Origin of the sequence: Micromonospora sp. DT4 (assembly GCF_049841675.1) — a bacterium.
Lineage (GTDB): Bacteria > Actinomycetota > Actinomycetes > Mycobacteriales > Micromonosporaceae > Micromonospora.
In genome coordinates this window covers 1-40,632 of the sequence record NZ_JBNCKT010000048.1, presented here as the reverse complement: position 1 = coordinate 40,632, position 40,632 = coordinate 1, and the positions used below count along the sequence as shown (strand labels likewise).

Here is a 40,632-nt window from a genome sequence, read left to right as displayed (position 1 = left end):
GCGGTGCGCGCCGGCCGTGCGGTGCGCGCCGCGCCGGCCGTGCGGTGCGCGCCGGCCGTGCGGTGCGCGCCGCGCCGGCCGTGCGGTGCGCGCCGGCCGTGCGGTGCGCGCCGCGCCGACCGTGCGGTGCGCGCCGCGCCGACCGTGCGGTGCGCGCCGCGCCGACCGTGCGGTGCGGGCCGGCCGTGTGGTGCGGGCCGCGTCGGCCGTGCGGTGCGCGCCGCGTCGGCCGTGTGGCGCGGGCCGCGTCCTCAGAGCCCTCCGGTCACCCCGGGCGTGACGGCCTCGCGTTGCGGGACGTCGGTGGGGGTCGTGCCGGCGGTGCGGGTGCCGCGCAGCAGGGCGGCCATCGTGGCGGCGACCACCACGGAGCCGATCGCGTAGCCGAGTTCGACCCGGAGCACGGTGGCGACCGGTGCGAGGGTGGCGGCGACCAGCGCGGCCACCCCGACGGCCCAGGCGACGGCCTGCGCCCGGTGCCGGTCGAGGGCGAGCAGCGCCTGGCCGAGGACCATCGCCCAGAGGTAGGCGAGCGTGGCCGCGGCGAGCCAGGCGAAGTCGCCGTGGCCGAGGACGTCGGGCGCGTCGAACAGGGTCTGCACCAGCCACGGGCCGAGCAGGACGGCGAGCACGGCGCCGGTGAGGCCGAGCGCGGTGACGATGCCCAGGGCGCGGCGCAGGAGGCTGTTGAAGGCCGCGCGGTCGCCGGTGGCGGCGGAGGTGGCGAGGCCGGGCAGCAGGGACGCCTGGAGTGAGGCGAAGACGAACAGCGGAATCCGGACGAGCACCAGAGCGGAGAGCAGCGCGCCGGCGGTGGCTACGTCGGAGGGGTCCAGGATCTGGACGTTGATCACGCCGATGTTGACGACGACCTGGGAGAGCAGGCTGGACGTGATGAGCAGGCCGAGGCCGCGCAGGAACGCGGCCCAGGCGACGGGCACGCCGCCGCCGACGGCCCGTAGCACCGGCCCGGCGGTGACCGCCACGCCGATCAGCGGTGCGGCGATCAGCACCGCGCCGAACCAGACGGGGGAGGTGACGCCCGTCAGACCGAGCAGGGCGACGAGCGCGATACGCAGGCCGCCGTCCACGCCGAGTTGGGTGCCGTACCAGGGGAACAGTTGCAGGCCGGAGAGCACGCCACGGGTGGTGTGCGCGACGGCGAGCGCGGCGAGCGACCCGATCAGCACGGCGACCATGCGGTTGTCGCCGGCGAGGAACCGGTCGGCCAGCGGGCCTCGGGCGGCGATGATCAGCGTGACGACGGCGACGAGCAGGCCGAGGGCCAGGGCGGCCCCCCGGGCCAGCACCGGCCCGGGGGTGAGGCCCTGGCTGCGCCGGCCGGCGACGAGCCGGGCGACCTCCTGTTCGACGGGCATGAACAGGCCGATGCCGAGGGTGAAGACGATCGTCCAGAGCGCCGCGAGCGACGAGTAGTCGGCCTCGGTGAGGCTGTGCCCGGCGACGGCCAGGTGGACGTAGGAGGCGAGCCCCAGCAGGGCCAGGCCAGCGCCGACGGCGACGGTGCCCGGTGGGACCAGACTCAGCAGCCGCCGGATCACCGGCGAATGAGCGCCAACGTGAGGACGGCGAAGGCCCGACCGAGGTAGATCATGGCCTTGGCCGGGGAGTGGCTGGGGGTGCCCGCCATCCGCTTGCGCATGGCCACCGGCACCTGGCGGATGGTGTAGCCCCGGCGGGCCGTGTGCACCAGCGTCTCGACCGTGTCGCCCAGGTACTCCACCGGGTACCAGGTGGCGAACATGTCGATCACGCGGCGGTTGGCGGCCCGGAACCCGGAGGTGGTGTCGGTGAGCTTGGTGCGGGCGACGCGCGAGAGGACGCCGGAGAGCATGACCATGGCCCAGCGGCGGGGGCCGCGGACGCTGTAGTCGCCCTCGCCGGCGAACCGGGCGCCGATCACCAGGTCGGTCTCGTCGAGCAGGTCGACGAGCTTCGGCACGTACCGGGGGTCGTGCTGGCCGTCCGCGTCGATCTGGATGGCCACGTCGTAGTCGTGGTCGCGGGCGTACCGGTAGCCGAGGCGCATGGCGCCGCCGACGCCGAGGTTGTACGGCAGCTTGGCGACCCGGGCGCCGGCCGCCGCGGCGACGGCGGCGGTGCGGTCGGTGGAGCCGTCGTCGACGACCAGCACGTCGACGCCGGGCAGTTCGCCGCGGACCTCGCCGACGACGTCGGCGATCGAGCCGGACTCGTTGAGCGCGGGGATGATGATCAGGACCCGCTTGCCGTTAACCATCGTGCGACACCAGTTCGTCTCGGGCCGCCCGGTCCGCGTCGATCTCGGCGCGTAGCAGGGCGAAGTCTTCTGCCAGGGTGCGGGTCTCTTCCTCCAGGGCGCTGACCTCCCAGCTGAGGTGCACGCAGACCAGCAGCAGGAAGACGATGCCGAGGAAGAGCACGAGGCTCACGCCGGACTGGACGCCGAGCAGCTCGGCGACGTTGTCCAGCAGGCGGGGGAAGAGCGACAGCGGAATGACGATCACCAGGACGCAGAGCCAGAGCATGCCGTACTTCTCGCGGAGCTGCCGGCGGCGCAGCAGCTCGACGATGGTGGCCAGCAGTATCAGGCCGGTGAGGCCGGTGACGAGGGTGAGCTTCATGCGACCTTCCACGGGGCGGGTGGAGCGGCGGAGGCGTACGCGGCGGCCAGGGGGATGCGCCTGCCCGCGAGGGGTGGCACACCAGCGGCGGCCCAACGGCCGTTCCCTAGCAGACTGTACGCCGGTCGGGGGACTAAACGGGGGGACTGATCGGTCGGGTCATGCGGTCGGCGCCGCCTTGAGCGGCTCCCACCAGGCGCGGTTGTCGCGGTACCACTGCACGGTCTGCGCCAGACCGTCGGTGAGGTCGATGCTCGGGGCGTACCCCAGCTCTTGGTTGATCTTGGTGATGTCCAGCGAGTAGCGGCGGTCGTGGCCCTTGCGGTCGGTGACCGGGACGACCCGGTCCCAGCCGGCGCCGCAGGCCTCCAGCAGCAGGCCGGTCAGCTCCTTGTTGGTGAGCTCGGTGCCGCCGCCGATGTTGTAGACCTCGCCGGCGCGGCCCTTCTGCTGGACCAGCGCGATGCCCCGGCAGTGGTCGTGCACGTGCAGCCAGTCGCGGATGTTGCCGCCGTCGCCGTAGAGCGGGACGGTGCCGCCGTCGAGCAGGTTGGAGACGAAGAGCGGGATGACCTTCTCGGGGAACTGGTACGGCCCGTAGTTGTTGGAACAGCGGGTGACCACCACGTCCATGCCGTGGGTGCGGTGGTAGGCCAGCGCGAGCAGGTCGGAGCCGGCCTTCGAGGCCGAGTACGGCGAGTTGGGGGCGAGCGGCCAGGTCTCCGTCCAGGAGCCCTCGTCGATCGAGCCGTACACCTCGTCGGTGGAGACGTGCACGAAACGACCGGTGCCGTGGCGCAGCGCGGCGTCGAGCAGGGTCTGCGTGCCGAGCACGTTGGTGGTGACGAACGGCGCGGCGCCGGCGATCGAGCGGTCGACGTGTGATTCCGCCGCGAAGTGCACGATCACGTCGTGCCCGGCGACCACCTCGTCGACGACTGTCGGGTCGCAGATGTCGCCCTGCACGAACCGCAGCCGCGGGTCGTCGCGCACCGGGTCGAGGTTGGCCAGGTTGCCCGAGTAGGTGAGCTTGTCGAGCACGGTCACACCGGCCGGGTCGAGCGCTGGCACGCCCGCGGCCGTGCCACCGGGCACGCCCAGCAGCATGCGGACGTACTCCGAACCGATGAATCCGGCACCGCCGGTGACGAGGATCCTCACGGGTCCAGGAGTGTACGCGAAGCGGTCGGCAGGCATGTCGGCGGCGACCGCCGACATGCCGACGACTGGTTGCGGCTAAGCTCCCCCGGTGCGCGGAATCCTACTCGCCGGCGGTACCGGTTCCCGGCTCTGGCCGATCACCAGGGCAGTGTCCAAGCAGCTCATGCCGGTCTTCGACAAGCCGATGATCTACTACCCCCTCTCCACCCTGGTGATGTCCGGGGTGCGGGAGATCCTGGTGATCACCACCCCTGAGGACCAGGACCAGTTCCGTCGGCTGCTCGGCGACGGCAGCCAGTTCGGGCTGCGGCTGGAGTACGTCGAGCAGGCCCGTCCGGAGGGCATCGCCCAGGCGTTCGTGCTGGGCGCGGACTTCATCGGCGACGAGTCGGTGGCGCTGATCCTCGGCGACAACATCTTCCACGGCGTCGGCCTGGGTCGGCAGCTCGCCGCCCACGGTGACCTGGTCGGTGGCCGGGTGTTCGCGTACCCGGTGGCCAACCCGCAGGAGTACGGCGTGGTGGACTTCGACGCCGAGGGTCGGGTGCTCTCGATCGAGGAGAAGCCGGCCCGGCCGAAGTCCCGCTACGCGGTTCCCGGGCTGTACTTCTACGACAACCGGGTGGTCGACATCGCGGCCAAGCTCACCCCGAGCGCCCGCGGCGAGCTGGAGATCACGGCGGTCAACGAGACGTACCGGGAGACCGGCGAGCTGTCCGTCACGCTGCTGGACCGGGGCACCGCCTGGCTGGACACCGGCACGTTCGCCTCGATGATGCAGGCCGGCGAGTTCGTCCGGGTGATCGAGGAGCGGCAGGGCCTGAAGATCGGGTGCGTCGAGGAGGTGGCCTGGCGGGCCGGCCTCATCGACGACGACCAACTGCGGGCGCTCGCCGAACCGCTGGTCAAGAGCGGGTACGGCGGCTACCTTTTCGGTCTGTTGGCCGAGAAGAACGAGGCGCGGGTGGGCCGATGAAGATCCGCGAGCTGAGCATCGAGGGCGCCTGGGAGATCACGCCCCAGCAGCACGGCGACCCGCGCGGCATGTTCATGGAGTGGTACCGCTTCGACAAGCTCGCCGAGGCGGTGGGGCACCCGCTGCGCCTCGCCCAGGCCAACCTGTCGGTCTCCGCGCGCGGCGTGGTGCGCGGCATCCACTTCGCCGACGTGCCCCCGGGGCAGGCCAAGTATGTGACCTGCGCGCGCGGCGCGGTCCTCGACGTGATCGTGGACCTGCGGGTGGGCTCGCCGACCTTCGGCCGGTGGGAGGGCGTCCGGCTGGACGACACCGACCGGCGGGCGGTCTACCTCAGCGAGGGGCTGGGGCACGGGTTCTGCGCGCTGACCGACGACGCGACGCTGAGCTACCTGTGCTCGGCGACCTACAACCCGACCGGCGAGCACGCGGTGCACCCGCTCGACGAGGAGCTGGGCATCGAGTGGCCCGCCGAGGTCCCGCTGCTGTCGGCCCGCGACGATGCCGCGCCGACCCTCGCGCAGGCCCGCGAGAGCGGCCTGCTGCCGGAGTACGACGCCAGCCGGCGGTTCGTGGCGAGCCTCGGCCCGGACGGAATGTCGCACTCAACCGGTATGTGATCGCCCCTCGGGCACGATCTGTGGTGTGACAGTGACGAACTGGGCCTCCGGGCGGCTAATGTCTCATCATGGAGCGGCGAATCTTCGGCCTCGAGACCGAGTACGGCGTCACCTGCACCTATCGCGGGCAGCGGCGGCTGTCCCCGGACGAGGTCGCGCGATATCTGTTCCGGCGCGTCGTGTCCTGGGGTCGGTCGAGCAACGTGTTCCTGCGCAATGGGGCCCGTCTCTACCTGGACGTCGGGTCACACCCGGAGTACGCGACACCGGAGTGCGACTCGGTGACCGACCTGGTGGCCCACGACCGGGCCGGCGAGCGGATCCTGGAAGGGCTGCTCGTCGACGCGGAGAAGCGGCTGCACGACGAGGGCATCGCAGGTGAGATCTACCTTTTCAAGAACAACACCGACTCGGCCGGCAACTCGTACGGCTGCCACGAGAATTATCTGGTCTCTCGGCACGGGGAGTTCGGCCGGCTCGCCGACGTACTCATCCCGTTCCTGGTGACCCGGCAGTTGATCTGCGGGGCCGGCAAGGTGCTGCAGACGCCGCGGGGCGCGGTCTACTGCCTGTCCCAGCGGGCCGAGCACATCTGGGAGGGCGTCTCCTCGGCGACGACCCGCAGTCGCCCGATCATCAACACGCGCGACGAGCCGCACGCCGACGCCGAGCGCTACCGGCGCCTGCACGTGATCGTCGGCGACTCGAACATGAACGAGGTCACCACGCTGCTCAAGGTCGGCACCGCCGACATCGTGCTGCGGATGATCGAGGCCGGTGTCGTCATGCGCGACCTGTCGTTGGAGAACCCGATCCGGGCGATCCGCGAGGTGTCGCACGACATCACCGGCCGCCGCAAGGTGCGGCTGGCCTCCGGCAAGGAGGTCAGCGCGCTGGACATCCAGCAGGAGTACCTGGCCAAGGCCACCGAGTTTGTCGAGCGTCGCGGCGGCGACCAGGCCGCCAAGCGGGTCGTCGAGTTGTGGGGCCGGGTGCTCAACGCGGTCGAGAGCGGTGATCTGGAGCCGGTCTCGCGGGAGATCGACTGGGTCAGCAAGCTGCGGCTGATCGAGCGGTACCAGCGCAAGCACGACCTGCCGCTGTCGCATCCCCGGGTGGCGCAGATGGACCTGGCGTACCACGACGTGCGCCGTGGCCGTGGCCTCTACGGCCTGTTGGAGCGCCGCGGCGAGGTGGACCGCGTCGCCACCGACCCGGAGATCTTCGAGGCCAAGGAGACCCCGCCGCAGACCACCCGGGCGCGGCTGCGCGGCGAGTTCATCCGGCACGCCCAGGAGAAGCGGCGCGACTTCACCGTCGACTGGGTGCACCTGAAGCTCAACGACCAGGCGCAGCGCACCGTCCTCTGCAAGGACCCGTTCCGCGCGTACGACGAGCGGGTGGAGCGGTTGATCGCCAGCATGTGACGGGTCCGCCGGCCCCGGCGGTGGTATCCACCGCCGGGGCCGGCGCAACCGGTAGGCTGGGCGCGCCATGACGACTTCCGGACCACCCGACCGCCCCGAGCGCGGCACCGAGCGGCAGAACTGGGTCGAACGCCGGCGGGAGAAGATCCGTGCCGAGATCGACCGCAACCGGCGCGGTGAGTACACCGTGCCGACCTGGGTGCTGGCCGTGGCGCTGGTGGTCATCGTGGGCGGCTGGCTCGCCCTGATCTTCCTGTCCTGAACCGCGTTGTCCCGGTCCGGTCAGCGCTCCGTGCCGTGCTCACCCTCTGTGCTGGCCGTAGTGGTCGTCGTGTCCGTGTCGATTGCCCAGTCGCCGTTGGCGGTCGTCTCGATGTGCACGTGTTCTCTCATGAGTGCGACACTACTGACCACTTGTCAGGAAACTGTGAGGCTCCCATAGGGATCCGATGATGGTTCGCCACGCCCCGCGACCCGTCCCGACCTCGTGTGTCGGTCACGAGGCGAGGTAGTCCCGGAACGTGTTCGTGGAGCAGTGGATCTCGCCTTCGCCCACGTGCGCGGAGGTGAGATCGTCCACGTAGCTGACCTGGTAGCCCACCGTCGCCAGCGCCTGGGTGGCGGCGGTCTCGAACACGTCGTGGCCGCCGAGCAGAGGGCCGTACGGTTTGGGCGCGACGTACCGGTTGCCGTTGACGACCAGCCCGTTGATCAGGTTGGGGGTCTCGCCGACGGCGTACCGCATGGCGTTGAGAGCAACGATCGCCTCGTCCTTCTCCGGTCCGTCGTCCATGCCGTCGATCGCGCTCTGTGCCAGCGCCCAGTCGAAGCTGCGGGCGGTGAACAGGACCGGAATCCGGACGATCCGGGACGCCGGCAGTCCCAGCGTGGTGATGTTCTGGTCGATCCGGCGGGCGGCGACGCGGTTGGTGTCGACGAACTGGTCGTCGGCGCGGAACTCGGCGACCGTACGCTGGTCGATGCGCTCGTCGTAGGGCCACTCCAACGTCGGCAGGTTGCCGTGCAGCTTCTCCTTCTGCGGCACGCCGGCCAGCATGGTGAGGCCGGCGGCCGGGTCGGCGACGATCGCCTTCCACCCGCTGTCGACGGGCAGGAACTGGATGAACTCGTCGACGTGCCCGACGGTCAGCCAGCCGGTGTCCACCGTGACCACGTCCTGCGCGCCCTGCGCCCGAAAGAACGTCAGGATTCGCGCCGAGGGAGTGCCGCCCACCACGATCGTCCCGTTCGGGTGACCCGGCGTGGGGGGCATGGTCTCCAGGTTGCCCATCGAGTCGTAGGTGTTGTCGTCGTCGCTGTCGGCCTCCGGCACGTCCGCGACGTGCACCACCGCCACGTCGCGTCCCCGCAGCTGCGTGTAGGCGACGCGCGCGGCCTGGCGGTGCCGGTCGTTTACGGAGGGCACGAGCACCCGCATGCCGTGCCCGTCGACCTTCTGGTACGCCGGTTCGAACAGGTCCTGCGTCCAGTTGTCGTCGGCGGTTGGCAGGGTGGTCAGCGGTGCCGCCTTGGCGACCTCGGCATGCCAGCCGCGGGTGTTCTCGTCATCCGACTCGGCGGCGAAGACACGTTGCAGTCGTTGCGTGTTGAGCTGAGTGAGCACGGGTGCCGCCCGCAGGCGTACCGTACGGGTGGTGGCTGCGCCCGCGACGGTTACGGTCAGGGTGACCACCGCCGTGCCGTCCCAGTCGGCCCGGTCCCGCACGACGTCGTGCCCTCCAGGCCCAGGTCGACGCCTCGGCGCAGCTCAGCGGCCGTCAGGACGTCCGCCACCTCCCAGCGGGCGCGTTTCACGAACAGCCGCACCCGGCCGCTCGTCGTCAACCTCGCGGTGGCGGTGGCCGGCGCGTCCAGCCACGATGTCACCCGCAACCGGAACAGGTCCCGCTCGTCCGCGGCACCGTTCACCACCGTGTCGGCGGCGTCGTTGCACCCGGCCAACTGCCGGTCGGCGAGGTCCTGCTCCCACCGGTGCGCCCGACGCAGGGCCAGGAAGTCCTTCTCGGCCTGTTCCTGGTCCGGCAGTTGGGCGAGAGCATCCTTCTCGTCGCTGAAGCGCTGCTGGTTGGCCTCCTCGCGGGCCACCGCCTCGCTCGTGATCCGCTGCGCCGCCGACCGGCAGGCGTTCGCGTCGTCATCGATGTTGGCCAGGAACATCCCGCCCGGAGTGACCTCCTGGAGTCCGGCGCCGATGCTGTCCGCGGCCGAGGCCGGAACGGGCGCAACGGTCAGAGCGACGGCGGCCATGCCGGCCACCGCCCAATTGGTGGATCGATTCATGGACGTGGACGCTAACGACGACTTGTCAGGAACCGGTCAGCGTTCGGTTGGGAACTGTTCGTGGATCGCCTCGCCCACCGTGGTCCGCCCGCATCCGGTGCCGGCGCAGGCCCGTACGCCTGCCCTGTGCGCCCCAGCCGGGCTCGGCCTGCCCTGTGCGCCCGCCCCAGCGGGCTCGGCCTGCCCTGTGCGCCGGTGCGGGCGAGTCCGACCGGGGACGTGCCCCGCAGCCTCAGCCATCGGCTGCTCGCGCAGAAGCCGCAGCGGTTCCCGGGCGGCCAGGTCCGCGTCGCCGACGTCACCCAGTTCGCTGCGGCCACCACGATCTGCGCCGCGCTGGTCGAGGTGGACCCGGGTGGGATGCGGGAGCTGCACTGGCACCCCAACGGCGACGAGTGGCAGTACTACCTCTCCGGCCACGGCCGGATGGTGTGTTCGCCAGCTCCGGTGTGGCCGGCACCTTCGACATGCGCGTCGGCGATGTCGGGTACGTGCCGTTCGCCTACGGGCAGCACATCGAGAACCTCGGCACCGAGCCGCTGGTCTTCCTGGAGATGTTCCGCAGTCTCCGGTTCGAGTCCGTCTCGCTGACGCAGTGGATGGCGAACACGCCACCCGAGGTCAGCGGGGACACCCTCAACCTGTCCCGTGAACTCAGCGAGGCCCTACCCCGCGACCAACGCCCGGTGATCCGCTGACACCCACGCTTCTCCCGTTGATCAAGAGGTTGGCATCGACGTAGCGCCGACGCGGATGCTGCCGCGTGCCTACGTACGGTTCGATTTTCGAGTTAGGGGAGGTGGGTTGTGGCGTGGCGGCCGGCTGCTGCGGCTGCCAGGAAGTAGGCGTGGTCGGCGTCCAGGCCACGGCCCATGGTGGACAGGGGCACGACGCTGGACCGCAGCGCGGCGTCGAGGCCGGCGGTGGGCACCCGGACGATCCGGTGCCGGGCCGCCAGCGGGGCCAGGGCCGCGTCGACCTCGGCGGCCAGGGCCGGGTCCAGGCCGTCGGGTACCGCCAGCTCCGCCGGGGCGAGTGCCACCCGGCCGTACGCGGTGAGGCTGTGGTGCGACACGCCGTTGTGCCGGTGGCGGGGGTCGGCGTCGGAGATGCGCAGCGAGCCGACCGGCCGGCCGCCGAGCGTGGCGATCGCGTTGACCGCCTCGCCGACGGCGACGCCGGAGAAGCCCCACCGGGTGCCCGTGCCCAGGTTGCCGGGCCCCTGTGCGACGATGGACACGTCGGCGCGCAGCACGTGCCGGGCGGCGAGCAGACCGCCGTGCAGGGTGGTCGCCTCCAGGTCGCCGCCGAACGCCTGCCCGACGGTGATCGTCCCGGCCAGTTCGTCGCGCAGACCCGCGAGGGTGCGGGAGAACCACGCCGGCAACGCCCCACCGTCGGTGAGCAGGTACGCGACCCGCGCCCGCGGGGCGTCGGCCCGGATGCCGGCCAGGATCGCCGGCAGCGCCGAGTGCAGGTCGGCGGTCACCACCGGCATGCCGCCCAGGTCGTCGGCGTCGGCCAGCACGGCGCGGTGCGGGGACGCCTCCTCGTCGACACCGAGCAGGATCGGCTGCAACGGGGTGTAGCGAGCCTTGACCAGGTGCCCGGCGTCGCGGGTGTCGCTGGCGTTTGGCGGGTCCGGGGGCAGCCGGTCAGGCAGCGCCACCACGAGGGCGTACCCGCCGGTGCCCAACCCCATCAGCAGCGCGCCGGCGTTGAGCAGCACCCGGTCGCCGGGCTCGGGCGTGCCGACCAGCTCGGGATAGGCCAGCGCCCGCATGCGCGTGCCGTCGGGCAGGTCGACGTCGAGTTCCACCGCCCCGGTCCACTGCCGCCGCAGCGCCGCCACCGTCCCCGTACGCCATCGCACCATGACGGGCACGCTAGCCGCGCGGGCGCGGCGGACCGCGACCGGGTTCGACGCCGGCCTGGATCAGGTCTGCTCGTCGCCGGGGGCCGCGGGCGGCGCGGCCTGGGTGTGTCGGGCGTTGCCGGTGGCGCCCGGCTGTGAGCGGGTGGGGTCGAGGAAGACGAACCGGATCTCCGGGTAGCGCTCGGTGAGTCGCCGCTCGGCCTCGTCGGCGGTGGCCTCGATCTGCGCGCCGGTGGCGTCGTCGCGGAAGTCGACCTTCGCGGCGACGAGGATGTCGTCCGGGCCGAGCTGCATGGTCAGTAGGGTGTCGATGCGCTCGACCTCGGGCAGGCCGGCCAGCTCCTGCTCGATCTCACGGCGCAGCCGTTCCGGCACGGCCCGGCCGACCAGCAGCGACAGGTTGTTGCTGGCGAGGATCGCGGCGACGGTCAGCAGCAGGAGGCCGATCAGGATCGACGAGACGCCGTCCCACACCTCGTCGCCGGTGGCGTGCGACAGGCCGACGCCCAGCGCCGCCAGCACCAGGCCGATCAGGGCCGCGCTGTCCTCCAGGAAGACGGCCTTGACGGTGGTGTCGGCGGTGAGCCGCAGGAACCGTCGCGGGGTGGTCTGCCAGCGCCGGGACTCGCGACGGACCTGCCGGACGGCCCGGGCCAGCGAGATCGACTCGATGACGAACGACACCGCCAACACGACGTACGACACGAGGTAGTCGCCGCTGTGCTCGTGCACGAGGATCGTCGTGACGCCGTGGGTGACGGCGAAGCCGGCGCCGGCGACGAACGTGAACATGGCGGCGAAGAACGCCCAGACGTAGCTCTCCTTGCCGTACCCGAAGGGGTGCCGCTTGTCGGCCGGGCGGGCCCCGCGCCGCAGTGCCTGGAACAGCAGCACCTCGGTGGTGGTGTCGGCGACCGAGTGCGCCGCCTCGGAGAGCATCGCGGCCGACCCGGAGATCAGCCCGGCGACCAGCTTGGCGATCGCGATGGCGAGGTTGGCGGCACCCGCGACGACCACGGTGCCGACGCTCTCGCTCTCGGTCTTCATCTCGCCCTGCGACATGAGGGCAACCCTATGGCCGTGGGCGACGGCGCGCCGGGGGAGGAGCCCGATCCGAACAAGTGTGCGGCACGCCCGCGTGGGTGCACGTTGCGGGCGCGTCGGCTGCTAGCGTCTACCGCGTGTCGCGGACCCGCACCGAACGCCTGGTCAACCTGGTGATCTGCCTGCTGTCCACGCGACGGTTCCTGACCGCCGCGCAGATCGCCGCGACCGTGCCCGGCTACGAGCACGATCCCGATGACGCGCGCGACCACGAGGCGTTCCAGCGCAAGTTCGAGCGGGACAAGGCCGAGCTGCGCGAGCTGGGCGTCCCGCTGGAGACCGGCACGGCCAGCGTCTTCGACGCCGAGCCCGGCTACCGCATCGCCCACCGCGAGTACGCGTTGCCCGACATCCCCCTCGAACCGGACGAGGCCGCCGCCATCGGCATCGCCGCCCGCCTGTGGCAGCACGCCGGGCTGGCCGCCGCCGCGTCGTCCGGGCTGGCCAAGCTGCGCGCCGCCGGGGTGGACGTCGATCCGCAGGCCACCCTCGGTCTGGAGCCGATGGTCACCGTCGACCCGGCGTTCGCGCCGCTGACCGCCGCCGCCCGGGACCGCCGCGAGGTCGGGTTCGACTACCGGGTACCCGACCGGGACGCCCCCAGCCGTCGCCGACTCCAACCGTGGGGCGTGGTCTGCTGGCGGGGCCGGTGGTATGTGGTCGGCCACGACCTGGACCGGGACGCCACCCGCTGTTTCCGCCTGTCCCGGGTGGTCGGCGCCGTCCGCGTGACCGGCGCGCCCGGCGCCTACCAGCCGCCGGCCGGAGAAGACCTGATCAGCCACGTGGCCCGCTGGTCCGGGCCGGTGGAGCGCACCGGTCGGGCGACCGTGCTGGCCGCGCCGGGTCGGGCCGCCGGCCTGCGCCGCTGGGCGGTGGAGGTGACCGCCGGGCCGGACGGGGACCGGCTGGTCCTGCCGTACGCCGACCCGGACGGTCTGGCCGGCCACCTCGTCGGGTACGGCCCGGACGTGCGGGTGCTCGACCCGCCGGAGGTCCGCGAGGCGGTCATCCAACGACTCAAGGAGATCGCGGTCCGCCACGACGAGCTGGCGGTTTCGGGAGGTGCCCGGTGACCCGCCCGCCCGCCCGTGCCGGTTCCCGGACCTCCGCCGACCGGCTGGCGCGCCTGCTCAACCTCGTGCCCTACCTGCTGGCCCGACCCGGCATCGAGGTCGCCGAGGCGGCCGGTGACCTGGGCGTCACCGAGCGGCAGCTCCGGGAGGACCTGGAGCTGCTGTGGGTGTGCGGGCTGCCCGGTTACGGCCCCGGTGACCTGATCGACATGGCCTTCGACGGTGATCGGGTGACCATCACCTACGACGCCGGTATCGACCGGCCGCTGCGCCTCACCCCCGACGAGGCCCTCGCGCTGGTGGTGGCGCTGCGGATGCTCGCCGAGACCCCCGGCGTCGCCAACCGGGACGCCATCGAACGGGCCCTCGCGAAGATCGAGGATGCCGCCGGTGACCTGGTGGGCGCTCCGGTCGCGGTCCGGCTGCCGGGGGACACCCGCCGGGTCGAGGCGCTGCGCGCCGCCGTGGAGGGCGGTAAGGCGCTGCGGATCACCTACTACACCGCGGCCCGGGACGAGACCACCGAGCGCGTGGTCGACCCGCTGCGGATGCTGATGGTCGGCGGTCGGGCGTACGTGGAGGCGTGGTGCCGGCGCGCGGAGGCGGTCCGGCTGTTCCGCGCCGACCGGATCGACGCGATCACCGAGCTGGATGAGCCGGCCACCGTTCCGCCGCAGGCCGTCCCGCACGACCTCACCGAGGGCGTCTTCCGGCCGTCGCCCGACCTACCGCTGATCACCCTGCGGATCGGGCGGGGCGAGCGGTGGATCACCGAGTACTACCCGTGCGAGCGGGTCGAGGCCGGCGACGGCGACCAGTGGCTCGTCTCGCTGCGCGTGACCGACCTGGGCTGGGCGCGGCGGTTCGTGCTGGGCCTCGGGCCGGATGTCACCGTGGTCGCCCCGGTCGAGCTGGCCGAGCAGGTCCGGGCCGCCGCGTCCGCCGCGCTCGACGCGTACGCGGTGCCCGCGCCGACGAGTGTGCCGCGGCGGCCGGAGGTCGACCCGGCGACGCCGGCACCCGTGGACACCGGCCCGGTCGGCGCGCCGTCGGGCGATCCGGCGGTGGCCGGCCGTACCCAGTAGGCTGGCCGGCGTGCTGATCTGGATCGTGCTCGCGCTGGTGCTGCTCCCGCTCGTGGCGCTCGCGCTGGCCGTACGTCCGGTGCTGGCCCGGCTGCCCCAGCTGCGCCGCGCCACCTTCGCGTTGCAGCGCCGGGCCGGGGAGGCGGAGGCGCTGCGGGAGACCGCCGAGGCGTTGCAGCAGCGCGCCGAGGGCGTCCAGCGCCAGCTCGACACCGCCCAGCAACGCCTTGAGCTGATCAAGGCCAAGCGCGGCTGACCGCGCCGTCGGCCGGTGTGGTTGACGGATCATCGCGCGTTGGTCAAGACTTCACCGGCTGGGCCGGCCCACCACCACCCGGCGGGTGGCATCCGGTCGATCCGCACGTACGATGGGTTGCGTACCACCCCCGGACACAGAGCGACTGGAGCTTCTCATGGGTGCCCTCAAGCCGTGGCACATCGCCGTTCTCGTGGTTGTGCTGATCCTGCTCTTCGGCGCGAAGCGGCTCCCCGACGCGGCCCGTTCGCTGGGTCGCTCGCTGCGGATCATCAAGGCCGAGACCAAGAGCCTGCAGGACGACGACCGCGACCTGGCCGAGAAGGCCGACGCGCAGGCCGGCTACCAGCCGCTGCCGCCGCACGCCGGTCAGCAGGCGCCGTACGCCGGGCAGCCGCAGCAGGCGCCGTACCAGCAGGCGCCGGCGCAGCAGCCGGTCGTCGACCCGGTGCACCGCGTCCGCGACAACTGACCGAAGGGCCTCAGCACCGTGGCCTTCGCCCTGCGTAAGCGTGGCCCGAGCGAGTTCGAGCGGGCCTCCGACGGCTCGATGACGCTCATCGAGCACGTCCGTGAGCTGCGCAACCGTCTTTTTCGTGCGTCGATCGGCATTGTGGTCGGCTTCGGCTTCGGCATCTGGTTGGCCGGGCCGGTGCTGCACCTGCTCCAGCAGCCATACTGCGATCTGCCGAAGGCCCGGCTGGCCAATGGCATGTGCAATTTCGTGCAGCTCGGCCCTGCCGACCTGTTCCTTTTGCAGCTGAAGGTCGCGCTCTGGGTCGGGTTGATCGTGGCCGCGCCCATCTGGCTCTACCAGCTCTGGGCGTTCATCGCCCCGGGTCTGCACCGGCACGAGCGGCGTTACGCCTACGTTTTCACCGCTCTGGCCGCGCCCCTTTTCGCGGCTGGCGCCGTGTTGGCGTACTTCGTCACCTCGAAGGGCCTGGAGTTCCTGCTCAACGTCTCCGGTGGCGGCGACATCACCACCACGCTCGACATCACCAGGTACATCTCGTTCGTCACCAACCTGATCCTGCTGTTCGGGGTGGCGTTCGAGTTCCCGCTACTGGTGTTGATGCTCAACTTCGTGGGCATCGCCAGCGCGAAGCGGCTGCTGAGCTGGTGGCGGGTGGCGATCTTCGTGTTCTTCGCGTTCTCTGCCGTGGTCACCCCCACCCCCGACCCGTTCGGGATGACCGCCCTGGCGATCTGCCTCTCCGCGCTCTACTTCGGCGCGGTGGGCATCGCGTTCATCAACGACAGGCGGCGGGGTCGCGGCAAGGAGGTCTACGCCGGTCTCGACGACGACGAGGTCTCGCCGCTGGAGTTCGACACGGACCCGGTCCTGGCCGGGCAGCGGGTCGACGCGACCGCGCCGGTCGGCGCCCCCGAGCCGATCGCGAAGCCGGCGCCCATCGAACGCCGCTACGACGACATGACCTGACGGCCCCGCGCCGCCGGAGTCTGCCGACGCCGTCCCCGCCGAGCGGGGGCGGCGTCGCTGTGTCCGCCGTCGACCGAATCGAGCCGCGCGGTGGGCTGGGAGCGCTACCTCCGCACGATGAACATCAGATGTACGACGAGTACGGTGCTGCCGTGACCGTGAAAGAGTTTCGGCCCGGACCGGCGGAGGACGCCGCGTCGGCCGCTGGTCCGGTGGCCGTGCTCGCCAACCCGACTGCCGGCCGGGGACGGCGTCGGGCCCTGCTGCCCCGACTGCTGGACGGGCTGTCTGCCGCCGGCCGGCCGGTCCGGGTGCTGTCGGCGTCCGGTCCGGTCGAGGCGGAGGCGGCCTGTCGTGCGGCGGTCGCCGACGGCGTCGGCGCGCTGGTCGCGATCGGCGGAGACGGCACCGTGCACCGGGCGATGCAGGGCGTGGCCGGCACTGACATCCCGTTCGGTCCGGTGCCGGCCGGCACCGGCAACGACTTCGCGATCGACACCGGGTTTCCCGCCGATCCCGTCGCCGCCGTGAAGGTGATCGCCGAGGCGCTGCGCGCCGGCCGGAGCAGTCCCGTCGACCTGGCCCGGATGACCGGCGCCGATGGTGCCGAGCGCTGGTACGGGGCCGTGCTCGCGGCGGGCTTCGACGCGATCGTCAACGAGCGTGCCAACCGGATGTGGTGGCCGCGCGGTCCCCGCCGGTACGACCTGGCGATCCTCATCGAGATGGCCCGCCTGAAGCCCCGGCGTTACACGATGCGCCTCGACGGGGTGCTCCACGAGATGGACTCGGTGCTCGTGGCGGTGGGCAACTGCCCGTCGTACGGCGGCGGGATGCGGATCTGCCCCGACGCCGACCCGACCGACGGGCTGCTGGACGTGGTGGTGGCCGGCCGGGCGGACCGGCGCACCATGATCCGGGTCAAGCCGCAGATCTACGAGGGCACCCACATCGACCACCCGGTGGTGAGCAGCTACCGGGCCCGTACGGTGGAGTTGGCCGCCGACGGGATCGTCACGTACGCCGACGGGGAGCGCTCGCTCGGACTGCCGGTGTCGATCACTGCGGTGCCGGGGGCCCTGCGACTGCTGCGCTGACCCGTACCGCGCCGATGCTGGCGGCGATGACCAGCACGATGGCAACACATTCCAGCAGGGTCAGTGCCTGCCGCAGCACCAGCCAGCCGGCGAGGGTGGCGACGGCCGGGCCGAGACTCATCAGCACCGCGAAGGTCGATGTGGGCATCCGGCGCAGCGCCAGCAGTTCCAGGGTGTAGGGCAGACCGGAGGCGAGCACCGCGAGGGCGGTACCGAGCGCCAGCACGGTCGGGTCGAGCAGGACGGCGCCGCCGTCGGCGATGCCCAGCGGCAGGGTGACCAGCGCGGCGAGGGTGAGTGCGAGGGCGAGCCCGTCCGCGCCGGGGAACCGGCCGCCGACCCGGGCGCTGAGCACGATGTACGCGGCCCACATCGCCCCCGCGCCGAACGCGAAGGCCACCCCGGCCGGGTTGAGCCGGTCGAAGCCACCCTGCCCGAGCAGCGCCACCCCGGCCAGCGCGAGTCCGGCCCAGCACCAGCTCGCCAGCCGGCGGGCGGTGAACACCGACAGCGCCAGCGGTCCGAGTACCTCCAGGGTCACCGTCGGTCCGAGCGGGATGCGCTCGATGGCCTGGTAGAACAGCGAGTTCATGCCGGCCAGGGCCAGCCCGAACATGCCGGCCGCGAGCCAGGCCGAGCGGTCGTGCCCGCGCAGTCGGGGCCGGCACACGACGAGCAGCAGCACCGCCGAGATCGTCAGGCGCAGGGTCACCGCGCCGGCCACCCCGGTACGCGGGAAGAGCAGCGCGGCCAGGGCGGAGCCGAACTGCACCGACAGCGCCCCGCCGAGCACCAACCCCACGGCGACGACACCACCGCGGCGCTGCGGGGGCGCGTCGGTCGGTGTCGACGCAGGCAGGAGAGTGTCCGTCACGGCCCTGACGCTAGGCGGTCGACTCCCGGGACGCGCGAGCGGCCTCCACGGGGATCAGGACGGCAGGGCCAGGTCCAGGACCGCGCCCAGCCCGTTCTTCCGGCCCGGGTCGGCGGCCGGTAGCACCAGCGCCGCGCAGCCGGCGGCCACCGCGCCCGCGTCGGCCGGGGTGTCGCCGACCATCAGCGTCTGCTCCGGGTCGACGCCCAGCATCCCGCAGGCCCGCCAGAAGATTGCCGGGTCGGGCTTGCAGCGCCCCACCTCGTACGACAGCACGAACGCGTCGACGAGGTCGGTCAGCCCCCAGGTGTCGAAGTGTGGGCGCAGGTCGAAGCCGATGTTGCTGACCACCGCCACCCGCACACCGGCGTCGCGCAGCGCGGCCAGCGTGGGGGCGGTGTCCGGGTACGGCAGCCAGCCCTCGGCGACGAGCAGCCGCTCGTACAGCGCGTCGGCGAAGCCCTCGATGCCCGCGTCCACGGTCTCGGCCAGCCCGGTGTACGCTCCCCGGTGCGCGTGCGGGTAGAGGTCCCGGTCGGCCCACAGCTCGGCGAGCCGGGGCGGAACCCGGGCCGGCAGCGGGCCTCCGGCGCGCCCGGCGGTGAGCAGCCGGTCGGCCAGCGACGTGGCCCGGACCGGGTCCAGGGTGACCCCGCACGCCGCCGCGGCCTCCAGCACCCACTGCCGCGGCTCCTCCACCTGGGCGAGGGTGCCGTGGAAGTCGAAGAGCACCGCCTTCACGGGCCGTCGGGACGTCCGGCGGGCGGTGGCGTCGGTGGCGCTGACCGGCGGAGTGGTCTGGGGCGGTTCGACATGGTCCGGCACGCCGTGCACCCTACCGACCCCCGCCGACGACCCCTCGGGACGGCCTTGTGGGGTGCACTGTCCCGGCACGCACTAATCTTGGTGCCATGTCGAGCCCCGCCGAGCGGTACGCCGCGGCGCGCCGCCGGGCCGCGCAGGCCTCACAGTTCCCGGCGCTGGACGAGTTCGCCCGTGATCTGGGGTTCGACCTCGACGACTTCCAGCGCGAGGCGTGTCAGTCGTTGGAGCGGGGCAGCGGTGTGCTGGTCTGCGCTCCGACCGGCGCCGGCAAGACCGTGGTCGGCGAGTTCGCCGTACACCTGGCTCTGCGGGGGCGGCCCGACGACCCGGCGGCGGCCGGCGGTGCGGCGACGCCGACGACCCGGCGCAAGTGCTTCTACACGACGCCGATCAAGGCCCTGTCCAACCAGAAGTACCACGATCTGGTCGCCAGGTACGGCGCCGAGCAGGTCGGCCTGCTGACCGGCGACAACGCGATCAACGGCGACGCGCCCGTGGTGGTGATGACCACCGAGGTGCTGCGCAACATGCTCTACGCGGGCTCCAGCACGTTGCAGGGGCTCGCCTACGTGGTGATGGACGAGGTGCACTACCTCGCGGACCGCTTCCGGGGCGGCGTGTGGGAAGAGGTGATCATCCACCTGCCGGAGTCGGTCACCCTGGTCTCGTTGTCGGCGACCGTGTCGAACGCCGAGGAGTTCGCCGACTGGCTGGTCACCGTGCGCGGCGAGACCGCCGTGGTGGTCAGTGAGCACCGGCCGGTACCGCTGTGGCAGCACATGCTGGTCGGCAAGCGGATGTTCGACCTGTTCCACGACGCCGACGCCGCCCGCAAGCACGACGTGCACCCGGAGCTGCTGCGCTACACCCGCGACACGATGCGTCGGCTGGAGCTGGGCGAGGGGCGCAGCGCCGGCCCGGGCGCCGGTCGACGTGGCCCCCGCTGGCGTGGCCCGATCCGGCCGGACATCGTGGACCGGCTGGACCGGGAGGGCCTGCTGCCGGCCATCCTGTTCATCTTCAGCCGTGCCGGCTGTGCCGCCGCCGTGCAGCAGTGCCTGGCCGCCGGGCTGCGGCTCACCTCGCCCGAGGAGCGCACCGAGATCCGCCGGGTGGTCGAGTCCCGGATCACCGCCATCCCCAGCGAGGACCTGACGGTGCTGGGCTACTGGGAGTGGCTCGACGGCCTGGAGCGCGGCCTCGCCGCCCACCACGCCGGCATGCTGCCGGTGTTCAAGGAGGTCGTCGAGGAACTGTTCGTCCGGGGTCTGGTCAAGGCGGTCTTCGCCACCGAGACCCTGGCCCTGGGCATCAACATGCCGGCGCGCTGCGTGGTGCTGGAACGCCTGGTCAAGTACAACGGCGAGGCGCACGTCGACCTGACCCCGGGGGAGTACACCCAGCTCACCGGCCGCGCCGGCCGGCGGGGCATCGACGTCGAGGGGCACGCCGTGGTGGTGTGGTCCCCGGAGACCGACCCACGGCACGTGGCCGGCCTCGCCTCCACCCGCACCTATCCGCTGCGGTCCAGCTTCCGGCCGTCGTACAACATGTCGGTGAACCTGGTCGGGTCGGTCGGCGCGGAGCCCGCCCGCGCGCTGCTGGAGTCCTCGTTCGCCCAGTTCCAGGCCGACCGGTCGGTGGTCGGCCTGGCGCGGCAGGTGCAGCGCAACACCGAGACGATCGAGGCGTACGGCGCGGAGGCCGCCTGCCACCACGGCGACTTCGACGAGTACTTCGCCCTGCGGGTGGCGATCGCCAACCGGGAGAAGGCCATCGCCCGGCAGGGGCAGACCCAGCGCAAGGCCGCGGCTGTGGCGTCGCTGGAGCGCCTTCGGGTCGGCGACGTGATCCGCGTGCCGTCGGGCCGGCGCGCTGGCCTGGCGGTCGTGCTGGACCCGGCGACCGGCGGGTTCGGCGAACCCCGTCCGCTGGTGCTCACCCAGGACCGTTGGGCGGGACGGGTCAGCCCGGGCGACTTCACCACCCCGGCCGAGGTGCTGGCCCGCATCCGGGTGCCCAAGCACTTCAACCACCGCTCGCCGGGTGCCCGGCGGGATCTGGCTGCCGAGGTCAGCGGCACCGGCCTGGACCGGCACGGCGGCCGTCGCGGTGGCCGTTCCCGGCAGACGTCCGGCGAGGACCATCGGCTCAGTCAGCTCCGCACCGAGCTGCGCAACCACCCCTGCCACGCCTGCCCGGAGCGCGAGGAGCACGCCCGCTGGGCGGAGCGCCGCCGCCGTCTGGAGCGGGACACCGAGGAGCTGCGCGAGCGGGTGTCCGGGCGTACCGGGTCGCTCGCGCGTACGTTCGACCGGATTGTCGCGCTGCTGACCGACCGTGGTTACCTCGCCCACGACGGCGCGGTCACCGACGCCGGTCGGATGCTCAGCCGGATCTGGACGGAGGCGGACCTGCTGGTCGCCGAGTGTCTGCGCCGACGCGTGTGGGAGGGGCTGTCCCCGGCCGAGTTGGCCGCCGCGGTGTCCGTGGTGGTCTTCGAGGCGCGCCGCGACGTCGACGAGCGGGCGTCCCTGCCGCGCGGCCCGGTGGCGGACGCCGTGGAGGAGACGCTGAAGCTGTGGGGCGAGATCGAGGCGGACGAGGCCGCGCGCGGGCTGGCCGCGACCCGGGAGCCGGATCTGGGCTTTGCCTGGCCGGTCTACCGGTGGGCGCGGGGTGAAGCCCTGGCCAAGGTGCTCGGCAGCGGGCACGAGATCGACGGCGAGATGCCGGCCGGTGACTTCGTCCGGTGGGCGCGGCAGGTGGTCGACCTGCTCGGTCAACTTTCCGACTCTGGTGGCGCGTCGCCGGAGCTGCGCTCGACGGCCCGCCAGGCGATAGGGGCCATCAACCGGGGTGTGCTGGCGTACCACACCTCTGCCTGATGATCACATCCGGTCAACGCGCCTAGCGAAGCGACGCATCGGACGGTCACCGCAATAGCCCCCGCGAATGGCCCGAGGGTGCTATTGCGCCTGCTCAAAGCACACCTGAGCATTACCGGGGCGCTGTTCTTGCGCGCCGGTAATGAATGGGGAGAGCAACCGCCGTGGCGGACATCAATCATTTTGAGTACGGGTGGATCACGCCCGCGCTGAGCTACGCGCTGTCGGTGCTCGGGTCGATCCTCGGGCTCGTCTGCGCCGGCCGTATCCGCACGGCCCGGACCGCCGGGCAGCGCGCCTGGTGGGGCCTCCTGGCCGCCTGGGCGCTCGGCGGCACCGCCATCTGGGCGATGCACTTCATGGCCATGCTCGGCTTCGCCGTCGACGGCGCGCGCATCCGGTACGACGTGTCGCTGACCGCCGCCAGCACCGCCATCGCGGTGGTCGCGGTCGGCATCGGCCTGGCCATCGTCGGTACCGGCCGGCTGAATTCGGTACGCCTCGTCGCCGGCGGCGTGTGCACCGGCGCCGGAGTTGCCGCCATGCACTACACCGGCATGGCGGCGATGCGCCTCAACGGCAGCCTCGGCTACGACCCCACCCGCGTCGTCCTCTCGGTGGTGGTCGCGGTCGTCGCCGCGACCGTCGCGCTGTGGCTCGCGATGACCGTCCGGCGCGGCCTCGCGATCTTCGCCTCCGCCCTGGTCATGGGTGTCGCCGTGAACGGCATGCACTTCACCGGCATGAGCGCGCTCTCGGTGCACCTGCACGAGCGCTCGGGTGGGGTGACCGGTGCCGGGGTGAGCGCGCTGCTGGTGCCGATCGTCGTGGCGGTGATCTTCGGCGTGGTCGGGCTGCTCTACGCCCTGCTCGCCGCCCCCACCGACGACGACCGGGCCGCCGCCGCGTACCTGGACGCCCGCCGGACCCCGGAACCCACCCCGGCCGCGCCGGCAGCCGCCCCGGACCCGGTCGGGCTGCGCGCCCGCTCCACCCTCGGGCAGCCCGGCACCCCGTTCCCCTCCCGCCGGGACAATCCGCCGCGCTGAAGCGCTCCTGCGCCCTCACATCGTGGACAGTTTCCGTTGGCACCAACGGAAACTGTCCACGATCCGTTGACGCGACGATCGCGTCCCAATCCGCTGACCCGGGTGGTCCCGCCGTGCGAGCGGCGAGGCGTGTCGGTGTTGAATGCGGGGGTGTCCGCCACCCCCGCGAGTCAGCCCGGACACAGAGGAGGGTGAGATGAACTTCCAGCGCCTCGGCCCCAGCGGCCAGGAGATCCCGGTCGTCCAGCGCGACGGTACGCCCTTCGACCTGCGGCCGCTCACCGCCGACCTGGACGGGGCGTTCTGGGCGTCGGACGGGATCGCGCGGACGCGGGTCGCGCTCGACCGCGGCGACCTGACCGAGCTGCCCGACGCGGACAGCCTGCGGGTGGGCGCTCCCATCGCCCGCCCTCCCAAGATCGTCTGCATCGGGCTCAACTACCGCGACCACGCGGCGGAGACCGGCGCGGCGCTGCCCGCCGAGCCGGTGGTCTTCATGAAGGATCCGATGACCATCGTCGGGCCGTACGACGACGTGTTCGTTCCGCGCGGCTCGACGAAAACCGACTGGGAGGTCGAACTTGCGGTGATCGTCGGCGCGACCATTCGGTACGCCGAGTCCCCGGAGCAGGCCCTGCGCCACGTCGCCGGGTACGCGGTGTCGCACGACGTCTCCGAGCGCGCCTTCCAGCTGGAGCGCGGCGGCCAGTGGGACAAGGGCAAGAGTTGCGAGACGTTCAACCCGCTGGGGCCGAGCCTCGTGCCGGCCGACGAGGTCGACGACCCGCAGTCGCTCGCGCTGCGTCTGTGGGTCAACGGGGTGCTCCGTCAGGACGGGTCCACCGCGAACATGATCTTCCCGGTGGCGCACGTCCTGTGGTACCTCAGCCAGTTCATGGTCCTGTACCCCGGCGACGTCATCAACACGGGAACGCCGGCCGGGGTGGCGCTCGGCCTCCCCGACCACCCCTACCTGCGCGCCGGGGACGTGGTGGAGCTGGAGGTCGCCGGCCTGGGCCGGGCACGTCAGACGTTGGTGGCGGCATGACCCCGGAGTTCATCGGGCTGGCCGCGATCGTCACGGGCGGCTCGTCCGGCATTGGCCGCGCCACCGCGGTGGAGCTGAGCGCCCGGGGCGCCCGGGTGGCCGTCCTCGACCTCGACCCGAGCGGGCTTCCGGACGACATCGTCGGTGTCGCCGCCGACGTGTCGAGTCGGCCGTCGGTGGAGGCGGCGGTCGCCGCGGTCGCCGACGCGCTCGGCGGTATCGACGTCGTGGTCAACAACGCGGGCATCGGCGCGACCGGGACCGTCGCCGACCAGGGCGACGACGAGTGGCACCGCGTGCTCGACGTCAATGTGGTCGGCATGGCCCGGGTGGTCAGCGCCGCGCTGCCCTGGCTGCGCCGCTCGGACCACGCGTCGGTCGTCAACATCTCGTCCATCGCGGCCCTCAACGGCCTGCCCGGCCGCGCGCTCTACTCGGCCAGCAAGGGCGCTGTGCTGTCACTGACCCTCGCCATGGCCACCGACCACGTCCGCGAGGGCATCCGGTTCAACTGCGTCTGCCCCGGCACCGCGGACACGCCCTGGCTCGGGCGGCTGCTGGCGCAGGCGGACGATCCGGCCGCCGAACGCGCGGCGCTGCAGGCCCGCCAGCCCATCGGACGACTGGTCACACCGCAGGAGGTAGCGAACGCGATCCTCTACCTCGCGTCGCCGCGCTCGGCGTCGACCACGGGTACGGTGTTGGACGTCGACGGTGGGGTCACCCACCTGCGGGTCCGGCCGTGACGGGCGGGGGTGTGCCGTGCGGATCGCGCTCTTCGTGACCTGTCTGGCCGACACCATGTTTCCGCAGGCGGCCACGGCGACCGTACGGCTGCTGGAACGGCTCGGCCACGAGGTCGTCTTCCCGACCGAGCAGACCTGCTGCGGGCAGATGCACGTCAACACCGGCTACCAGCGCGAGGCCGTGCCGCTGGTACGCCGTCACGTGCGGACCTTCGACCCGTACGACGTGATCGTCGCGCCGTCGGGCTCCTGCGTCGGGTCGGTACGCCACCAGCACGCGATGGTGGCGCGGCGCGCGGGCGACGAGGGTCTGGCCAGTCGGGCCGAGTCGGTGGCCGAGCGGACGTACGAGTTGTCGGAGCTGCTCGTCGACGTGCTCGGGGTGACCGACGTGGGCGCGTACTACCCGCACCGGGTCACCTACCACCCGACCTGCCACTCGCTGCGGATGCTGCGGGTCGGCGACCGGCCGCGACAGCTGCTGCGCGAGGTGCGCGGCCTCGACCTGGTCGAGTTGCCGGCGGCGGAGCAGTGCTGTGGCTTCGGCGGCACGTTCGCCGTGAAGAACCCGGAGACGTCCACGGCGATGCTGGCGGACAAGATGCGTCACGTGCTGGACACCGGCGCCGACGTGTGCGCCGCCGGAGACGTGTCCTGTCTCATGCACATCGGCGGTGGACTGGCGCGGCTGCGCACCGGGGTGCGCACCGTGCACCTGGCCGAGATCCTGGCCTCGACGGAGACCAGCGGAGCGGCCCGCGCCGGATCGGCAGCGCGGTCGTGACCCGCCGGACGTTCCTCGGCATGCCGGCGACCGCGCCGAGCGGGGTGGGGCACCTGCGCGGGGACGAGTCGTTCCCGACCGCCGCGCGGCGCAGCCTGGCCGACCCGCAACTGCGGCGGAACCTGCGGCACGCCACGACGACGATCCGGGCCAAGTCCGCGGGTGTGATCGCCGAGCAGCCGGACTGGGAAGAGCTGCGCGTGGCGGGCGCGGCCATCAAGGTCGACACCCTGCACCGCCTGCCCGAGCTGCTGGAACAGCTCGAAGAAAAGGTCACCGAGGCCGGTGGTGTGGTGCACTGGGCGGCGGACGCCATCGAGGCCAACCGCATCGTCACCGACCTCGTCACGGCGGCCGGCGCGGACCGCGTCATCAAGGTCAAGTCGATGGCGACCCAGGAGATCGGCCTCAACGAAGCCCTCGACGTCGTCGGGATCACCGCCGTCGAGACCGACCTGGCGGAGCTGATCGTGCAGCTCGGCGACGACCGGCCGAGCCACATCCTGGTACCCGCGATCCACCGCAACCGCGCCGAGATCCGCGAGATCTTCCTGCGCGAGATGCCCGGCGTCGACCCCGCGCTCACCGACGACCCGACGGCCCTGGCGGCCGCCGCGCGCCGCTTCCTGCGCGAGACCTTCCTGAGTACGCCGGTGGCGGTGTCCGGCGCGAACTTCGCCGTCGCCGAGACCGGCACCCTCGCCGTGGTCGAATCCGAGGGCAACGGCCGGATGTGCCTCACCCTGCCGGAGACCCTCATCACCGTGATGGGCGTCGAGAAGGTGGTGCCCACCTGGCGTGACCTGGAGGTCTTCCTCCAACTCCTGCCGAGGGCGTCGACGGGGGAGCGGATGAACCCGTACACCTCGATGTGGACGGGCGTCACCCCCGGCGACGGGCCGCAGGCGTTTCACCTGGTCCTGTTGGACAACGGGCGCAGCGCGGTGCTCGCCGACGAGGTGGGTCGGCAGGCGCTGCGGTGCATCCGCTGCTCGGCCTGCCTCAACGTGTGCCCGGTCTACGAGCGTGCGGGCGGGCACGCGTACGGATCGGTGTATCCCGGGCCCATCGGGGCAGTGCTGTCTCCGCAGCTCACCGGCATCGAAGACAATGCGTCCCTGCCGTACGCGTCGACGCTCTGCGGCGCCTGCTACGACGCCTGCCCCGTGAAGATCAACATCCCGGAGTTGCTGGTGCACCTGCGCGCCGAGGCCGTCGAGGCGCGGCAGCGGCCCACGGCCGAGTCGATCGCGATGGCCGCCGCCGCGTACACGATGGACCGACCCCGGCTGTACGCGGCCGGGCAGGGCGCGGCCCGGCTGAGCCGGCTCGCCGGTCGGCGTGGGCGGGGCCTGCCCCCGCCGCTGAACGGCTGGACCGCCAGCCGCGACCTGCCCGAGCCGCCGGCGCAGACGTTCCGCGAATGGTGGGCCGACCGGTGACCTCGCGTGACCTCGTCCTCGGCCGACTGCGCGCCGCGCTCGGCGTCGGCGCCCAAGCCCCGACGCCGGTGCCGCGCGACTACCGGCGGACCGCCGACGCGGACCTGGACCAGTTGGCGCAGCGGCTGACCGACTACCGGGCGCAGGTGCACCGGGTTCCCGAAGCCGCCGTCGCCGACACGATCGCCGACATCCTGCCGACGAACGGCACCATCGTCGTACCCCCGGGTCTGCCGCCCGGGTGGCTGCCGCCGGCGGTGACCGCGCTGTCCGACGACGGCCTCGACCACGCGCGGATCGGCGGGGCCGACGGCGTCGTCACGGCCGCCGCCGTCGCCGTCGCCCAGACCGGCACGGTCATCCTCGACGGCTCACCCGACCAGGGACGCCGCGTGCTCAGCCTCCTGCCGGATCTGCACATCTGCGTGGTCCGCGCCGACCAGGTCGTGGCCACCGTGCCGGAGGCCATCGCGCGGCTGACGCCGCAGCGCCCGCTGACCTGGATCAGCGGACCGTCGGCCACCAGCGACATCGAGCTGATCCGCGTCGAGGGCGTACACGGCCCCCGCCGCCTGCACATCCTCCTACTGCCCTGAACTGGGCCGGCGTCGAATCATCCTTCGGCGACGTAGACGCCCTTACCGGGATGTCCCTCGACCAGGCCGCGATCCTTGAGGATCGTCATGACCCGGTTGATCGTGGAGATGTGCACGCCGTGCTGTTCGGCCAGTTCCCGCGTGGACGGCAACTTCTCGCCCGGCGCAAGCTCTCCGGACTTGATCTTTTCGGCTATCTCGTTGGCGATGCGCCGGTAATCCACTCGCTCGGTCGGCATGAGTCGATCTCCGTAGGTCCCCTGGTTTCGGCGCTCCAATTCGATCACGAATGGACCTGCTCCAACAAGTTTCATGATCCGCCAATAGCCTTGGCTTGACCTACTCCTACAAGTAGGAATATGTTGGCATTCGGGTCGGGTTCCCTGGTTTCGGCAAACTCCTGGGTCTCGGCCGCACGCCCACCTGAGGGGCACGACGCCCTCAGGTGGGACCCACAGATCGTTGGGAAGGTGCTATCTGTGCCGATCGACGAACCGGTGTCCAGGGCGACCGAGATGTTCATGGCGAAGCGGGTCCTCGACGCGCACTGGACCCGGGCGCTCGGCCGGCCATGGCAGGTTGGTGGTTGTCTGGAGTGCAGAGGTCGCGACGACTGCCCGCAGCTTGATTGGGCGATCGCGCTGACAGCAGCAATGGCAGCCGTGATGTTCCAGAAGCGCTGATCCTTACTCAGCCCGTGCGTCGGAGTTGGCTCAGGACGGTGGGGTCCGTGATGCGGTCGTCGGCGGCCAGCATGATCGCCTTGGACAGGATCGTGGCGAGCATGGCGTCGTCGTCGAACGGCAGGTGCAGGCGGCCGGTCTGCTGACGCGCCGCCACGATGCACAGGTACCTGTCGTCGGGCTCCATCATGATGTTGCCCGACCCGAGGTGGATGCGGTACGCGCGCAGGTTGCCCCGCACCCGCAGGTACCGCTCCGCGAGGTCCACCCGGTCGGCGATGGCCATCCGGGGCAGCAGTCGCGCGAGCGCGTCCCGACGTACCTGGGCGGACGGGGTCAGCTCGGCCACCGCCGTCCGGTGCCAGTAGGCGGAGAAGCGGTCCTCACCACGGTCGGCCCACTGCGGGTCGGTGGCGATGGAGGTGACGCCGACGAACAGGTCCACGTCGCGCATGACCTCGGTGAACACCAGCGGCGGCACGTCGATGATCCGCGCCGGTTGCCACGTCTTCCCGTCGTGGCGGGCGAGGCGCACCTGGTCGGTCGAGCAGTACTCGACGTCGTGGCGGCGCTCCTCCGGGTCGTCGACGAGCGCGTGGTGGAAGGACGCCTGCCACGCGCCGCCGCCGAAGACCTTGGTGGCCTCGCTGTCGTACCCGCCGTCCCACGTGCCCAGGTAGCCCGCCTGCCAGCCGCGGGCGCGCAGCAGGGCGTTGGCCTGCCGGTAGCGCAGGATGTGCGCGGCGAAGCGGTTGGAGTAGGTCTCGGTCTTCTCCTCGGCCGGCGTGCGCAGGTAGACCTCGCGGAACGCCTGTTTGAACGGCTGCGTCAGGCCGGCGGCGACCAGGTGCGCGCGCCAGGCCAGCACCTCGGCCGTGTCCGCGCGGGCCGGATGCCACAACCGGACCGAGCCGTGGGCGAGGGCGTGGCCGTCCCGGTCGACGATTGCCCACCCGTCGCCGCTCCGCCGGGGCAGACCGGCCGTCCAGTGCCGGCCGTCGGCGCTGCGCTCCCACAGCAGACGCCGTCCGTAGGTCACGGTCACCGGGTGGTCGAGGAAGCGCGACGACCAGTCGGGGTACGACCAGACGCGCTCCTCGGACAGCAGCCCCTCCACCCGCTGCCGCTCGCTGACCAGCGTCGCGCCGACCCGCTTGACCAGGCTCCGCAACTCGGCGAGATCGTCCTCGTGGGACTGCTTCACCTGCGCCGGAACGCCCTTGAGGGTGACGTCGTCGCGGGCGAAGACCAGGCGTGCCCGCTCGCCCACGATCTCGACCGTCGCCTCGTACGGGCCGACCGCCCGGCGCAGCCGCCCGTCCGGTCCGAGACCGTGGTCGTCGACGGCCAGCTCCATGACCTCGCTGAGCGACCACCCGCGCCGGGCCCCGAGCTGGGTCAGCGCGGTCTGGACCCGGCTCCGCACCGCCTTGTTGCAGACCGTCATCGCGAGGCGGGCCAGCGTACGCAGCGGCACGTCGCCGTCCCGGTCGGCCAGCAGTCGTACCGCCGCGATCGCCGTCCGCTGGGCGTACGGGAATCCGGCGGCCTGGCGTGGCGCGGACGCCGCGCTGGTGGTGGCCCGGGCCAGCAGCTCTGTCGCCTGCTCGTCGCGCTCGCGGGACAGCGCCCAGACCAGCCCGCGCAGGAGACGGTCCGTGTCGTCGTGCACGCTCCGCCCGTGGCCGGTGAACGCGTCGAGGAGCCGGCGGACGACCTGCCGGCCGCCGTGCGCGGCCACGAGCAGCTCGTCGAGGCGGCGCAGCCACTTCGCGGTCGCCGCCGGTTTGTCCAGCGCGGCGCAGTGCTCCAGCAGCTCCGGCACGCCCGGCGCGACGAGGTCGCCCCCCAGGTCGGCGCGGACGGTGGGCCCGAAGGCGTCCCCGTGGTGCAGCAGCCACGCCGGCAGGCGGCTGCCGGTGGCGCGGTCGATGGCCTGGCCGAACAGCGTGACGGTACGCCGTCGGGTCGCCGCCGTGACGAAGTAGTCGTCGAGCAACTCGCTGCTCAGGGCGGACAGCGCCGGTACCAGGTCGGCCAGCTCGGCGGCCGTCAGGCGCGGCGCGATCAGGGCGGGTAGCTCCAGGTCGGTGCCGTCGTCGACGCCGCCTCGGCGAGCGACGACGTCCAGGCACCACAGCAGGTCCGCCCGCGTGAAGGGGACATCCTCGGTGGCGAGGTTGGGCACCACCCCGCTCATCCCGGATGTCGATCCCCGGTGCAGGGCCAGGGCGGCCCGGCGGCGCTCCTCAGCCGGCCACGCCCGGACGATGGCCCACTCCGGCAGGTTCGTCACCGACGACCCCCAGTAGTTCGCGCTGGCAGTGCGCAGCAGCGTGCGGATGCGTTCGTCGGCCTCGGTGAGACCGGTCTCCACCTGCCGCCGGTCCGCGTCGCTCAGGTGGGGGAGCAGTGCCGTCCAGTCACCCATGTCAGCCACCCACCAGCGCGACGAGCCGGACGAACGCCACGTCGGGGTCGGTTCGCAGGTCGATCTCCTCGTCGAGGTCGTCGACCTGGTGGTCGCCGATCAGTAGCAGGAAACCGTTGTGGGCGAACGCGGCACAGGCCCGATCCGCCTGCGCCTCCCAGTCGAGTCGCCGGCCCGGGGCGACCCGGTAGCCGTTCAGCGTGGCCTCCGTGTCGGTTGGCTGCACCAGGCCCCGGAAGTGCCGCGGCCGCTCGGCGTTGAACCGCGCCACCTCCTCGCGGACCCGCAGCCGCACCAGCTCCCGCGCGGAGATGCGCTCCGGCAGACCCGTCAACGGCCAACTGTCGACGGCTCTGCCGGTCGCCGTCTCGTCCCGAACGATCACCGTGACCATGCGTTGTGTGCTCCTCGCCCTCAGGTGAGCGGCAGCATGGCACGGCCGTCCGACGAAAACGGGGCACTCGACTCCTACGAGCAGGACCTCGAACCGGACGACGAGGACCGATCGGCCGGGCGGGCGCAGCCGACGACGAGGGTGGCCAACAGGGCGGGGTGGTCGGTCGTCCCGTCCATGTCCACCGACCGGGCGCAGCACAGGCTGATGTCGTCGCTGGTCACGATGTGCTGCACCGCCCCGTCACCGACGCGGGGATGACCGGGCGGCACGCAGGACCCGACGTCGTCGGGGCGCAGGTTGAAATCGCCGCCCAGCACGGTGGGGGCGTAGCCGGTGCGCCGACGGATGGCGGGCAGGGTCCCGTCGATCAGCTGGCCGCACTGGGTGAGCGCGACGCTGCGGCTGGTGGCCGCCAGGTGGGTGGCGCAGGCGTTGGGCCCGCCGTCGACGTGGACGCACAGCCAAGGTCGTTCCTCGGGGTCGGCGAGGTCCTGCGCCGGGTGGATACCACCGTGCACCGTGTACCGGCCGCCCGTCGTCGGCAGTCGGGCCAGCAGACCGATGCCGTACGCCCGGCCGTTGCGGCACCGGGTGTCGGCGCCGCTGGGCCGGTCGCCGGCAGCCTGGAAGGCGGACGTGACTCTCGCGCGGCCGTGGACCTTCGCGAACACCGCCTCCAGCGTGGGCACGTCGTCCTGGCAGATCTCGTTGAGGGTGACCAGGTCGGGCCGCTCGGCCCTGATCAGTTCGGCGGCCCTGGGCGCCGCCCGGCCGGTGTAGCAGGCGGCGCGACCGCTGTTGCACAGGTTCATCTGCGCCACCCACAGGGTCGTCGGCGCGGGGGAGGCCGGGACGGGCCGGGCCGGCACACCGGCGACGACGACGAGACAGCCGACGGCGAGGGCCCGGCGAATCGCGCGGAACGGGCCGTTCCCGCCCCGACCAGGGACGGTCGTGCCCCGGCGGCGGTCGGTGTCGGCGGGCGGATCGTCGGACATGCGGACTCCGGCAGCAGGGCGGCACTCTTCGCCGAGGTGTCCGCGATCCTACTGCCGGCCGCCCGGAGTTCTATGGTGGACCGATGATCACGTGCGTCGTGCACTACACCATCGACCCCGCGCAGATCGAGGCGTTCGAACGGTTCGCCCGCGCGTGGATGCGACTCGTGGCCCGGCACGGCGGCGTGCACCACGGCTACTTCCTGCCCGCCGAGGGCGCCAGCGACCGGGCCGAGGCCCTCTTCAGCTTCGACAGCCTGGCGGCGTACGAGCGGTACCGCGCACGGTTCGGTCATGACCCGGAGTTCGTCGCGGCCGACGCGATCCGCGACGAGTCGGGCTGCGTGGTGCGCTACGAGCGGACGTTCATGCGCCCGCTCCTGCCCGATGACGACATGACCGTGGCACGCTGACACGGGCCGTGCGGGGAGGGTGGACCCCGCACGACCCGTGCCGGTTCAGCGGTGCGGTCGGGGCGCGACGCGCGGCAGGACGTACGGCGGGCCGGCGAAGATCAGGTCCGACTTCAGCTCCTGGTACGCCCGCTTGGGCTGGTAGTTCTCGTCGTAGATGGTGGCCAGGCCCTCGGGCGGGTCGTTGAACCAGTCCGGCACCCACGAGTACTTGTCGCTGAAACCCCAGACGGTGTACGACAGGCAGTCGCGTACGGCGAGGCACGCCTTCATCAGCACGCTGAAGTTGGCGGCCGACGCCTGCAGACGGGGGTTGATCTCCTCGGAGTTGCCGGCCTGGACGCCTGCGGTCATCTGGCTACGGACGTCGACCTCCGTGAACGCGGTGGCCAGGCCGAGCGCGGAGAAGCGCTTCAGGGCGGCGGTCACCTGGAGGGTGTCGAAGTTGCCGTACTGGGTGCCCAGGTGGCCCTGCGAGCCGACGCCGTCGATCGGGACGCCCTTGGCGCGCAGGCCCTTGGCCATGTCGTAGACGAACTGTGTCTTGTCGTCGGCCGGGTTGCCCGAGCCGAACGCCTCGATGTTGTAGTCGTTGTAGAACAGCAGCGCCTTCGGGTCGGCGGCGCGGGCCCAGCGGAACGCGTCGGCGATGTAGTCCGGGCCCAGGTTCTGCGCCCAGAAGCCCTTGTAGTACAGCGTCGACGGGGTGTCCCAGGGGTCGCTGACCGCCTCGTTGACGACGTCCCACTGCCAGATCTTGCCCTTGTAGCGGCTCACGACGGCGGTGATGTGCTTGCGCAGCAGCTCGCGCAGCTCCTGCTTGCTGATGGTGCCGTCGGCGACGCCGCTGGTGAGCCAGGCGGGCAGTTGGTTGTGCCAGACCAACACGTGGCCCCGGACGCTCTGGCGGTTGCGCTGGGCGAACTGGATGAGCTGGTCGGCGGCCGTCCAGTCGTAGGTGCCCCGGGTGGGCTCCAGGCTCTCCCACTTCATGGCGTTCTCGGCGGTGACCGAGGAGAACTCCGAGGCGGCGAGCTGGCGGTAGCGCGGGTCGTTGGCGTCGTTGAGGACTTCCGCGTTGACCGCGGTGCCGATCTTCAGGCCGTGGCGCTGGCCGAGGGCCGCGAGCGTCTGGGTGGTCGGGTCGTACGGCCGGCTCGCGGTGGCCGGAACCGCGTTCAACGCCGCAGCGGTCGCGACGGCGACGGCGCCGGCGCTGATCCACCGTCTTGGCTTCATCTGCGTGCCTCTCGATAATGATCGACAAAAGTCGATCTTTGAAGGAAGGGTGCGGCCCGGGATGAAAGGGCACGGGGAGTGGCTTCGAAGAACCGGAAACTCGTTCGAAACATTATGGCCGTCGATGGGCCTCGTCAACTCTGAAAATTTCCGGAAAACAGTCGGGTGAGCTGCGGGACTGTGGATAGTCATCAGATGAAAGTTTCGCCGCCGCGTCGAGCGGCAGAGGGTCAACGGCAATGGGGACGGCACCGACCTGGATGGGTCGGCGCCGTCCCCACTCAGCGGGACCGGCGGCGGATCAAGCGCTCAGCCGCGCCTCGATCGCCTCGATGACGCGCGGACGTAGCTCCGAGGCGCGGATGACGGCGTCCACCGAGCCGACCTCGACCGCCCGCTGGATGTTGTGCACCCGGTCGAACTCCGTGGCGACCTCGCCGAGCTTCTCCGCCCGCACCGAGGACCGCAGCTCGTCGAGCTCGGCCGTCAGCGCGGCGCGCTCGGTGCCGGACGCGGCGGCGACGCGGGCCTCCAGGGCGCGGACCCGCTCGTCGGCGGCCGTGCGGGCGTTCACGTCGGCGGAGAACACCACCGCGGCGGCGGGAGCGCCACCGAGTACCGACGCGAACGACCCTTCCAGCGCCAGCACCGTCATGCTCGGGTTCAGCGCCTTCGAGAACACCACGAACGCGCCGCCGTGGTACCGCGAGATCACGCAGAAGACGATAGGGCCACGAAAGTTCACGATCGCCCGGCCGATCTCCGCGCCGTACTCCAGTTGCAGCTTGCGCATCGACTCGGGCGAGCCGTCGAAGCCCGACAGGTTGGCCAGCACCACCAGCGGCCGGTTGCCGCTGGCCGCGTTGATGGCCCGCGCGGCCTTCTTCGACGAGCGGGGGAACAGCGTCCCCGCCGTGTAGGTGTCCGGGCCGTCGGTGGGCGGGAACCCCCGCCGCGGCACCGACCGGGACTCGATACCGAGCAGGCACACCGGGATACCGCCGAGGTGGGCGTCCTGCACGACCGCCGTGTCGGCGTCGGCCATGCCCGCCCACCGCTCCAGCACCGGGCGGTCCTGGTCGGCGAGGGCCCGCAGCACCGTCCGGATGTCGAACGGCTTCTTGCGGTCCGGGTTGGACTCGGCGGAGAAGATCTCACCGACCGTACGGAAGGGACTGCCCGCGACGTCGTGCGGGAACGGGGAGATGTCCCGGTCCACCGGGTCGGTGGTGGTCGCCCGCCGCGGGGCGTCCTCGCCGGGTGCGACGTACGTGTGGTCGTAGTGGGCCATCAGCACGTCCCGCGCGGCGGTCAGGTTCGGCGCCCAGTACTGCGCCTGCCCGTTCGGGCCCATCACCCGGTCGTACCCGCCGATGCCGAAGTTGTCCTCGGCGGAGACCCCGCCGGAGAAGTCCAGCGACTGCTTGCCCGTGAGCACCATCGCCGAGTCCGGCGTCATCACCAGGACGCCCTTGGTGTGCATGAGCATCGTGGCCTCGGCGTTCCAGTACGGCTGCGCGCCGACGTTGATGCCCGCGACGACGATGTTGATCTCACCGCCGGCCTGGGTGAACTCGACGATGCGCTTGAGCGCGGCCGCCACCCAGTCCATGTTCTCCGTACCCGAGGTCATCGAGATCCGGGCCCCGGCCGACAGCGCCCACCACTCCACCGGCACCCGCATCCGCTCCGCCAGGTCCAGGGCGGCGATCACCCGCCGGCACTCCGGCTCGGACAGGGCGCCCAACGACTTCGTCGGATCGCCGAGCAGCACGACCCGGGTCACGCCCTGCGGATGCCGTTCGGTGGCCGAGGTGGCCACGCCGGCGACGATCGCGGCCCGGTTGCGCCCCTTCGGACGGTCCACCGGCACCAGCGCGTACGCGTCGTCGAGGTCGTGCTCGACGAAGTCACCGAGCCGACCGGTCAACTCGTACGGGTACACGGTGTTGCGGCTGCTGGCCCGCAGTACCTTCAGTCGGTACTCGTCGAGCGGCTCGACGGGCTCGGTCGGCGGCTCGCCGACGGTCAGCTCCGCGCCGCCCTGGGCGTCGAACGAGATCCGTACGGCGATCTTGGTCAGCTCGCCGGTACGGCGGTCGCGCTGACGCGCGATGAACAGGATCTCCTCCAGCCCGGCGCCCACGGTCGTCGGGCGCACGCGCCCGGCGATCATCTCCATCTCCTCGCGGGTCAGCTCGCTCGGCGGCCACACGTAGACGACGATCCGGTTGGTGGTGAAGCGCGTCTTCGACGGCCGCCGCGACTGGGCCCGGCGGATCGAGTCGAGGCAGGCCGCGACCGCGTCCTCGGCGGTGGGCAGCGCCACCAGCCGGCCGTCCTGCTCGCGCAGCTCGGTCAGGTCGCGCACCTGGGCGAACGCCACGAGGCGCTCGTCGGCCGGATTCTCCCGCGCCACGCACTGGAAGAGGTAGACCTCCTCGTCGGACGACGGCAGCCGGGTCAGGTCGAACTTGTGCAGCCGCTCCAACTGCATTCGCTGCGCGATGTACGGGTGCAGACCGCGGATCAGCCGGTCCTCGACCATCCCGCCGCCCGACGGGCGGAAGGTGAAGTGGTGGTGCATGACCGCCCCGCCGCGACCCGCGACGGTGGCGGTGAGCCGACGGACCTGCGCCGGCAGCGGATGGGCGGCCAGCACGTCGTGCAGCGCGGCGGCCATGGCGTCGAAGTCCTCCGGTTGGTTCTCCCAGCCGAGGTAGATGTCGGCGTCGACGGAGTCCTCGGCGCCAGCCAGCTCGGCGAGCCCGCGCAGCGCACCGCCCAGTCCGTCGAAGCGGACGGCCGCGGAGACCACACTGGAGTCGGCGCGCTCGGCGACCACGAAGGCGCAGTCGGCGACCTCGCGGGTCCGCACCCGGGCGAGCGCCTTGTTGCCGTAGTAGCGGCGGGTGAGCACCTCCAGCATGACCGTGTTGTCGAGGTGGTGCCGGACGAGGCGCTGGCCGAGCAGACGTACCAGGGGCTCGGTGCTGCGGACCATCTCGGCGACGCGCTCGGCGCGGTCGGGCGCGTCCGGGTGGGCGTCCAGGTGTCGCAGGTGGGCCCGGACCTGGGCGTAGACGCGGGCCCGGTTGCGGCGCAGCAGCGGCTGCGCGAACCAGGCGAACACCACGCCGCGGGCCAGGTCGGCGATGGCGGGGAAGCGGACCTGCGTGGCGGCCACCAGACGCTCCAACGCCAGACCGGCGGGCTCGCGCAGCGACTCGTCCGGCGGGGTCTCGCGCAGCCACTCGCGTAGCAGCGACGCCACGACTGTCGCGTCGACGGACGCGCGCTGCTGGGCCAGGAAGATCCGGAACACGGCGGCTTCCAGCCCGGGGGAGCGCTCCAGGTCGGTCACACCGTAGTGGCCGAGCGCCTTGGCGAGCTTGGCCTGGAAGGCGTCCGGCAGCCCGGCCCGCTCCACGTCGAGGCTCTGCAGGTAGGTGTGGAGGTACTCGCGGTCGCTGCGCGCGTGGGCGCCGCCGTCCTCGCCGGTCGGCCGGTTGCGGCTCAGCTCGGCCAGGTCGGCGAACACGTCGACGAGGTCCACCTCGGCGGCCAGCGGCCGATGCCCGTCCTCGGCCGCCAACCGGCGTACGACGAGGTAGTCGTCGAGCACGCGGCGCTCGTCGTGCGGGTCGACGTCGAAGCCGAGCAGCAGGCCACGCAGGTCCTCCTGGCCGCGCCTGCTGCGCTCGTACGCCGACAGACCGTCGTCGGCGGCGGGCAGGTCGAGCTCGACGGCGGGGGTGCTCGGGCCGGCCACGGCGTCGGTCGCCTCCTCGGCGAGCGGCTCCAGCCGCAGCAGCGGCGCACCGGCCTCCACTTGGCTGCCCACCGAGACGGCGCACTCCTTGAGCCGGGCCTTGAACGGCGCGCGCAGCACCGTCTCCATCTTCATGGCCTCCAGCACCAGCACCGGCGCGCCCGCCTCGACCTCGGCGCCCACCTCCAGGGGGGTGGCGACGACCAGCGCGGGCATGGGGGAGCGCAGGACGCCACCCTCGTCGCGGCTGACCCGGTGCGTCACGCCGTCCACCTCGACTAGGTGGGTCGGTCCGTGCGTGCCGGTGAGCAGCCGGTACCGGATGCCGTTGACGACGATCTGGCCGGTGTGCCGGTCGAAGCGGTCCAGCTCGACGTCGGCCGTGTGGGCGGTGCCGCCCGCCTCGATGCCGACGCGGAACCGGTGCGCGCCGACCCGCGCCACGCGCAGCCGGTAGGTGACGCCGCGCAGCTTGAGGTCCAGCGGTCGGCCGCTGGCGTGCTGCACCTGCGGGCGGCCACCGGCGGCGGTCGACAGCAGCCGCTGCCGCTCGGCGCGCTCCTCCTCCTCGTACGACTCGATCGCGGCGGCGGCCAGGGCGACTGCGGAGTGCCGGTGCGTGACGAGCCGGCCCTCGCCCCGGACCCGGTCGATCCAGCCGGTGTCGGCGCTGGCGTCGAGGATCTCGGGCTGGTCGAGCAGGTCGAGCACGAAGCTCTTGTTCGTCGCGCCGCCGTCGATGATCACCGTGGTGTCGGCCATCGCCCGCCGCAGTTTGCCCAGCGCCTCGTCACGGTCGCGCCCGTACGCGATGATCTTGGCGATCATCGAGTCGAAGTCGGCCGGGATGGTGTCGCCCTCGCTGACGCCGGTGTCCACCCGGATGCCCGGACCGGCGGGCAGGTCGAGCCGTGCGATGCGCCCCGGCGAGGGCGCGAAGTCGCGGTCGGGGTCCTCGGCGTTGAGTCGGGCCTCGATGGCGTGCCCGCGCTCGGCCGGCGGGTCGCCCACGAGCCGGCCGCCCGACGCGACGTGCAATTGCGCCTTGACCAGGTCGAATCCGGTGGTCAGCTCGGTGATCGGGTGCTCGACCTGGAGGCGGGTGTTGACCTCCAGGAACGCGAACAGCCGGTCGCCGGGGTGGTACAGGAACTCGACGGTCGCCGCGCCCCGGTAGCCGACCGCCACGGCGAGCCGCTCCGCCGACGTCTTCAGCTCGGCGGCCTGGGATGCATCGAGCACCGGCGAGGCCGACTCCTCGATGACCTTCTGGTTGCGTCGCTGCACCGAGCAGTCGCGCACTCCCAGCGCCCACGCCGTGCCCTGACCGTCGGCGATCACCTGGACCTCGACGTGCCGGGCACCGGTGACCAGGCGCTCCAGGAACACGATGCCGCTGCCGAACGCTCGCGCCGCCTCCTGGCTGGTGCGCTCGTACGCGTCGGCGAGTTCGGCCTCGTTCGTGATCACGCGGATGCCGCGACCGCCGCCGCCGGCGGTCGCCTTGAGCATCAGCGGGTAGCCGATCTCGGCGGCCGCCGCCCGCGCGGCGTCGAGGTTCTCGACGGCGCCACGGCTCCACGGCGCGACCGGCACGCCGACCTCCTCGGCGATCAGCTTCGCGCCGATCTTGTCGCCGAGTTGGCGCATGGCCTCCGGGCTGGGCCCGACGAACGTGACCCCGATCTTCTCGCACAGCTCGGCGAAGGCAGGATCCTCGGCGACGAAGCCCCAGCCGACCCACGCGGCATCGGCGCCGGTCTCGGTCAGGGCGCGCTCGAGCGTCGCGAGGTTCAGGTACGGGCGGGCCGATGCCGGACCGAGGTCGTACGCGATGTCCGCCTCGCGCACGAAGGCGGCCGTGCGGTCGACGTCGGTGTGGAGGGCGACCGTCTCGATCCGGCTGCCCGTCTCCGCGGCCAGCTCTCGGACCGCGTGGATCAGCCGCATGGCGGCCTCACCACGGTTGACGATGGCGACACGGTTGAACACCCGACTGACCCCTTTGGTAGACCATGATGTACGTGCCGCGAGACGACGGCTCCCGGCAGTGATCACTTTTCCGGCTCGGAGCGGACAGCGCCATGGTGCAACGGCCGAACCAACCGTCCCTCCGTTGTAGGAACCCCACAAAACTTTTTGGCTGTCGGGGCGTGGGTGTCAGATCTCTGCCCGATCCTCGGCATGGATACCCGAACATCCCTTTGGCCGCAATTGCGGCTTTCGTCAGATGTCAGACGAGAATTGCCACGTCGATTAGGACCGGACGAAGTGAGGAGAAGGTCGGGCGGTCCCTGTGCGGGCGTGGGGAGAACCTGGGAACGGCCGCAGTGGCCAAGCCCTCGTCGTAGGCCGCTCGTTCTCCGTCGGAGTCTGCCGGGCAACCTTGTCGGCCCTCACTGACCGAGCTGTCCAGGTCGGCGCACTGGTTGCGCCGCGGGTCTATCCTAGGAGGCTTTAGAGGGTGTGCGGCCCGCCACACGGGACGGGCCGCACCGGTGTCTAACCCGCGAGACGCCCCCGCGTCGAGACGAAGTGGTACGACATGACAGCGAACCCCGGGTCGCGCACCAGGCGACGGAAGACGTTGAGCTGCTGCGCCGAGAGCCCTGCCGCCAGCAGGTCCGGCTCCAACTGACGGGAGTTCGTCTCGTAGAGCGACGTGCCGGTCGACCCGCCCGCCCAGCTCTGCGCGTGGGTGATGGTGTCGACGTCGGTCAGGCCGGCGAGGGTCATCTCGGTGTGCACGTCCTGCGCCCACCCCAGGTCGGCGCCGTGGTCCTGCAACACACCCATCATCGTGTCCATCACCTGCGCGAACAGCTTCGCCGCGTCGTCGCTCGGCGCGTTCAGCACCCGCACCGGCGTCGTGCAGTCGAACTCCTCGACGACCAGCCAGCCGCCGGGAGCCAGCGCGCCGGCGAGGGTACGCAGGACCCGTCGACGCTCGGGCAGGTGCAGCAGCACGAGACGGGCATGGATCAGGTCGAACGCGTCCCCGGGCGGGGGATCGGCGCGCACGTCGTGCCGGCGTACGTCCAGGTTGCCCTGCGCCACGAGGTGGGTGGGGTCGATGTCGGTGGCCAGCACACTGCCGCCCGCGCCGACCGCGCGGGCGATCCGCCGGGCCATCGAACCGCCACCGGCCCCGACCTCCCAGCAGGTCGACCCGAGGCGCAGGACCGGGCGGGCCAGGCGGCGCATCGTGATCGGATCCAGGAAGGACTCCAGCGCCCGCATCTGCGGAACCGCGTCGGGTGCGCCGTTGTCGAAGGTGTACGCGCCATCACTGGTCAGGGTCGCCATCGTCTTCTGCCTCTCTGAGAGACTGTCGGGTAACTGGACGGCTACGCAGTGAGAAGTCGTTCGGCGTTGATGCGTCGGGCGGCTTCGCGCTCGG

Annotated in this window: 37 protein-coding genes and 1 pseudogene; 21 read left to right on the top strand and 17 right to left on the bottom strand. The window is 72.1% G+C overall.

Annotation, left to right across the window (positions count from 1 at the left end):
- Positions 1 to 251: 251 nt before the first annotated feature.
- From ACLQ24_RS15860 to rfbB, 4 genes are all read right to left on the bottom strand, one after another.
- The gene (locus ACLQ24_RS15860; RefSeq protein WP_425892365.1) at positions 252 to 1,562 is read right to left on the bottom strand and encodes a polysaccharide biosynthesis protein; all 1,311 of its coding nucleotides are present in this window, start codon (positions 1,560 to 1,562) and stop codon (positions 252 to 254) included.
- Complete coding sequence (locus tag ACLQ24_RS15855) at positions 1,559 to 2,260, bottom strand: glycosyltransferase family 2 protein (protein WP_007459917.1); 702 nt, start codon at positions 2,258 to 2,260, stop codon at positions 1,559 to 1,561. The genes ACLQ24_RS15860 and ACLQ24_RS15855 overlap by 4 nt, the downstream gene beginning before the upstream one ends.
- A complete protein-coding gene (locus tag ACLQ24_RS15850; protein ID WP_007459918.1) occupies positions 2,253 to 2,624 on the bottom strand; it encodes a DUF2304 domain-containing protein in 372 nt (123 codons plus the stop codon). The genes ACLQ24_RS15855 and ACLQ24_RS15850 overlap by 8 nt, the downstream gene beginning before the upstream one ends.
- Before the next feature lie 159 nt (positions 2,625 to 2,783).
- Positions 2,784 to 3,785: a dTDP-glucose 4,6-dehydratase gene (rfbB, locus tag ACLQ24_RS15845; RefSeq protein ID WP_425892363.1), complete on the bottom strand. Its 1,002-nt coding sequence runs from the start codon at positions 3,783 to 3,785 to the stop codon at positions 2,784 to 2,786.
- A gap of 88 nt (positions 3,786 to 3,873) precedes the next feature.
- Here rfbB and rfbA point away from each other — a divergent pair, with 88 nt between their 5' ends.
- From rfbA to ACLQ24_RS15825, 4 genes are all read left to right on the top strand, one after another.
- Positions 3,874 to 4,761, top strand: coding sequence for a glucose-1-phosphate thymidylyltransferase RfbA (rfbA, locus tag ACLQ24_RS15840; protein WP_425892361.1), 888 nt, complete (start codon positions 3,874 to 3,876; stop codon positions 4,759 to 4,761).
- A complete protein-coding gene (gene rfbC / locus ACLQ24_RS15835; RefSeq protein WP_425892359.1) occupies positions 4,758 to 5,381 on the top strand; it encodes a dTDP-4-dehydrorhamnose 3,5-epimerase in 624 nt (207 codons plus the stop codon). Before rfbA ends, rfbC begins: the two co-directional genes overlap by 4 nt.
- Positions 5,382 to 5,449: 68 nt before the next feature.
- Positions 5,450 to 6,808: a Pup--protein ligase gene (gene pafA / locus ACLQ24_RS15830; protein ID WP_234581936.1), complete on the top strand. Its 1,359-nt coding sequence runs from the start codon at positions 5,450 to 5,452 to the stop codon at positions 6,806 to 6,808.
- Positions 6,809 to 6,875: 67 nt separating this feature from the next.
- Positions 6,876 to 7,070, top strand: a complete 195-nt coding sequence (locus ACLQ24_RS15825) for a hypothetical protein (protein WP_393223481.1) — start codon at positions 6,876 to 6,878, stop codon at positions 7,068 to 7,070.
- A 234-nt stretch (positions 7,071 to 7,304) separates the two neighbouring features.
- Here ACLQ24_RS15825 and ACLQ24_RS15820 read toward each other — a convergent pair whose 3' ends face one another.
- Positions 7,305 to 8,534, bottom strand: a complete 1,230-nt coding sequence (locus tag ACLQ24_RS15820) for a protein-arginine deiminase family protein (protein ID WP_425892357.1) — start codon at positions 8,532 to 8,534, stop codon at positions 7,305 to 7,307.
- A complete protein-coding gene (locus ACLQ24_RS15815; RefSeq protein WP_425892355.1) occupies positions 8,489 to 9,109 on the bottom strand; it encodes a hypothetical protein in 621 nt (206 codons plus the stop codon). The genes ACLQ24_RS15820 and ACLQ24_RS15815 overlap by 46 nt, the downstream gene beginning before the upstream one ends.
- Positions 9,110 to 9,169: 60 nt before the next feature.
- Between ACLQ24_RS15815 and ACLQ24_RS15810 the strand changes: the two are divergent.
- Both ACLQ24_RS15810 and ACLQ24_RS15805 read left to right on the top strand, forming a co-directional pair.
- Positions 9,170 to 9,487: pseudogene (locus ACLQ24_RS15810) on the top strand (hypothetical protein); the annotation flags it as partial.
- Between the two features lie 53 nt (positions 9,488 to 9,540).
- Positions 9,541 to 9,807 carry a cupin domain-containing protein gene (locus ACLQ24_RS15805; protein ID WP_425892371.1) on the top strand — a complete coding sequence of 89 codons (267 nt, stop codon included), beginning with the start codon at positions 9,541 to 9,543 and terminating at the stop codon, positions 9,805 to 9,807.
- A 92-nt stretch (positions 9,808 to 9,899) separates the two neighbouring features.
- Here the strand turns inward: ACLQ24_RS15805 and ACLQ24_RS15800 are convergent, their stop codons facing one another.
- The gene (locus ACLQ24_RS15800; protein ID WP_425892353.1) at positions 9,900 to 10,985 is read right to left on the bottom strand and encodes a DUF3866 family protein; all 1,086 of its coding nucleotides are present in this window, start codon (positions 10,983 to 10,985) and stop codon (positions 9,900 to 9,902) included.
- A gap of 60 nt (positions 10,986 to 11,045) precedes the next feature.
- Complete coding sequence (locus ACLQ24_RS15795) at positions 11,046 to 12,047, bottom strand: cation diffusion facilitator family transporter (RefSeq protein ID WP_425892352.1); 1,002 nt, start codon at positions 12,045 to 12,047, stop codon at positions 11,046 to 11,048.
- 119 nt (positions 12,048 to 12,166) lie between these two features.
- On the opposite strand from ACLQ24_RS15795, the gene ACLQ24_RS15790 reads away from it, so the two are divergent.
- The 6 genes from ACLQ24_RS15790 (at position 12,167) to ACLQ24_RS15765 (ending at position 17,047) form a co-directional block, all read left to right on the top strand.
- Positions 12,167 to 13,165, top strand: coding sequence for a helix-turn-helix transcriptional regulator (locus ACLQ24_RS15790; RefSeq protein WP_425892350.1), 999 nt, complete (start codon positions 12,167 to 12,169; stop codon positions 13,163 to 13,165).
- Entirely contained in the window at positions 13,162 to 14,250 is a 1,089-nt protein-coding gene (locus tag ACLQ24_RS15785; RefSeq protein WP_425892349.1) for a helix-turn-helix transcriptional regulator, read from the top strand. Before ACLQ24_RS15790 ends, ACLQ24_RS15785 begins: the two co-directional genes overlap by 4 nt.
- A 10-nt stretch (positions 14,251 to 14,260) precedes the next feature.
- Positions 14,261 to 14,506, top strand: a complete 246-nt coding sequence (locus tag ACLQ24_RS15780) for a hypothetical protein (RefSeq protein WP_425892348.1) — start codon at positions 14,261 to 14,263, stop codon at positions 14,504 to 14,506.
- A 157-nt stretch (positions 14,507 to 14,663) separates the two neighbouring features.
- Positions 14,664 to 14,978: a Sec-independent protein translocase subunit TatA gene (tatA, locus tag ACLQ24_RS15775; protein ID WP_007459946.1), complete on the top strand. Its 315-nt coding sequence runs from the start codon at positions 14,664 to 14,666 to the stop codon at positions 14,976 to 14,978.
- A gap of 18 nt (positions 14,979 to 14,996) precedes the next feature.
- Entirely contained in the window at positions 14,997 to 15,950 is a 954-nt protein-coding gene (gene tatC / locus ACLQ24_RS15770) for a twin-arginine translocase subunit TatC (RefSeq protein ID WP_425892347.1), read from the top strand.
- A 158-nt stretch (positions 15,951 to 16,108) separates the two neighbouring features.
- Complete coding sequence (locus ACLQ24_RS15765) at positions 16,109 to 17,047, top strand: diacylglycerol kinase family protein (protein ID WP_425892369.1); 939 nt, start codon at positions 16,109 to 16,111, stop codon at positions 17,045 to 17,047.
- On the opposite strand, the gene ACLQ24_RS15760 is transcribed toward ACLQ24_RS15765, so the two are convergent.
- Complete coding sequence (locus tag ACLQ24_RS15760) at positions 17,010 to 17,921, bottom strand: EamA family transporter (RefSeq protein WP_425892345.1); 912 nt, start codon at positions 17,919 to 17,921, stop codon at positions 17,010 to 17,012. The two genes, ACLQ24_RS15765 and ACLQ24_RS15760, sit on opposite strands and share 38 nt — an antisense overlap.
- Positions 17,922 to 17,975: 54 nt before the next feature.
- Positions 17,976 to 18,746 (bottom strand): HAD family hydrolase, encoded by a 771-nt coding sequence (locus ACLQ24_RS15755; RefSeq protein WP_425892343.1) that lies wholly within the window; start codon positions 18,744 to 18,746, stop codon positions 17,976 to 17,978.
- Positions 18,747 to 18,832: 86 nt separating this feature from the next.
- On the opposite strand from ACLQ24_RS15755, the gene ACLQ24_RS15750 reads away from it, so the two are divergent.
- From ACLQ24_RS15750 to ACLQ24_RS15720, 7 genes are all read left to right on the top strand, one after another.
- A complete protein-coding gene (locus tag ACLQ24_RS15750; protein ID WP_425892341.1) occupies positions 18,833 to 21,634 on the top strand; it encodes a DEAD/DEAH box helicase in 2,802 nt (933 codons plus the stop codon).
- Positions 21,635 to 21,798: 164 nt separating this feature from the next.
- Complete coding sequence (locus ACLQ24_RS15745) at positions 21,799 to 22,683, top strand: MHYT domain-containing protein (protein WP_425892339.1); 885 nt, start codon at positions 21,799 to 21,801, stop codon at positions 22,681 to 22,683.
- A gap of 196 nt (positions 22,684 to 22,879) precedes the next feature.
- Positions 22,880 to 23,731 (top strand): fumarylacetoacetate hydrolase family protein, encoded by an 852-nt coding sequence (locus tag ACLQ24_RS15740; RefSeq protein WP_425892337.1) that lies wholly within the window; start codon positions 22,880 to 22,882, stop codon positions 23,729 to 23,731.
- A complete protein-coding gene (locus ACLQ24_RS15735; protein WP_425892335.1) occupies positions 23,728 to 24,477 on the top strand; it encodes an SDR family NAD(P)-dependent oxidoreductase in 750 nt (249 codons plus the stop codon). The genes ACLQ24_RS15740 and ACLQ24_RS15735 overlap by 4 nt, the downstream gene beginning before the upstream one ends.
- A gap of 16 nt (positions 24,478 to 24,493) precedes the next feature.
- The gene (locus tag ACLQ24_RS15730) at positions 24,494 to 25,261 is read left to right on the top strand and encodes a (Fe-S)-binding protein (protein ID WP_425892333.1); all 768 of its coding nucleotides are present in this window, start codon (positions 24,494 to 24,496) and stop codon (positions 25,259 to 25,261) included.
- Positions 25,262 to 25,281: 20 nt separating this feature from the next.
- Positions 25,282 to 26,703, top strand: coding sequence for a LutB/LldF family L-lactate oxidation iron-sulfur protein (locus ACLQ24_RS15725; RefSeq protein WP_425892367.1), 1,422 nt, complete (start codon positions 25,282 to 25,284; stop codon positions 26,701 to 26,703).
- A complete protein-coding gene (locus tag ACLQ24_RS15720) occupies positions 26,700 to 27,299 on the top strand; it encodes a LutC/YkgG family protein (protein ID WP_425892331.1) in 600 nt (199 codons plus the stop codon). The genes ACLQ24_RS15725 and ACLQ24_RS15720 overlap by 4 nt, the downstream gene beginning before the upstream one ends.
- 17 nt (positions 27,300 to 27,316) lie before the next feature.
- Here the strand turns inward: ACLQ24_RS15720 and ACLQ24_RS15715 are convergent, their stop codons facing one another.
- The gene (locus ACLQ24_RS15715; protein WP_425892329.1) at positions 27,317 to 27,586 is read right to left on the bottom strand and encodes a GntR family transcriptional regulator; all 270 of its coding nucleotides are present in this window, start codon (positions 27,584 to 27,586) and stop codon (positions 27,317 to 27,319) included.
- A 192-nt stretch (positions 27,587 to 27,778) separates the two neighbouring features.
- Here ACLQ24_RS15715 and ACLQ24_RS15710 point away from each other — a divergent pair, with 192 nt between their 5' ends.
- The gene (locus ACLQ24_RS15710; RefSeq protein WP_425892327.1) at positions 27,779 to 27,982 is read left to right on the top strand and encodes a hypothetical protein; all 204 of its coding nucleotides are present in this window, start codon (positions 27,779 to 27,781) and stop codon (positions 27,980 to 27,982) included.
- Between the two features lie 7 nt (positions 27,983 to 27,989).
- Here the strand turns inward: ACLQ24_RS15710 and ACLQ24_RS15705 are convergent, their stop codons facing one another.
- From ACLQ24_RS15705 to ACLQ24_RS15695, 3 genes are all read right to left on the bottom strand, one after another.
- A complete protein-coding gene (locus ACLQ24_RS15705) occupies positions 27,990 to 30,413 on the bottom strand; it encodes a DUF4132 domain-containing protein (RefSeq protein ID WP_425892325.1) in 2,424 nt (807 codons plus the stop codon).
- Between the two features lies 1 nt (position 30,414).
- On the bottom strand, positions 30,415 to 30,807 hold the full coding sequence (locus ACLQ24_RS15700) for a hypothetical protein (RefSeq protein ID WP_425892324.1): 393 nt from the start codon (positions 30,805 to 30,807) through the stop codon (positions 30,415 to 30,417).
- A gap of 74 nt (positions 30,808 to 30,881) precedes the next feature.
- Positions 30,882 to 31,808 (bottom strand): endonuclease/exonuclease/phosphatase family protein, encoded by a 927-nt coding sequence (locus tag ACLQ24_RS15695; protein WP_425892323.1) that lies wholly within the window; start codon positions 31,806 to 31,808, stop codon positions 30,882 to 30,884.
- A gap of 83 nt (positions 31,809 to 31,891) precedes the next feature.
- On the opposite strand from ACLQ24_RS15695, the gene ACLQ24_RS15690 reads away from it, so the two are divergent.
- Positions 31,892 to 32,221, top strand: a complete 330-nt coding sequence (locus ACLQ24_RS15690; protein ID WP_425892321.1) for an NIPSNAP family protein — start codon at positions 31,892 to 31,894, stop codon at positions 32,219 to 32,221.
- Between the two features lie 45 nt (positions 32,222 to 32,266).
- On the opposite strand, the gene ACLQ24_RS15685 is transcribed toward ACLQ24_RS15690, so the two are convergent.
- From ACLQ24_RS15685 to ACLQ24_RS15675, 3 genes are all read right to left on the bottom strand, one after another.
- On the bottom strand, positions 32,267 to 33,460 hold the full coding sequence (locus tag ACLQ24_RS15685) for an endo-1,4-beta-xylanase (RefSeq protein ID WP_425892319.1): 1,194 nt from the start codon (positions 33,458 to 33,460) through the stop codon (positions 32,267 to 32,269).
- 301 nt (positions 33,461 to 33,761) lie between these two features.
- Positions 33,762 to 39,224, bottom strand: a complete 5,463-nt coding sequence (locus ACLQ24_RS15680) for a carboxyl transferase domain-containing protein (protein ID WP_425892317.1) — start codon at positions 39,222 to 39,224, stop codon at positions 33,762 to 33,764.
- Between the two features lie 510 nt (positions 39,225 to 39,734).
- Positions 39,735 to 40,538 carry a class I SAM-dependent methyltransferase gene (locus tag ACLQ24_RS15675; RefSeq protein WP_425892315.1) on the bottom strand — a complete coding sequence of 268 codons (804 nt, stop codon included), beginning with the start codon at positions 40,536 to 40,538 and terminating at the stop codon, positions 39,735 to 39,737.
- Between the last annotated feature and the right edge of the window lie 94 nt (positions 40,539 to 40,632).

Excerpts from the sequence above, each read along its gene's own strand:
- ACLQ24_RS15855 (WP_007459917.1), bottom strand. The coding sequence starts at position 2,260 with ATGGTTAACGGCAAGCGGGTCCTGATCATCATCCCCGCGCTCAACGAG.
- ACLQ24_RS15850 (WP_007459918.1), bottom strand. The coding sequence starts at position 2,624 with ATGAAGCTCACCCTCGTCACCGGCCTCACCGGCCTGATACTGCTGGCC.
- rfbC (WP_425892359.1), top strand. The coding sequence starts at position 4,758 with ATGAAGATCCGCGAGCTGAGCATCGAGGGCGCCTGGGAGATCACGCCC.
- pafA (WP_234581936.1), top strand. The coding sequence starts at position 5,450 with ATGGAGCGGCGAATCTTCGGCCTCGAGACCGAGTACGGCGTCACCTGC.
- ACLQ24_RS15825 (WP_393223481.1), top strand. The coding sequence starts at position 6,876 with ATGACGACTTCCGGACCACCCGACCGCCCCGAGCGCGGCACCGAGCGG.
- ACLQ24_RS15815 (WP_425892355.1), bottom strand. The coding sequence starts at position 9,109 with ATGAATCGATCCACCAATTGGGCGGTGGCCGGCATGGCCGCCGTCGCT.
- ACLQ24_RS15800 (WP_425892353.1), bottom strand. The coding sequence starts at position 10,985 with ATGGTGCGATGGCGTACGGGGACGGTGGCGGCGCTGCGGCGGCAGTGG.
- ACLQ24_RS15795 (WP_425892352.1), bottom strand. The coding sequence starts at position 12,047 with ATGTCGCAGGGCGAGATGAAGACCGAGAGCGAGAGCGTCGGCACCGTG.
- tatA (WP_007459946.1), top strand. The coding sequence starts at position 14,664 with ATGGGTGCCCTCAAGCCGTGGCACATCGCCGTTCTCGTGGTTGTGCTG.
- ACLQ24_RS15750 (WP_425892341.1), top strand. The coding sequence starts at position 18,833 with ATGTCGAGCCCCGCCGAGCGGTACGCCGCGGCGCGCCGCCGGGCCGCG.
- ACLQ24_RS15740 (WP_425892337.1), top strand. The coding sequence starts at position 22,880 with ATGAACTTCCAGCGCCTCGGCCCCAGCGGCCAGGAGATCCCGGTCGTC.
- ACLQ24_RS15735 (WP_425892335.1), top strand. The coding sequence starts at position 23,728 with ATGACCCCGGAGTTCATCGGGCTGGCCGCGATCGTCACGGGCGGCTCG.
- ACLQ24_RS15725 (WP_425892367.1), top strand. The coding sequence starts at position 25,282 with ATGCCGGCGACCGCGCCGAGCGGGGTGGGGCACCTGCGCGGGGACGAG.
- ACLQ24_RS15705 (WP_425892325.1), bottom strand. The coding sequence starts at position 30,413 with ATGGGTGACTGGACGGCACTGCTCCCCCACCTGAGCGACGCGGACCGG.
- ACLQ24_RS15700 (WP_425892324.1), bottom strand. The coding sequence starts at position 30,807 with ATGGTCACGGTGATCGTTCGGGACGAGACGGCGACCGGCAGAGCCGTC.
- ACLQ24_RS15695 (WP_425892323.1), bottom strand. The coding sequence starts at position 31,808 with ATGTCCGACGATCCGCCCGCCGACACCGACCGCCGCCGGGGCACGACC.
- ACLQ24_RS15690 (WP_425892321.1), top strand. The coding sequence starts at position 31,892 with ATGATCACGTGCGTCGTGCACTACACCATCGACCCCGCGCAGATCGAG.
- ACLQ24_RS15685 (WP_425892319.1), bottom strand. The coding sequence starts at position 33,460 with ATGAAGCCAAGACGGTGGATCAGCGCCGGCGCCGTCGCCGTCGCGACC.
- ACLQ24_RS15675 (WP_425892315.1), bottom strand. The coding sequence starts at position 40,538 with ATGGCGACCCTGACCAGTGATGGCGCGTACACCTTCGACAACGGCGCA.